This window comes from Pedobacter sp. Leaf216, assembly GCF_001421515.1.
Taxonomy (GTDB): domain Bacteria; phylum Bacteroidota; class Bacteroidia; order Sphingobacteriales; family Sphingobacteriaceae; genus Pedobacter.
The window spans coordinates 115,343-173,013 of the sequence record NZ_LMKM01000035.1 but is presented as its reverse complement, the minus strand read 5'-3'; the positions used below and the strand labels follow the sequence as shown (position 1 = coordinate 173,013).

Sequence of the window (57,671 nt, the reverse complement as noted above, 5' to 3'; positions counted from 1 at the left end):
TTGTTTTTTACTAATTGTTTTACGGTTTAAACGTTGTTGTAAAGTGCTGAATGATAAAACTTGTTTATCTTGTACAGCCAATATCTCCCCATCTAAAACCACTCCATCCGGCAAAACATCAATCATAAAATGCAGTTCAGGAAACTGTTCGGTAACCAGTTCTTCGCCACGGCTCCAAATAAAAAGTTCGCCGTTTCTTTTTACAATTTGCCCCCGGATGCCGTCCCATTTCCATTCGGCCTGCCATTCTGAAACATCCCCCAGCTTTTCCGGTTCTTGCTCTAAAGCATAAGCCAGACAAAAGGGGTAAGGCCAGGAGTTATCGGTATTTACATGAATGCCGTTTATCAGTTCATTAAAGGTAATTTCGTAAGGATTCCATTTTCCCATGATGCTGTGCATTATCTGCGCGCTATCTAAACTGCTTTGCTTGGCTAATGCATTTACCAGCATTTTATTGGAAACGCCAATTCTGAAATTACCGGAGATTAATTTATTAAAGATGAAACGTTCCTGGGTTTCGAGTTTGTTCCAGGCATTTAAAATAAAATCTTTTTTTGTTTCGTCGTCTTTACCTTCCAGATTGTGCAGATCTTCTATCCATTTATGCAGCTGAAAATCTGAGGTGTTTTCGGCTGGTGGCAACAACAATGCAATGGTTTCACTTAAATCGCCAACATTCGAATAGCTTTCGGCGAATAACCATTCCGGAGTTTCGGTTATATCTATCGCCCAATACTTAAGTAATGCCGATTTAATTGGCCTTTTGGGTTTTTTACCAGTAAATAAGGCAATTACCCATACTTTATCTTTATCATCGGCATAATTGAAATAATCAACCAATGCTGCGATTTTATCGTTGGTTTTATTGCTCAGTTCGAGCTGTTGGATTAGTTTTGCAAAACGTTTCATAGTTATTTACTTTCGTTTTGATCGGCTAAATCCACTTTATTTTCTTCATCGTCTTCTTGCCCAAATTTGGTTAATACTTCAGCAGCTTCTATGCCCTCATCATTTAAAAACCGACTAAATGCAGCTGTAAAACCATGGGTAACATATACTTTTTCGGCTCCGGTTGCAGTAATGGCTTCCATTAGGCCAGGCCAGTCTGCGTGGTCGCTTAGCGCAAAACCTGCATCGGCACTTTGCCAACGGCGGTGTGCTCTTACCTGCATCCAGCCAGAACATATACCGGTAACCGGATGTGATAAATTTTTAATCCATCGGCTATCGCGCATGGCAGGTGGCACAATTACAATGCCTTTCTGCAATTCATCTTTTGTGGTTTCTGGTGTAATCCTAATAGTTTGAGGAAGATTAACACCGGCAGCAATAATTACTTCATTTAAATTCGCAATACTATTGTGTACATAAATTGGTATATCGCCAGCCAGGTTTTTAATTAAACGTTGGGCTTTGCCCAAGCTATAAGCAATTAATACGCTTGTTTTCTGCTGAGTAATGTTATCATTTACCCAACTTTTTATACCATTAAATACCATTTCCTGCTTTTGCCATTTGTAAATAGGAAGGCCAAAAGTACTTTCGGATACAAAAGAATGGCACTTAACTGGTTCAAAGGGCGTAGTAATGCCATCATCTTCAATTTTATAATCACCAGAGATCACACAAATTTCTCCTTTATATTCCAAACGCACCTGTGCTGATCCAATGATATGTCCGGCAGGAAAAAATGAAATATTAACGCCGTTTCTAATTATATTTTCACCGTATTCTAAAGTTTCTACGTTTAAATCTTCACTTATCCTGCGTTTAATTATAGGTTTGGTTAAAGTGTGGCAGAGGTAATATTTATTACCAAAGCGAACATGATCGCTATGTCCGTGGGTAGTTACAGCATAATCTACAGGCCACCAAGGGTCTACGTAAAAATCACCTTGTTTACAATAAATGCCTCTTTTAGTAAATTCGATTAATGCCATAGGTACTAAACAATAAATTTGTTGATTAGTTTTAAATCAATATCGGCTAAATACCCGATAATTTAAAATATCGGCTAATTACCCGATAAAACGGAATATCGGCTAATTACCCGATATCGACTTTGAAATATGAATAATTAGCACGATATTGTATCATGATTTGTATTATAACAGGCGATATAATAGGCTCAAGAAAGATTAAAGATAGCTGGTTATTGAGTTTAAAAAATGCTTTAAAAGTAGTTTCGGGGCAGCATGGCAAGTGGGAAATCTTTCGTGGGGATAGTTTCCAGGTTGAGGTTCTCCCAGAAGATGCAATTATAACTGTTGCTTATTTAAAAGCATGTATCAGGACAAATAAACCTGCGGATGTAAGAATGGGAATAGGTATAGGCGGCATCAAAAATAAAAGGAAAAAGCTTTCAGAATCCAGTGGAGAGGCATTTATTAACTCGGGAGCGGCATTCGACAGTTTGAAACAGGCGAAAACTAACTTAGCCATTAAAACGGATTTTCCTGATTTTGATGAAGAGATTAATATAATGATTAAACTGTCGTTAATTGCAATGGATAACTGGGGGGTGGTAGCTGCAGAAATGGTAAAACTTGCCCTGGAAAATGAAAATCTGTTACAAAGTGAATTAGCAGCTATTTCCGGAAGAACACAATCATCAGTAAGTGAAGCACTTAAACGCGCACGTTATATCGAAATTATGGATATGGATAGGCTTTACCGTAAAAAATTGAAACAAATGATTTTAAAATAATGGATATATATTTGATTAAACTGATTATTGCCCATTTAATTGGAGATTTCTTTTTGCAGCCCAGCACTTGGGTAAAAGATAAGGAAAGCAAGAAATTGAAATCAACAAAATTATACCTGCATGTGGCCATCCATGTAATTTTAATATTTCTTATTTTCTTGAGTTTTGGCGTATGGAAAGTTGCTTTATTGATCGGAGTTATCCATTTGCTTATCGATGCGCTAAAATCAATTTTTCAGACGAAAAAAAATGCACGAATACTGTTTTTTATTGACCAGGTTTTACATTTTACCTCCATAGTAGCGGTATGGCATATTTTTTACAAAGGAAGTTTAGATATCAGTTTTTTAAATGAAACCCGCACATGGGCTTTAATTTCGGGTGCAATGTTTTTAACCATGCCCACCTCAATCATCATGAAAGTGATTATCGATAAATGGATTCCGGATAATCAGCCAGATAGCCCAAAATCGTTACAGAATGCAGGTAAGTACATTGGAATATTAGAACGGGTACTTATTTTTCTTTTTATCCTTACCAATCATTTTGAGGCTGTAGGTTTTTTACTTGCAGCTAAATCAATTTTTAGATTTGGAGATTTGAAAGAAGCACACGACCTCAAATTAACAGAGTACGTATTGATTGGAACTTTGTTAAGCTTTGGAATTGCAATTGTAACTGCCATGCTTATTCAAATGTTTATTGCATAAAAAAAGCAGCCCGAAAGCTGCTTTTCAAAATATTTATCTTGCTCCTGGAGGACAGTTTTCCTTTAAAAACTTGGTATAAGTTAAGGATAAATGCTCGCTTGTTCCTTCACCTTCAGAGATACTGTGGGTGCGGTTAGGGTAACTCATCAATTGAAAAACTTTTCTGTTTTTAATCAATTCATTAATTAACATTTCGGCATTTTGATAGTGCACATTATCATCGCCAGTACCATGGATGTACAATAAATTACCCTTTAAGTTTTTAGCATAAGTAACAGGAGAGCCTTTTACATAAGCTTCTTTACTTGGAAAAGGTGTACCCATATAACGTTCCTGGTAAATATTATCGTAAGTTAACTGATTGCCAACTGCTGCAATTGCAATACCTGTTTTGTAAATTTCAGGGTATTGAAACATCAGGTTTAAAGTTGAAGAACCTCCACCGCTCCAGCCCCAAACAGCTACACGGTCTTTATCCATAAAAGCATTGGTAGCCAATAATTTTTTAGCGGCCATTGCCTGATCGCGGATATTGATTACACCAATATTTTTATAGATGCTTTTACGCCAGGTACTGCCTTTCGGAACCGGTGCACCTCTGTTATCCATCGAGATATAGATATAACCATCTTTTGCCATATCACCTGCATAAAGGAAATTTCTTCCTGCACCATAGGTATCAGATGCTGTTGCCGAAGCAGGTTCACCATAAACATAAAATACAACCGGATATTTCTTGTCAGGATTAAAATTATCAGGTTTTTTCATCCAACCGTCCATTTCAATGCCATCTTCAGTAGTTACTTTAAAAAACTCAACCTTATTTTTAGCTGCTTCTTGTTTGGCCAATTGAGTAGTAATGCTTCCGTCCATAGTAAATGGATTACCAGTTGTAAAGTTCATCCATTCTGTAATCGGTTTAACAATAGAACTATTATAAGTGTGGCGGGCAAAAGCGGCATTTGGAGAAATATCGTAACTGTGTGTACCTGGTAAAATAGAAGGGGTAACCTGCTCTAATTTTCCTTTTCCATCTAACTTGGTTTTAAAAAGATATTTCTGGGTTGCGTTTGTTGGAGAGGCAAGAAAATAAACCATGTTATTTTTAACATCAATCAGTTTTACATCAGTTACATCATAGTTTCCTTTTGTAACTAATGTTTCTTTTTTTCCGTCAATACTGATTCTGTAAAGGTGGTTCCAGCCGTCTTTATCAGATACAATTGTAAATTCTTTATTGTCGTTTAACCATTTCCATTCATCTTGCGGATCGATCCAAGCTTTGGCCTTTTCAGTATAAATTGCTTTTGCGGTGCCGCTAGCTGCATTACAGATAAAAACTGTGCTTTCATTCTGCTCTCGGTTAAGCTGTTGTAAAATAATTTCATTACTATTTGGTACCCATTGCATACGCGGGATGTAATGCTGAATATTATCCCCAGGAACAGCCAGCCAGTTTGTTTTGGCGGTTGCTACATCAACTACACCAACCTTACAAGCAGATGGGTTTTCGCCAACTTTTGGATACTCAACAGGAATCGTGTATGGATAAATAGAATCAGTATTATTGATCATTAAAAAGTTTTTGATTTTTGTTGCATCAATTTGCCAATAAGCAATCGATTTTCCGTCAGGGCTCCATCTAAAACCATCACGGCAATCAAATTCTTCTTCATAAACCCAATCGAAAGTACCGTTAATCATGCGGTCGGTACCATCTGTAGTTAAGGCTTTGGAGCCTGACGCATCAATATTTTCTACATACAAATTGTGTTTGCTAACGTAAGCCACTTTACTTCCATCCGGAGATAATTTTGCGAACATTAATGAAGAGGCCGGCTTATCTTTTCCAATCTGAGTAATTTTATTGGCTGTTAAATCTGCCAACCAATAATCACCGCGGGTATCGTAACGCCAAACTTTTTTGCTATTGGTATAAATCAAAGCTTTGGTGCCATCATCTGAGAGCTGAAAACTTCTTACCGCAATTGAATTATCCTTGCCTGCGGGTGTTAACAATGCCCTTGATATAATAGTTTTCCGATCGCTCTTAGGAAGTGTTACCGAAACAATTTCTCCACTTGCAATCTGATAGTAAGCGTTACCGTCTTTAGCCCAATTGATACTTTGAGCCTTTGCATCAGTTAATGCACAAAAAACCATGCAAATAACTGATAATCTGAATAATAAATTTTTAATCATATATAAGTTTTGGACATAAAAAAAGCTTTTCAACTTTCGGGCTAATTTAAATAAAAAGCCTGCAGTTAAAAAGCTAATAATTAGCAGTAATTGGTTAATTATTCACCGCCACCCTGCATTTTTGCTAAATCTTCCATTGTTACCACTTCGTAACCTGTTGGTACTTCTTTAGAAATTACACCAACTTTACCTTCAACAACAGATTTTAATGTTGTAGTGGTTTCTACACCTCTTTGAACCAAAGTATATTTTACCGGAAAAGCAGCTAAACCAGGGAAATAGTTTTGAGAACCTACATTTGGTAATTCGACATCTTTTGTAGCCCAAAGTTCAAGTGCAGTACCTTTTTCATCTTTAAAAGTATATTTTTCTGCGCTAAAACCACCAATAGTCTGTTTTTCGCCAGTAGCTTTAAAATCAGAATATTTCGGGATAGCACCCATTGCTTTTTCAATATCAGCTTTAGTTTGTTTAACAGCAAATTGCTTTTGAGCAACTGGCACATCAATTAAAAGTAAGCCAGTTTTTTCATTGTTATCAGAAATGATCCCGATTAAAGCCGGACCTTGTTCCATTTCAATTTTGGTTAAACCATTGTTAAATTTCATTTTCAATTCAGCAGGTGGTTCTTGTCCGCCCATTGCTGATTTTTGTTCTTCTGTTAATTTGTAAGTCAGGCCGTAGGTAATTGTACCTTCAGTCATTTTCTTTTGCGCATGGGCGATGATTGCACTACTTACCAGGATTAAAGCAACAACGCTTGTTTTGATTGATTTGAACATTTTTTATTTCTGTTTAGTTATTTACCAGTTAATTTTCTCTTTGTTTAAAAAGGAAGAGATCCCTTTCTTAAAATCGTCACTTTCCCTAACACGGGCATTAATTTGTACTGCAGTTTCAAGGCATTTTTCCAAAAGCGGATTGGCCGTTTGCGTAATGAGCTGTTTAGTAATCATTAACGAATTACTTGAGCTTCCGTTACACAAACTTAGTGCAAATTCTCTTACTTTTTGATGAATTTCGGAGGAATTTGTTACAAAATTGATCAAATTATATTTTAATGCCTGTTCGGCAGAAAAGGTTTTTCCAGTAAGCAATATTTCTTTAGCCACAGATTCGCTGACTTTCTGTTTTAAAAAGCAAGATACAATAGCCGGAACAAAACCAATTTTAACTTCGGTATAGCCAAAATTACTTTCAGGAGTTGCAAAAACAATATCGCATATTGTGGCTAAACCGCAACCGCCGGCAATAGCATGCCCTTCTACCTGAGCAATAACAACTTTAGGCAAATAATAAATGGTTGTAAAGAGTTTTTTTAAGTGATTGGAATCAGCAACATTTTCTTCGAAGGTATTGTGTTGCAACTGTTGCAGGTAAGCTAAATCTGCGCCGGCACTAAACGAATCTCCATTGGCATTTAATACAACAACTTTTACAAAGTCATCTTCTGATGCAATGATTAAGGCTTCAGTTAGTGCAGCAATGAGCTGAGGATTTAGGGCGTTTCTTTTTTCAGGTCTATTTATGGTTATTGTTGCAATTCTATCTGCAACATGATATAAAACCAGATTTTCCATGTTATTGAGTTAGTTGCACCAAATATGCTTTATTTTTCTTTAAAACATAGGCAGCCAAATGATTATTTTTCACAACTTTTTTAAAAATTTCAATCTTATAATCTTTGTTAGTGGCATCAATTAAAACATTTTTATACTTTATGCTGGCACTTAATGTTGCCAGCTTAAATTTTGTATTTCCACTGATCCACAGGGAAGAAAAATCTCCATTCCCCTCTAATTTTTTATAATTTAATGCATCATTTATTATTAATATTTTATAATCAGCAAATACAATTTGATTATTTTTTAATATAAAATTGCCCTGAATGGTATCTCTCTTCAAATCAATTAACGAAATCTTATCAACCTGTAGTTGCGACAATGCTGGTTTAACAAAAAAATCATAGTTTTTGTCTGTCTCATTTAAATCTGTAACCAAAACACAATTTCTTCCGTTAATGAACGCAGCTGCATAATTTTTTCTGAGTGAAAAGAAAATGATCTTTTGCTGATGATAAGTCTTCAAATCATCGTTTATAATTAAGGTTTGATAGCAGACAAAACAGAATAGTGATGAAAATATAAACCGTTTGTTAAACTTTGCCAGACCATAAATAAATAAACCTAAAGCTAAACTCAGCAATATAAATTCAGGGAGATCAATCCATATTGATGAAAAGGTTGCGTAGGGGAGTTCCACCTGAGTACTGAGTTTGTAAAATTAATTATCCATTCGAAAATTGGCGCTAAAAAACTAAGCCATGGTACCAGTATGGCAATTCCCAAATACATCATTAATACAAGCGGAATGGTGATAAAAAGATTTCCAAAAAGAAAATAAACAGGAAATTGATGAAAATAGTAAATGCTTAATGGAAATGTAACCAGTTGTGCAGATAATGACATGGCTGTAAAATTCCACAATTTATCTACCCATTTATTTTAAGGTAAATCAGGTTGTATATCTTAGGTTGCAAATAAATCAATCCAAAAACCGCGAGATAAGAAAGCTGAAATCCTACATCCCAAATTAGAAATGGATTATAAATCAGTTGGCAAAAAGCGGAGAAAGCCAAAATATTATAACTGTTTGTATTTTTAGATAAAACTTTTGCTGTAATTAAAATGCTGATCATAATTGCCGATCGAACAACAGAAGGAGATAAGCCCGTTAACAAAGCGTATCCCCAGATTAATGTACAGATTAATATTAATTTCAGAATTTTTAACAGGCGTTTCCTGTTCATGAAAAGAAATAGAAAATCTAAAACAACGTATATAATTGCTACATGTGCGCCCGATACAGAAAGTGCATGGATTGTTCCTGTTTTGCTATAAGCAGAAAGTGTTTCTTTATTTAAATCTGCTCGATACCCCAATATTAACGTAGAGGCTACTGCAAATGCTTCATCGCTCTTAATTAATTTTCGATACTTTCTAACTTGTTGTTCTCTTAACTTCAACGCAAATGCTATAAGCACATTACCTTTGTTTTTACCTGTTTTTATTAAATGGTTTTCATCTATAAATGCCTGATGGTAAATGTTTTGATTGGCTAACCACGCTTTAAAGTTAAATTCTGCCGGATTATAAGGCGGCTCAACTTCAGCATATTGGGTCGAAACCATAATTTCATCACCGTAATTTATCGTGAGGGGAGTTACACTGTCTAATCTTACTGCAAAAAGCAAATGGCCTGACAGTTTAATGTGTTGCTCATTTTGGTATCCTGATATTACTTCTGCCTTAAATCTTAAAATATGATTGCTTATCTGGGGCTCATCTTTAACCCAAACCCTTAAATTGGTATATTTTTTATTTGCAAAGTAATTTTCCTTTAGCGTTTCATTATTATGCAAGCAGAGTAATCCCCCTAGATTGAAAAAAAACACAAAAAATAAAATACCAAATATTCCTTTATACTGATATGCTTTAAACTTTTTGTAGGTAGAATTTATGATTATAATGCTTGCAAAGCATAATCCAGTGATAATCTGCAAAAACTGCAAACAACTTTTTGTCGCAAAAAAGTAGCATAGAACAATTCCAATTACAAACGGCAATAGAATTCTTACAAAAACATATTCAGCCTTAAACATGCTAAAACTGGTACCGCAGCTGCATTTTTAATTCTGATTTTTTATTGCCCTTAATTTCATCAAGGTAGGTGCCAACGGTTTCTACATCTTTGTAAATAAACAAGCCGTAACGAAGCCAGATATTTAATCTTTTGGCCACATTATATTTTAGGTTTAAATAAGTTCTGTATCCTTTTCCACTATACATTCCGAAACTAAAACTATATAAAACATCATCTTCATAGGCGTAAATTCGGCTATTGTAGCTCGCTGTGTTGAAATATGCCAGCCGTATATTCCCAGTAAGTTTAGAAAACATGGGAGAATAATCAACATCCTGATAAATCAGGTAACCAAATTCGCCTTTAGTATTCCCTTTTTTAAATTGTGAAAGCTCAGCACGGTTCTGGAAACTCCAGCTTTTGTTCAGTTGCCAGTTTATTTCGGCCCTGTATCCAGTCCTAATTACGTTATCCAGAAAATTTACAGGCACATCTAAATCGGTATTTTGTTGTTTTCGCTCAGTTTTGAATCTAACCAGAGCCTTAAAACCTTTAGATGGCATATATACAGCCTGTCCGAGTATTTCATAACCTTTTGAAGGTTCATCAACACGGTATTTTAACCACGGAAACCGAAAATAATCGCCGTAAAATGAAAACGCGAAGTGTTTATTCGGATTAAAATTTAAACCGGCATACAAGCCCTTTTCATTTATCGCTTCGCTGGATTCGGATACGGCTTGATTAAAGAAGCTGTGATAATCTTTAGCATAATTACGGTAAGTTAAAGCAGCAGAAAAGGACTTTGACAAACTGATAAGCACACCATTAACGTATGCAAAACCACCACCTAAACCTTTCGCACCTTCACCGTAGAGGTACAGGTTTTTATACGTGTAGTTGTAAAACAAACCCAAATTTGTTAATGATTTACCGGTAAAACTATATCGATCATAGGCGGCTGTTTGCGTAATGAAACTATTTCCATAATTACTTCGATATGCAATTGCACCGATTGCAAATTCGTTTTGAGCATATTGTACTACTGCGCCATAAATTCTTTGCGAAAGCACATTCTTATTTTTAATTTCAGACGGCGTTCGGTGCAACCCGGTTTGATTAATTGTTGACTGAACCAAATCACCCTGACCGCCGATCTTCTTTTGACTGGCATCGAGATTTCTAAAAGAAAGGAAAGGGGTAATGTCGATATTTTTAAACAGGTTTATTGTTGCGGAGGCTCCCCTAAAAAATGAATATTCATTTGTAGAGTTATAAGGCCTTAAGCCCAAATCTTTTTTAGCCACACTCGTTACATCAGGGCCCTTTCCAAAAGAAAAGCCAGACCATAATGTTAAACCCTGTCCAAATTGCAAAGTATAATCGCCCAGGATAAGTTTTTTTAGCTTACCTAATTTGAACAAAGCCAAATTTCCTGAGTAAAAATCAAAAGGTTTGCCTCCAAATTTCTCTCCAGCATCTTTATCCAAGGTGATTGCTGCTGATAAAATTGTGCTATAATTATACCTGTAACGGGCCTGAAACTTCTCGGGTGAACCCAAATATCGGTTGCCGGGTAAATCGGTAAAGCCTTTTTGTTTTTGTAGGTTTTGAGCAAAGCGCATCATGAAATCATGTTCACTATCTCTAAAAACGTTTTTTAAAGTGATTTGCTCATATTCACTGGTATTTGTTAAGGTTACGAAAGGCAATAAACTTTGAACAGTTTTGGCATCAAAGCCAGCTATACTTTGTAATTCCAATACATCAACAAATTGTCCGTTCTCTTTAACATAAGAGAAAAAATTACTGATTTGCAGTGGTGATAGAAAAATGAATGTTTTTAACTCTTCGGGAGATGTGCGATTTAAATTAATGGGATGTTTACGATACTTCGTCATCACATCAATCAGCTCACTCATGTCGTAATCTTCAGGAAGATTTTCGGCCATACTCTCCAATATATCGCGGATATCATTTTCCTGTCCATTGCTTTGTGCATAAGTTAAATTGGAGCCAGCAATTATAAAAGCAACAACCATTAGTTTAGGCCGTAATTTTAACCATGATGTTTTTAAAAAGATTTTCCAGGAATATCCTGGTTCTGATAACCGGGAGAATTCACTAATCCATTGCTTTAACCGATGAATCAGGTTATTTGGAGTGGTTGATAATAGGAAAAAAAAGACAAGCAACAATAAATACCATATTTTCATAAGCAGTAATTAAACTATTAAAGAAAATGGGGGAGATTATTGTATTACTTGTGCAAGTATACAGAAAATAATTACAAAACTACAATATAAGTATTTTTAAATATTATTTATTGTAGTATAAAGCAGCGGTTGTTTTAAAGCTCTTCGGCTAGATTTACCAGGAAACCTTTCAGTTTTTCTAACGAGTCAATAATTTTTTGATTTTCGCGTACGCCTGTCTTATTATTTTTGAGGTAATCTTTGGCACCTTTTAAAGTAAAGCCTTTTTCATCAACCAAATTGAAGATAATTTTTAAATTCTCGATATCTTCAGGAGTGAATAGACGGTTGCCTTTTTTGTTTTTTTTAGGCTGAAGAATATCGAATTCCTTTTCGTAAAAACGGATTTGGGATGCGTTTACATTAAACATTTCAGTCACTTCGCCCATGGTATAATACATCTTATTAATGTCTCTTTCTTTATACGGCATATTTTGTGCTTGATTATGAGTGTCTTATATTGATTAATTAAAGTATTCAAATGTAGCTCGATTTTTCCTTATTAACGCAATAAAATTTTAATTTTGTTCCCTCCAATAATATTGAAATGACAGCAAAAGAGATTAGACAGGCATTCCTTAGTTTTTTTGAATCGAAACAACATCATGTTGTTCCTTCCGCGCCGATTGTGGTTAAAAATGACCCAACATTAATGTTTACCAATGCAGGGATGAACCAGTTTAAAGATTTGTTTCTTGGAGAAGCTGCTATAAAATATGCCCGGGTGGTTGATACTCAACGTTGCTTACGGGTTTCGGGTAAACATAATGACTTGGAAGAAGTAGGTATTGATACTTATCACCATACCATGTTCGAAATGCTGGGCAATTGGAGTTTTGGCAATTATTTCAAAAAAGAAGCCATTGCCTGGAGCTGGGAATTATTAACTGAAGTTTATAAAATTCCAAAAGACAAGTTATATGTTACCTATTTTGAAGGTGATGAAAAAGAGGGATTGGAAAAAGATCAGGAAGCATATGATCTATGGAAACAGTATGTTGACGAAAGCCATATTTTACCAGGAAATAAAAAAGATAATTTCTGGGAAATGGGCGATACAGGACCATGCGGACCTTGTTCTGAAATCCATGTAGATTGCCGTACCGACGAGGAAAAGGCTACCGTTAATGGTGCTACACTTGTAAATGCCGATCATCCTCAGGTTATCGAAATCTGGAACAATGTATTTATGCAGTTTAACCGTTTAAAGGATGGCTCGCTGCAAAGTTTGCCTGCTAAACATGTAGATACAGGAATGGGATTTGAACGTTTGGTGCGTGTTTTACAAGAGAAAACATCAAACTACGATACAGATGTTTTTCAACCGATGATTCAGTTTATTGCAGAAAAATCTGGAATTCAATATGGTGCTGATGAGAAAACAGATATCGCAATGCGTGTAATGGCCGATCACATTCGTGCCATATCATTCGTTATTGCCGATGGTCAGTTACCCTCAAATAACAAAGCTGGTTACGTTATCCGCAGGATTTTGCGTCGCGCTGTTCGTTATGCTTATACCTTCTTAAACTTTAAGGAGCCTTTTTTAAATCAGTTGGTACCTCTATTGGCCGAGCAATTTAAAGGCGTTTTTGATGAATTGATTTCGCAACAGGATTTTGTACAGAAAGTAGTTTTGGAAGAAGAAGTGTCGTTTTTAAGAACTTTATCAACCGGAATTCAGCGTTTCGAAAAATATCAGGCTGCTAATAATCTTGTTGAAGGTAATTTTGCTTTTGAGTTATCAGATACCTTTGGTTTTCCGATCGATTTAACAGAATTAATGGCAAGAGAAAAGGGTTGGAGTGTCGATTTAGCTGGTTATGAACAAGCATTGAAAAAACAAAAAGACGATAGCCGTGCAGCAACCGCAATTGATACTGGTGATTGGATTGTTGTGAATACAGAAGATCAGAGTGAATTTGTGGGTTATGATGATTTGGAAGTAGAAACGGAGATTTTAAAATACCGTAAAGTAAAAGCCAAAGGAAAAGAGCAATATCAGATTGTTTTACGCCAAACACCTTTTTATGCAGAAAGCGGTGGCCAGGTTGGAGATACAGGCCGTTTGGAAGACCACAGCCGCCAGTTTTGGGTTGACATTACCGATACAAAAAAGGAAAATGGACTAACTGTACATTTTGCAGATATATTACCCGATAATTTGGAAGGTAAATTTTGGGCTGTTGTAGACGAAGATAAACGTGTGTTAACAGAAGATAACCATTCTGCAACACATTTACTCCAGGCTGCTTTAAAGCAGGTTTTGGGTAAGCATGTAAACCAGAAAGGCTCATTGGTTAATGCAGATTACCTCCGTTTCGATTTTTCTCACTTTGCGAAAGTAACTGACGAAGAATTGGCGCAGATTGAAGTAATTGTAAACCAAAAAATCCGCCAGAATATCAAATTAAAAGAACAGCGTAATGTTCCTTATCAAGATGCAATTGAAAGTGGCGTAACCGCTTTATTTGGCGAAAAATATGGCGATTTTGTAAGGATGATCACATTTGACGATCATTTTTCAAAAGAACTTTGCGGTGGTACCCACGTAAAAGCTACCGGACAAATCGGATCTTTCAAAATTATTTCTGAAAGTGCTGTTGCTGCCGGTGTTCGCCGTATCGAAGCCATTACTGCCGATAAAGCCGAGCAATATTTCTTGGATCAAAGAAAAGAACTTGGACATTTAAAAGCTTTATTAAACGGAAGTAAAGATTTATCAGCATCTGTTCAGACTTTGTTGGACGAAAATGCAAAACTGAAAAAAGAGATAGAAAAATCTACTTTAGAGCGTGTTAATACTTTAAAACACGAAATTGTACACCATGTTAGAGGCATTCACGGTATTAATCTGATAGCGAAACACATCGATTTACAAAGTGCTGACGCCGTTAAAAACTTAGCGTTCTCTCTTAAAGAGATGATCGATAATCTTTTCCTGGTTTTTACCACAGAAATTGAGGGCAAACCAGGAATAACGGTAATGCTTTCCGATCATCTGGTTAAAAAAGGATTAAATGCATCAAATATTGTTCGCGAACTTGGGAAAGAAATTCAGGGAGGTGGGGGCGGTCAGCCGTTTTATGCTACAGCAGGAGGTAAAAACCCAGCAGGTTTACCGATAGTTTTAGAAAAAGCGGAGCGTTTTATTCCTCACCACTAACCTAATGAACCTTAAAGTGTTAGAATAAGTTCAGCACAATGATACAGCAATAAAAAAGAGGCCCTAAAGCCTCCTTTTTATTTTAATGTCTACCATGTTTTTCACGGTGTCCTCTAGAGAATAAACTGGAATTTACTCTTCTGTCATGATACCTGTTATCTACGCGGTATGATCTATAATTATTTCTTGGCGAACTGTATCTTACTCTGTTGCCACCGCCACCGTACGAGGGACGGTAATAATTGTTGTGATGAGAATAAGTTATCCGATGAGAATTGTAATTGCGATAAGGATTATTTCCATATACCACTACCTTTCTACCTCTATGCAGATCATATCCTCTATATCTGGCTGGTAAATACCTCGATCTTGTCCATCTGTTTCCATTTAAATAAACAAATTGCCTTTGTGGAACGTAATAGTAAGATTGAACTTCTGGGAGATAGTAATAATTAACATCTTGATAACCTGCCGGAACCCAGGCAGGTTGAGCACCAATATTTACATTAATACTTACCTGAGCGTTAGATTGATTAGATGTTAAAGCCACGATACCTACAATCGCGGAGATGAGAAATAACTTTTTCATAATAATCTATTTAATTTGTGTGTACTTCAGTAATTCAAACGCTGTGCCAAAATTTCTATTGTAACAGAGATATAAAAAAAGGAGCTCCTTAACGAAACTCCTTTACCTTTTAACCTATAAACAGTAGCCTAATGTTTGTCTTTACCTTTTCCATGGCCATGTCCCTTATTTTCTTTCCCGTAGATTTTTTTTGCTTGTCCGGGAGGCATACCATGAGGGTGGCCCTTAACAACGTAATATCTACTGTCATCACTATCTCTAATAATTAACTGACCTTTATTGCCTTTGTACTTCGCATACTTTACCTTATCATTTTTAAAATTCAGGTAAGGTTTGGGCGAATTAACAACAACTTTGTATCCATTATATAAATCATAATTACCATATCTGCCCGGTAAAGAATTTGAAAAAACCCAATCATTTCCATTTAAGTAAACAAATTGTTTGCGCGGAACACTATAGTAACTTTCTACATCCGGAAGGTAATAATAATCTACATGATCATACCCGGTAGGGCCCCATAATGGTTGTGAGCCAATGTTAACATTTACATTTAACTGTGCTTTTACTTGAGTACTTAGCAATGAAACCATCATTACTACAGCAATTAAAAATAATCTTTTCATAAAAATTTAATTTGTGTGTTTTTGTTTAGTACTAAACACGTGCCAAAAAATATTAAATAAAAAGGGAGCTTCTCCCGAAACTCCCTTTTTCACAATTAGATATTATTTTTAATGACGATCATTACCTCTATTATCATTGCGGTTTCCCTCTGAGCGACTATTGCCATTATTGTTTCGTTGCGGACGGGCATTGTTTTGTGCTGGCCTTGTAACATTTCTTTCTACAATTCGGGTAGAACGGTTATTATTTCTAACTACAACAACATTATTATTTGGACGTTGATTGCAGTTTGGATGGCCTTTAACCACATAGTACTTAGCATCGCGACTATCTCTTATAATAGTTTGACGGCCACTATAATTTTTATATTTGCTATACCGCGTTGCATAAACATTGTTTCTTAAATATGGTTTTGGCTCATTAATTACCACTTTATAGGCACGATACAGATCAAAGTTTCCATATTGAGGTGGTAAGTTGTTGGCTGAAATCCAGCGGCTACCGTTAGCATAAATATACTGGCCGGATGGTACATAGTAATATGCATTTATATCAGGAAAATAATAGTAGTCTACATGGTCATATCCTGTAGGTCCCCAAACTGGTTGAGAACCGATATTGATATTTAAGCTAACTTGTGCTTTTGCATTGTTTATGCTGAATAATGAAACCATCAAAACTGCAGCAAATAAAACTAACTTTTTCATAACATTTAAATTAAAGGTTTCTTTGTGTGTATTTGCTGAGATAGACAAAACAGTTATAACCAAGTTTAATTGTAGCATGATAATTTAACATTCTTTAACGATTGCCTAACCCATTGAATAAAATGCAGAAATAATTGCAAAAAGCTTGTTTACAGATGTTTAGTTAATAATTTATACTACAGATGTTCTTAATTTGCTCGTTTTAACAATCAATCACTAAGAATTTATGATTATTTTGAATTACTCAAGAAATTGAGTAATTGCCATGGCATGAATTTTTAAAAATTTCTCCTTCAAGCCTTTTTTAACGAAAGACTAAATAATAACTATATTTGACACATTAATATTTACCACACATTAAAAACTGTGGTGATTAAACTTATAACATCACGAAGCTTTAAATGCCTTTACAAGAAACAAGCCCCCAAAATACTTTCGAACTCGTTTCAGGACTGGAAATTCACGTTCAGTTAAATACAAATACAAAAATATTTTCAGCTGATAGTGCATCTTTCGGGGCTTTGCCTAATCAAAATATATCTACTGTTTCGCTGGCCCTGCCAGGTGCATTGCCTAAATTGAACAAAGAAGTAGTGGCAAAAGCTATCCGTATCGGCTTGGCTTTAAACTGTACAATTAACCAGGTTAATCATTTCGACCGAAAAAATTATTTCTATGCTGATCTGCCTAAAGGATATCAGATTACTCAAGATAATCAACCTATCTGTGTAAATGGTTTTCTGGAACTTCAATTGGCAGATGGTTCTACAAAAAAAATAGGGATCAACCGCATTCACCTGGAAGAAGATGCAGGAAAAAGTATCCACGATCAGGATGAAAATTACTCTTTAGTTGATTTAAACCGTGCCGGGGTTCCGTTGATTGAGATTGTTACTGAGCCTGATATCCGCAGTTCGGAAGAAGCTTCTGTTTTGCTGAGTGAAATCAGAAAACTGGTAAGACACTTAAACGTAAGTGATGGCAACATGGAAGAGGGCAGTTTGCGTTGCGATGCCAATATTTCTATCCGTGCCAAGGGTACTACAACATTTGGTACACGATGTGAAGTAAAAAACCTAAACTCAATGCGTAACGTACGTAGAGCCATGGATTTTGAATTTGGCCGTCAGGTAGAAGTGATTACCAATGGAGGCCGGATTATTCAGAGCACATTAAATTTTGATGCTGATAAAGGCACCACTTCACCTATGCGTACAAAAGAGGAAGCTAACGATTACCGTTATTTCTCAGATCCGGATTTACAACCGATTCATATTTCTGATACCTGGTTAGCAGAAATTAAATCGTTGATGCCTGCATTACCAAATGAAATTTCTAAACAAATGATCTCAGAATTTGGAATAAGTAAGGCAGATGCAGCACTTTTTGCTGAGGATTTAGAACTTTTAAATTATTTTAATAATGCACAACCTCTTGTTAATCATAAAAAAAGCCTGATCAATTGGCTAATTGGCCCGATAAGAGCTGTGCTAAACGAAAAGGGAATCACCATAACAGATTTTAAGGTGAGTCCGCCGCAATTGGCAGATGCCATTAATTTGGTTGATGATAAAAAAATAACACAACAAATTGCCATTCAACAGTTGTTACCTGCTATTGAATTGCACGAAAATACAAAAGTGGCAGACTTGGCGCAGTCATTAAATCTACTTATTACCGAAAATGGAGATGAATTAAGCACTTTTATTGATGAAGTGTTAAATAAATACCCGCAACAGGTAGAAGCGTACAAGAAAGGTAAAAAGGGCGTTTTAGGTTTGTTTGTTGGTGAGGTAATGAAACTCGCCAAGGGTAAAGCAGACGCCAAAAAATTAAATGAATTAATACTTGAAAAATTGAAATAATGAGACTAAAACAATTGAGCATTATCATGCTGATCGCTATTGCTTTTACTGCATGTAAACCTAAAGATAGCTTTACCATTGATGGAACTTTCCAAAATCCCGGAACAGAAAAGAAAGTTTTTTTATACGGCATGCAGAACAGCAATATGGTTGCAATTGATTCGACTAATCTATCAGAAAAAGGAGAATTCAAATTTATCCGTAAAACACCATCTGTCGATTTCTTCAGGGTATCAGTTGGTAACCACGAATTTATGCTGATTGCAAAAAATGGCGATGACATTAAATTAGAAGCTGATTTGGCTGATAAAACTATGGCATATAAAATTTCGGGCGCAAATGAAGTAGATAAATTATCAGAGTTAAATGCCATTAGAAACAATTTTGCAAAACAAGTAGAAAAATTGCAGGCTGATTTTGAAGCCAAAGTATCAAAACAGCCGGAGAACAGGGCTGCTGTGCTTGAATCGATGAAGCCACAGTATGAATCGTATATTAATCAGTTGAATACAGAGATTATTAAATTTGCTAAAGATAACAAAGGAACGCTTGCTAGTTTCTATGCAATGAACACTTTAAGTCCGCAGGAATATGAAGCTGAATTGGTAAAATTTGCTGATGAAGTTAAAGAAGAAATTAAAGGAAATGCTACAGTAGACGCTTTTGTTAAGCAAATGGCCTTATTAAAAGCTGTACAGGTAGGCCAGGTTGCACCTGCATTTACAATCAATACGGCAGACAATAAACCCGTAAATTTATCTGATTATAAAGGTAAATACGTATTAATTGATTTTTGGGCATCATGGTGTCAGCCTTGTCGCCAGGAGAACCCTAATGTGGTTAAAGTTTACAATAAATATAAAGAAAAGAATTTCGACATTATCGGTATTTCTTTAGATACAGATAAAGCAGCCTGGTTAGGTGCAATAAAAGCCGACGGACTAACCTGGACACATGTTTCGGAATTGAAAGATTTTAATGGCGAAACGGTTAAAAAATACCAGGTGCAAGCCATACCAACTTCTTATCTTGTTGATCCTGCCGGAAAAATCGTTGCTAAAAACCTGCGTGGCGATGAACTGGAGGCATTTTTAGCTAAAACGTTACGTTAAAACAAATTCCATGTTAAACTAATTTAAGTAATTAACAATTTCTTAACTTAGGCTTAACTATATATTGCATCATAGACACTACTTTCGTAACAAATATTTAACTATGAACAACGCAGGTCAGAAAATATTAATTGTTGATGATGAACCAGATATTCTGGAGCTTATTGAATATAACCTTAAAAAAGAGGGTTATCAGGTTTTCACAGCAACCAATGGCCAGGAAGGAATTACAGTTGCGAAAAAGGTACATCCGGATTTAATTATACTGGATATTATGATGCCTAAAATGGATGGGATAGAGGCTTGCCGCTTAATGCGTGCAATACCCGAGTTCAAAAATACATTTATGGTTTTCTTAACCGCCAGAAGTGAGGAATATTCTGAAATTGCAGGTTTTAACGTTGGTGCTGATGACTACATTGCAAAGCCGATAAAACCACGTGCACTAGTTAGCCGAATCAATGCAATTTTGAGGAGAAACACCGGAACGGAAGAAATATCTGAAAACAAATTAGAGATTGGCGATTTAGTGATCGACCGTGAAGCTTATTTGGTTTTTCAAGGTGGAAATAAAGTGGTGTTGGCTAAAAAAGAATTCGAGCTTTTATACTTACTGGCTTCAAAACCAGGGAAAGTTTACACCCGTGAATCCATTCTTAAAAACATTTGGGAAGACTCGGTAGTAGTAACCAACAGAACTATTGATGTACATATCCGTAAATTAAGAGAAAAATTAGGTGAAACTTATGTATCAACCGTAAAAGGAGTAGGTTATAAGTTTGAGCTATCTTAAATAATTCTTCATTTACCAATAGACACAGATTAACACAGATCTTTTCTGATGATTAATCTGTGTTTTTTTTTGCTTTCGTAATTAGATTCTGAAACAAGTTTAGGAGTATGATACCTGTAACAAATTTGTCCAGCTGAATTCATTTTACTGACTTTCTCAAGCAAGGCCCTGAAATAAATTCAGGGTGAGGACCAGCTTAAAAAAATAAAATCGTATTTTTGCGCTTCATTAATTACAGCACAGTTTGAAGTTTCCAAATTTTAAAGACCTTATTCTTTTCGAAGACAACGATTTCATAGTTATCAATAAACCTCCTTTTTTAGCCTCACTTGATGAGCGTGGCGGATCTGGAGAAACCAATGTATTACGCCTTGCTAAACAGTATAGTGATGATGCACAGGTTTGTCACCGTTTAGATAAAGAAACATCAGGAGCTTTAATTATTGCAAAAAACCCAGAAGGATACCGCCACGCTTCCATGCAGTTTGAAAGGAGAAAGGTAAATAAAACCTATCATGCTGTTGTTGATGGACATGTAATTTTTGATCAGCTTACGGTTGATTTACCAATCTTAAACGATGGAAATAAAAATGTGACCATCGATCGGGCTGAAGGCAAGAGGGCCGAAACCATTTTTGATTCGTTAAAATACTACAAACATTATACTTTGGTAGAGTGTAAACCAATAACTGGCCGGATGCACCAAATCCGCATCCACCTGGCCACACAAAGGGCTGCTATTGTGGGTGATGACATGTACAAAGGGAAACCTGTTTTTCTTTCTTCAATTAAGAGGGGTTATAAATTAGCCAAAGGCGAAGAGGAGCAACCCATCATGAAACGTTTTGCATTACATGCCAGACACCTGGTTTTTAAGGGATTAAATGATCAGGATATTGTTATTGATGCACCATACCCAAAAGATTTTGCTACACTAATAAAGCTGTTAGATAAATTTGATGCATAAAACAAGCCTTTAAATTGGCTCTTTTCGTTGTTTTTGTTACTTTTGGCTTATTCGCTATCTATTAAAAAACAATAGAATGTACATTAGATTTGTAAATTACCTTGATCAGATTAACCTATACCGAAAATCTAAAATATCAAACCGTAATTTCTTAATTATCTTAGCTGTAATTGTTGGGATTTTAGCTGGCCTCGCAGCCGCCGCATTAAAAAGTTTAACCCATCATATCGAAGAATTCCTTCAATCAGATTGGCACTGGAAATATAAATACTACCTGTATTTTATTTTTCCGATGATCGGTATTTTCTTAACCGTACTTTACATTAAATATTTTATTCGCAAATCAAAGTTCGAAACGGGTTTAACACCTTTGCTTTATGCAATTTCAAAAAAATCGAGCAAGGTAGAAGCACACAATATTTATTCGCAGATTATTACCGCAGCCATAACAGTAGGCTTTGGTGGCTCAACAGGCTTGGAAGCTCCAATTGTTACCAGCGGGTCGGCAATTGGTTCTAATTTAGCACGTTTATTGGGGTTATCTTACCGGGAAATTACCATGTTGGTGGCATGTGGTGCTGCTGCAGGTATAGCAGGGGCTTTTAATAGTCCTGTTGCGGGAATTGTTTTTGCTATTGAAATTCTTTTGCCTGAATTTACCATCCCTGCATTTATTCCTTTATTGCTTTCGGCAGCAACCGCGGCTGTGGTGGCAAGGTTATTTTATACGCAACAACTTTTCTTTTTGGTTACAGAAGGGTGGAAGGTAAATGCATTATTTTATTATGTAATACTCGCTTGTTTTATTGGCTTATTCTCTATCTATTTTACAAAAGCCAATTATGCTGTTAAAGGGTTGTTTTATAAAATTAAACATCCTTACACAAAAGTTGTGGTGGGCGGTTTAATGCTTGGGGCATTGGTATTCCTCTTTCCAACACTATATGGCGAAGGCTACATTACCATTAAAGGTTTATTAAAGGGTGATTATCAAACGGTTATAAACAACAGTATCTTTGCTGATTACAATAACATCCCGGCATTGGTTGTATTATTTACGGTGGTAACCATTTTTATGAAATCGATAGCCACCCTGGTAACTTTAGGGGCAGGAGGTAATGGTGGTACGTTTGCACCAAGTTTAATCATGGGCGGCTTAATCGGATTTATTTTCGCTTACATTGTTAATTTATCGGGCCTGGCACAGTTAAATGTGTCTAACTTTATCGTTGCTGGTATGGCGGCTGCATTAGGCTCAATTATGCATGCGCCTTTAACGGGCATTTTTCTTATTGCAGAAATTACGGGTGGCTATATATTAATGGTTCCACTAATGATTACCACAGCCATTTCTTATGCGATTAACCGCAGCTCGCAAAAACATTCTATTTATACTAAAGCATTGGCAGATAAGGGCGAGCTCTTGTCACACGAGGATAAAGACACTACGGTTTTGAACCAAATGAAATTAAGGTATCTGATTGAGAAAAGTTATCCTCAGTTACAGATGAACGATTTGATTTCGATTAAGATGAATGAAATTTTGCAGTCGCATAAAAACATCTGTGCAGTTACTGATGAGTTGGGCGACTTTAAAGGTGTAATTTATATTGAAGAGTTATTTAACGAGATGATTAACCATCCTGATAAAGCGCATTTAATGGCTTCGCAATTGGTTCAGCCGGCACCAAATACCATTAATGAAAATGATGACCTGAAAATGGTTCTTGAAAAAATGGAACAGGATAATGTTTGGATTTTGCCAGTGTTAAATGTGCAAAACCAATATTTAGGTTTTGTATCTAAAACAGCAATTTTTAACAAATACCGTGCATTGCTGATGAGACAGAATGATTACATGGGCTAATTGTGATCCATAAATAGAGGAGAAATGTCATTAACGAAAGAAGTCAAGTTTTAAAAACTTGACTTCTTTGCTATAGTTCTATTCCAATCTTATTTAGCCAACTTTTCGATTTTGCTATATAGATGAATTATTTAAATATTTATTTCATCTAATTTTACAAAAGAAGTCAAGTTTTAAAAACTTGACTTCTTTGCTGTAGTTCAATTTCAATCTTATTATATTCTTACTCAGCTCTTTTTAAGCCAAATTTTTCAATTTTGCTGTATAAATGACTTCTTTGAATATCAATTTCATCAGCAGTTTTTGATACGTTCCAATTATTTTTTTCCAATTTAAATTTTATAAACTCACGTTCAGCGTGATCTTTATAATCCTGGAAGTTATTAAATGAATCGAAAGAAGAAGCAAGGGCTGAACCGCCCGCACCTGCAATTTGAGCACTGCTTGCCGCGCCAATATTTGTTCCACCGCCTGGGTTGGCAAATGCCCGAACATCGTTTTCTGTAATTACTTTATCACTCAAAATAATTAAACGCTCAATCATATTGTGCAACTCACGTACATTACCTGTCCATGGTAAAGCCTGCAAAGCTGCCATACCACCTTCGTTTATCTTTTTAACAGGCATTCCGTAATCACTGCAAATGCTTTCTAAAAAGTTTTGTGCAATAACAGGAATATCATCGGTACGTTCTGTTAAATGTGGCACATGGATATTAATTACATTCAACCTGTGGTACAAATCCATACGGAAATTACCATCTTCGATTTCTTTTAACAGATCTTTATTGGTTGCCGCTAAAACACGTACGTTAACTTCTATTTCCTTTTCGCCACCAACACGCGAAATTTTGTGTTCCTGCAAAGCACGCAAAACCTTTGCCTGTGCAGATAGGCTCATGTCACCAATCTCATCTAAAAATAATGTACCACCGTTGGCCAGTTCAAATTTACCGATACGCTGCTTTACGGCAGAGGTAAACGAACCTTTTTCGTGACCAAATAATTCGCTTTCAATTAATTCTGAAGGAATAGCAGCACAGTTTACTTCAATTAGAGGACTATCAGCACGGTTGGATTTTTCATGTAACCAACGTGCAACCAGTTCTTTACCACTACCATTTGCCCCGGTAATTAATACCCTGGCTTCGGTTGGTGCAACACGTTCTATAGTTTCTTTAATTTTAGAAATACTATCCGATTCACCTAATATTTCGCGGGTTTTACTCGCTTTGCGTTTTAATACTTTGGTTTCGGTAACTAAGTTTCCACGGTCTAAACCATTACGAACAGTAATCAATAAACGGTTTAAATCTGGTGGTTTGGAAATAAAATCAAAAGCTCCTTTTTTACTGGCCTCAATAGCAGTTTCTACTGTTCCATGACCGGATATCATAATAAAAGGGAGATCGGGTTTAATGATCTGTGCCTGCTCGAGCACTTCCATACCGTCCATTTTATTCATCTTGATATCGCAAAGTACCAGATCGAAATTTCCTTTTTTAATCATTTCGAGTCCATCGATACCGTTATCAGTATCTTCAACATCGTAATTTTCGTACTCCAGAATTTCGCGTAAGGTACTCCTTATCGCACGCTCATCGTCAATTATTAATAATTTAGCCATTAGAGATGTATTCTATATTTCAGATGCGAATATATTATTTTTTAATTAATGTATAGTTTTTTATACAATTATAGGCTATAAACCCTAAAACACCTTAAAGGTTTTAATAAGTGTAATCCATTTTGAATTTAGTTAAATCAGGTTTAAACTTTTTGTTTCTTTTTAATTCAAGATCATAAATTGTTCGTCCTAAATTCTTCATAAACGGAAAGCACACGGTATCATATTCGTACTTATTATCGTTATAAATACCGTCTTCATTACTTTGAACCACAGCTGTAAGGAAATATTCAATTCCGTTTTTAAAATCGACGAAATAAGCATTATCTATAATGAAACCGTAACTGTCGCCATATTTATTAAAAATTCTAATATCAGCATCAGGTTTAACCTGCGCTCTTCCGTAATACAGCATTTTAGCATAAGTAGGCCAAAATTCTTTAGCATCATATTTAGGGAAATCGCTTTCTGTGGGATATTTACTCATATAAGTATAAATGAGTTTATAATCTTCTGCGGTAAGTTTAAATCTTTCTTTAACTGGAAACGCTTCCGGAAAAATCAATTTTTGCATTAATTTTTGCTGGTCGTTAATGGCGAAAGCATTTTTGCCTGCTAAACTAAAAGGTTTATTAACCAGTTTATCTGTACTGTCCAGGTAACCCGTACCCATAACTAAATTATTTAGTTTAAGTTCATATTCTTTAGGGTCGTATTGCGCAGGCTGATTGTACACCAATTGCTGCCCGTTATAAAACTTAATTGGGTTGGTATGCTTAGCCGATTCTCCTGCATCGCCAATGGCCAAACGGTTAAGAATACGGCTATCGTTAAAACCATTTGCTTTGAGTTTTTCGTTAATTTCGGCACGGCCAATAAATTCGAATAAACGGTTAAAGGCATCATTATCACTGGTAAGCAAAATCTTTTTAATATAATGCGCTATGGAGGGAAGTTTGTTTTTCGCACTCGTATCTGCTAAAACCTTTGTTTGATTTTTATAGCCGCTATCCGTAATCATTGTACTGTTAAGCGTTAGTCCTGTACTTTTCAATCGGTTCACTTTTTCTAAAGCGAAAATTACAGCGGCGAGTTTAACGGTACTGGCGGGATAAAAGTAATGGTGCGGATTTAAATTGTAGCTAAAGGTTTTAAACGTAGCAGTATTCTTTGCATCGCGGTTAATCTGGGTATATAATACCTGGATCTGGTTATGATCTGGATGTTGAAGAATGGCAGAAAATAGTTCTGGTTTGCTTTCCATTAACTTTTTCAGAAAAACGGTATCGGTTTTTTGTGCCATAGTGTTTAAGCTGAATAACGAAAATATTAGGGTTAAAATCCTGCTCATGTTTGTAAATTTTGATTCCTAATTTAGGTTTTTCTGTTAATAGCACCATTTTCCATCATGCATTTTACATTATAACCCGTTCTAATTGACGATAACTTGGATGTTGTATATCTTACCCTATTTTCAATATTCATCGCAATTAAGCAACAAAATTTCTGCTATCCGCTCTTTTTACTACATTTGCGCTGCTTTTGGTTTCCGGCCTTACAACCGGAATTAAAAGGGAATACAGTGTAAATCTGTAACTGTCCCGCAGCTGTAAGCTCCTTAACGGATTTCCAATCAATTTGCCACTGTTCTGATACCTCGGGATGGGAAGGCAGGAAAGCCGGGAGTAAGTCAGAAGACCTGCCTTAGCATTATATTTCATAGCTTTCGGGGATTGAAGCTAAGGAGTGAGGTACTTACGGTTTTCGTATTTTCATTTCTTTTCCATCTGTTGGCTGTGGGTTAAACTCACAATCAAAATGACACAAAAACATTCTGCCTATGCGGGCACAATGCTGTTTTTTCTATGTTCTACCATTTTATGGACAGGATTTTTATGGCCTTTAAATACCTGGGCACAAACTGACAGTACAAAAAAAGCAACCCAGCTGAAAGAGGTTCAGATCAGGGAGTACCGATTAACCGAGCAAAGCAAATCGCCAACACCACTTCAGATTTTATCATCCGAAGATCTGAAAAGAATTAACAGTTTATCCGTTGCTGATGCTATCCGTTACTTTTCGGGTGTACAATTAAAAGATTATGGTGGCATAGGCGGTTTGAAAACGGTAAATGTACGAAGCCTGGGCACTAACCATACCGCAGTTTTTTTAGATGGCGTTCAGGTTGGCAACGCCCAAAACGGACAGGTAGATTTGGGAAAATTCTCACTCAGTAACCTCGATGAAATTGCCTTATATAGCGGACAAAAGCCAGAATTGCTTATTCCAGCTAAGGGGTATGCTTCTGCAAGTAGCATTTATTTAAAAACCAAAGCACCTGATTTTGAAGAAAACCAGCGCAAACAGGTTGAGCTAACTTTAAAAAGCGGTTCGTTTGGATTGATCAATCCTTCTTTAATTTACCGGTATAAGGTTAGCGAGAATTTAAGTGCAAGTATAAATACTGAATATATCCACGCTGATGGGAAATATAAATTCAGGTACACCAACGGAGTTTTTGATACCACTGCGGTAAGAAATAATGGCGATGTAGAACGTTTTCGGTTACAGGCCTTATTGTTTGGCAAATTTAAAAACGGAAAATGGCATGCTCAAGCGTATTCCTTTTTATCAGATAGGGGATTACCCGGTGCAATTGTATCCAATAGGTTTGATTTTACGCAAAGAATTTGGGACCGCGATTTCTTTATCCAGGGGAGTATGGAGAAAAAACTATCCGATAGATTCAGCATTCTTATAAATGGAAAATACGGTTACGTTTATCAGCGTTATTTAGACCCGGATTATGTAACCACCACTGGCTTTTTAGATAACCGCTTTAAAGAGCAGGAAGCTTACTTATCTTTTTCGGGGAAATATAAAATCAATTCGGTTTGGGAAGCAGCTTATGCAGCTGATTATAGCTATCAAACTTTAGATGCCAATATTTACCGTTTTCCTTATCCAAACAGGAATACCTTTTTAAATGTGTTAGGCTCATCACTAACGTTAAAAAAGCTCACTATCCAGGCAAATGTATTGAGCACCACTGTAATTGATCAGGTAAAATTATATTCTTCGGCGGGTAATAAGCAAGTTTTCAGTCCAACAGTTATGCTTTCGTGGAAGTTCTTAAATAATCAAGACATCAGAATAAGGGCATTTTATAAAGACATTTTCCGGATGCCTACTTTTAACGACCTGTATTATACGTTCATTGGCAATACGCTTTTAAATCCTGAATACACCAAACAATATGATGTTGGCATAACGTATTTTAAAAATTTTAATGATAAGCGGATAAAATTTATCGATTTCCAAACTGATGTTTATTACAACCGGATAATAGATAAAATTGTGGCACAGCCGGGTGCAAACCTGTACCGCTGGATAATGTACAATATAGGTTTGGTAAACATCCATGGTTTGGAAATTAATGCCAAAACCGCATTTGAGCCCTGTAATGCTTTAGTGGTTAATATAGCGCTTAATTACACTTATCAAAAGGCAGTTGATGTAACTTCAAAACAGGAGGAAACTTATCGAGATCAGATTCCTTACATCCCAAAAAACAGTGGTTCATTTTTAGCCCGGATAGATTACCATAACTGGCACGCCAACTACGGTTTTATCTATACCGGCTTCCGTTACAATCAAAAAGCGAACAACATTTATAATTATATGGAACCCTGGTACACCCATGATGCGGCCATTGGTTATGAATTTAAGCTGAAAAACGGAAGTATCAATATCAACGGAGAAGTAAATAACCTGCTAAACCAATATTACGACCTTATTCCAAATTTCCCTATGCCAGGTAGAAATTACAGGCTAACGTTAAATTATAAACTATGAAGCATTTAAAATTTACGATAAACATATTGTTTTTGGTGGTTTTGGCCTCCTGTAGAAAAGACCCCAAGCCTTTGCCTTCAGAAATTAGCAGGTTAGAACCAGAACCAACTTCTGCTGTGAAAGGGTTTTACCTGGTTAACGAAGGTAATATGAACATGAATAAGGCCTCGTTGGATTATATGGACCTGGTTAATGGCATTTATACCCGTAACCTATACAATCAGGTCAACCCAGAGGTTACCAAAGGTTTGGGCGATGTAGGGAATGATATTGGCCGTTATGGTAGCAAGCTTTACGTAGTGGTTAACGTATCAAATAAGGTTGAAGTGTTGAATGTAAAAACAGGAAAGAAAATCGGACAGATCAACATCACCAATTGCCGTTACATCACTTTCAATAATGGCAAAGCTTATATAAGTGCTTATTTAGGCAAAGTAGGCGATCCGAAGGCACCTAATGGAATTGTGGCCGAGATAGACACTGCGACACTCAGCATAAACCGTACAGTTGAGGTTGGCCGACAGCCAGAAGAAATGGCCATTATCGGCAGTAAATTATATGTAACAAATTCAGGTGGTTATAGTCCGCCAGATTATGAGCATACCCTGTCTGTGATTGATCTGCCCAGTTTTAATGAAATCAAGCGCATTGAGGTTGCTATAAATCTGCATCGCGTTAAAGCTGATCGTTATGGTGATTTGTATGTGACTTCACGTGGAGATTATTATAGCATCCCATCAAAGCTTTTTGTAATTGATACCCAAACCGACCAAATTAAAAAGGTATTCAATATTGCCGCTGGTAACCTGGTTATTGATGATGATTACGCATATATCTACAGCACAGAATGGAACTATGTAGTGGGTAAAAACAAAATTAGCTACAACATGATCAACGTAAAGGACGAAACAATAATGGATCGCAAATTTATTACGGATGGTACTGAAAAGGACATTAAAATCCCTTACGGAATTGCGGTTAACCCTACCAGTAAAGATGTATATGTAACAGACGCTAAAGATTATGTTACCCCCGGAAAATTACACTGTTACAGCTCAGAAGGTCGCTTAAAATGGTCGGTTACTACTGGCGATATCCCGGCCCACATTGCATTTATAAATTAAATATATACCATGAAGAATTTTTTAAAAAACCTAATTAACTGAATATGAATACAAAATTTACAATAATCTTAACACTTTTATCAGCTGTGCTATTTTCCTGTAAAAAGGAAAGCGCGGTAGAAAAAGATAACGGAGGCGATAAACCCGTTGCTAATCAATCTCCTTATTTAAGTAAAATATACGAATTTAAACAAGCTCCAGGGCAGTTTACAAATGATCTGGTTAAAACCGACATCTTAATTGGTAGTGCTGGCAATGGTCTTATTTCACTTGGTGGTTATGGGGGTTTTATCGTATTTGGTTTTGATCATAGCGTAACCAATTCAGCTGGGGCCGATCTGGGCATTTACGGTAATCCTTTAATTGGAGTGGATATGGAATTTTCTGAACCTGGCATTGTGTCTGTAATGCAGGACGTAAACAAAAATGGAATTCCGGATGATGTTTGGTATGAACTTGCAGGAAGTGAATACAATGCCTCAACCACCCTCAAAAATTATAAAATTACCTATTACAAACCTGCGAAATTAACAGATGATATCCGTTGGGCAGATAATCAGGGGAAGGAGGGATTTATATTGAAAAACCAGTTCCATACGCAAGATTATTTCCCTTCATGGGCTACTACAAATGAAATTTCTTTTACCGGAACTTTACTTAAAAACACATTAAATCCCGGAGATATCATAACCAATAAACCTTTTGCTTTTGGCTATTCAGATACCGGATCGAGCGAGTACATTACTTTGCAGGAATCATTAGGAAGGGGATATAACACCTTTGATATTGATTGGGCGGTAGATAATACAGGCAAAAAAGTAAGCCTTAGCTCAGTCGATTTTGTAAAGGTATACACTGCACAAAATAATAATGGGAATCCTTTTAGCCCTGATAATGACAATGAACGGTCGCGTTATTTGGGCGAAATCTCAACAGAATTTGGTGGGGCAGTTGATCTTAAACTTTTAAAAAAATAAATAACACAATATATTATAATGAAACAATTAAACTTTAAACAGCTTCTGATCGGGGCATTAATTTTAACCACAGGTTTATACGCTTGTAAAAAGGACACTGTAGAAAACATACAAATAGATCCGGTTGCAGGTAAATACGACAATGGCTTTTTTGTAATTGGGGAAGGATCTTACGGACAAAACGCTGGCACAGTAAGCTTTTATCGTTACGGTGATGATACCCTTAACATTAGGGCATACGAGAAAGAAAACCCGGGTAATCTGTTATCAAATGCAGCCAAAACGAGTACATTGCAGTTTGCATCAGTAATAAACGGAAGCATTTATTTAATGTGCAAGGTGAATGGCCCAATTGTAAAAATAAACGAATACACTTTAAAAGAAGAGGCCAGATATGTACAGGAAGCCAGTAACTGGAGAAGCATTATAAAGGTTGATGGAAACAGGGGATTGGTAAGTGCCAATGATGGTGTTTACCAGATTGATTTAAATACATTGGCAGTACAAAATAAACTAACTTCTGTTGGGGCTGTAAATACCGGTGATATGTGGAAAAAAGGCGATTATGTGTATCTTTTACAGAGCAATGGTGCAAAAATTGTATCCGCTAATAATTATTCACTGGTAAAAAGTTTCTCTAATATTAACCGTGGATTTGCACAAACACCAAATGGCAAAGTTTGGGCTTCTACAGGTAGCAGGTTAATCGCTATAGACAATAACCTTGATACTACAGGAGTGGCTTTACCAGTGTCAATAGGAACCTTTGGGCTGGATGCACCGACAAGAATTACCGCTTCAACAAAAGAAAATGCGGTTTTCTACCATTCAGGAAAGGCTATTTATAAATACGTTGATGGTGATAAAACATCGTTATCGCAACCGTTTATCAATATTACCGAAGATCCATTTATGGTTTACGGAGCGATCCGTTACGATAGAAATAAAGATTATGTCGTAATTAATGGAATCCAAAATTATGGCGCAGCCGCTACCGTAAACTACCTGTTGATTTACAATGCCTCTACAGGTGCGTTGGTAAAAAGAATTAAATACGGTGGTGATGGCGTTACTACCGATTTTACAAAAATATTTTTTAATGATTTGGCTATCTTCCACTAAAAAATTATAATGCCTCAATCTTAAAGGTCTGCAAAATCATCATTGCAGGCCTTTTTTTATGATGCTGGATTTCAATACTGCAAGCCCTCCTATATAAACCCGATAGTAGCGGCAGCTTCCGATTTTTTTTCATCGGAGCTTCAGCATCCTAAGAGATTAAAATACCAACAAAGCTAGTCCATGTTTTTTACGCTTTGCTCTATACTTTTTTTACTACATTTGCGCTGCTTTTGGTTTCCGGCATTACACCCGGAATTAAAAGGGAATACAGTGTAAATCTGTAACTGTCCCGCAGCTGTAAGCTCTATAACGTTTTTCAATCTATAAGTCACTGTTTCGGTATCCGTTACGGGAAGACAGAAAACCGGGAGTAAGTCAGAAGACCTGCCTTTAGCGTTTAATTTCATAGCTTTCGGGGATTGAAGCTAGGATTGAGGTACTTAACGTTTTTCGTATTTTCATTTCCTTTTCTAATCTGTTGGCTGTGGGCAAAACCACAATCAAATGAACAAACAAACAATGCTAACTGTAGCCGGTTTAGGCTTTGCACAGTTAATGATTAGCCAGGTGGCTAATGCGCAAACTCAAGACAGTTTGCAGCTTAAAGATGTTGTAATTTCTGCAACTAAAAACGATCAGAAACAATCTCAAACAGGTAAAGTTGTTACCATTATCAGTCGCGAGGTATTAGAGCGCAGCAATGGTAAATCATTGCCGGAACTAATTAGCGAACAAGCCGGAATTATTGTTGCGGGTGCAAGCAGCAATCCAGGTTTAAACAAATCAGTATTTTTCAGGGGTGCAGGAAGTGCTTATGCTGTAGTGTTAATTGATGGTATTGTACAAAACGATCCATCAGGTAACGGAGGCGCTTTCGATTTAAGGTTGATTTCCATCGATCAGATTGACCATATCGAAATTTTAAGAGGTGGCCAATCTACCATTTATGGATCTGATGCTGTTGCAGGTGTAATCAATATCATTACAAAAAAAGCTGGTCCGAAGGGAAATACCATTTACGGTGTAGCCAGTGCTGGCAGTTACGAAACTTATAAAGGAACAATTGGTTTAAACGGTGGTGTTGAAGGTTTTACTTATAACATCAACTATACCCACGCAAAAACAGATGGAATTTCTGAAGCGGCAACACCTGCAACAAGTAATGCTGCATTTGATAAAGATGGTTTTAAAACCGATGCCTTAAACGCAAATTTTGGAATTAAATTAGATAACCATTTTTCCGTAAATCCTTTTGTACGTTATTATTATGGCGATTATAAGTTTGATGGTGGTGCATTTACCGATGCAAACAACTATTCTATCCTTAAAAACTTTGCCGCAGGTACAAATGCAAAATACGAATTTGCTACAGGTAAAGTAACATTAAATTATAGTTTTGAAAGTACAAGAAACGATGCGCATAGTCAGTTTTCGAGCCTTAATGAAGGAAGGGTATCATTGTTGGATTTATTTTATAACCAAAAAATAAACAATAAACTCGATTTATTAGTAGGGATTGATAATCGCGTAATGAAATTATCATCAGCAGCAAACAAGCCCGAAACTAATATTTTTGCCGCATACGGATCATTATTTTTACATGATTTAAGTGTTTTTAATCTTGAAATTGGCGGACGTTACAATAAACACAAACAATATGGCGAAAACTATACCTACTCAATTACCCCAAGCATTAATATTATTAAAGAGATAAAATTATTCGGAACAGTTTCAACTGCATTTAAAGTGCCTACACTAAATATGCTTTTTGGTCAGTTTGGAGCCAACCTTGATTTAAAGCCGGAGAAATCACAAAATTACGAGGCAGGAGTTAACTTTAGTTTTGCTGATGATCAGTTTAGCTTACGCCTGGCAGGTTACAAACGCGATTTAACGGATGCAATTCTTTATGCTTTTCCAAATGGATACATCAATCAGGTGAGTCAGAAAACCAAAGGTTTTGAAGTAGAACCAGCAGCTAAATTCAGTGTATTTACAATTAACGGTTATTACGCATATGTAGAAGGTAATGAGTTTAACTTTGTAGATAATGCTGTTGCCAACTATCTTTTCCGCAGACCAAAGCATACTTTTGGTATCACTGCAGGTGCACAGGCCACCAGCAACTTATTTGTGAGTGCCAACTTCCGTTATTTTGGTAAACGTAAAGATGGAAATTTTGTAACCTATACCGTTGATGATTTAGCGGGTTACAAGCTATTTAATGCTTACGCAGAATATGCATTGGCTAAAAAACGAGTGAAGTTATTTTTTGATGCCAAAAACATTCTTAACGAAAAATATAACGAAATTATTGGCTACAATAGTTTAGGTTTCAACTTTAATACCGGTGTAATTTTTAATATACACTAATAAGAATTAACTTTGTACTATAAATATTAACCAAAATAAAATGTCTCATTTAAAATTTAATCCACGCACCTTAATTTTGCTGTTGATGATATTGGCCATAACGGCATTCCGTTTATTGGTAACATTCAATTCAGATGAATTAAAATTTGCTAATTTCTCATCAATAGGAGCTGTAGCTTTATTTGGAGGAGCCTATTTTAAAGATAATTTAAAAGCATTTGCCTTTCCTTTATTAAGCTTATTCTTAAGTGATTTTATTTTATCGGCCACTATATTCAGCAAATACAGCAGTGGTTTTCTTTATGAAGGCTGGTATTGGACTTATCTTGCCTTTGCCTTAATGGTGTTGGTAGGTAGAACAATGTTAAAAAATGTAACTGTTGTAAATCTGCTGGCCTCAACCCTGGTTATTGTTTTTATCCACTGGATTGTAAGCGATATCGGTGTTTGGTATAATAACCCTGCATATACGCAAGATGTAGCTGGTTTTTGGGCATGTTTGGTAAAGGCAATTCCTTTCGAAATCAGATTCCTTGAAGGAACAGTCATTTATGGCGCATTGCTTTTCGGTGCTTTTGAAGTGCTAAAGGCAAAGTACCCGGTATTGAAATTACAAACACAAGAATTGTAAAAATATTCAATATTTGGTATAACTAAATATTAAAAAACAACATAGAAATCCTCTTTTGATTCGATTCAAAAGAGGATTTTTTTTAACTTAGAACTTTCGTCGCGCTCTTCTGAACAATCCGGATCAGCATTTTATAAAGACTATAGGTTTCTGATCCTGATGTTAAACAAAACAGGATAACGCAAAAAAAATATTGATATGAAAGTTGTTTCCTTCTTACCTGCCGCTACAAAAATGATCTACGATATGGGTCTGCAGGAATATTTGCATGGCGTAACATTCGAATGCCCTAAAGAGGCTGCAGATCAGCCAAAGGTAGTACGTTGCATACTCGAAGGTAAAAACTATTCAAGTATCGAGATCGATCGGATATTTTCGGCTTCAAAAGCACAGGGTAAAAGCTTGTATTGGGTTGATGACGAATTACTGGAAAGCATTGCACCTGATGTGGTATTTACACAGGATATCTGCGAGGTATGTAATATTGATACCGTTTGTACAGAAACGGCTGTAATGAAGCTCAGTAAGCAGCCTACACTGGTACCATTATCACCCAACAACCTAAAAGATGTTTTCGAATGTGCCATAACCATTGCCAAAGCACTTGGGAAAGAAGAAGTAGCATTAAAATACCTTGCAGGCCTGCAAAATAAAACCGATTACATATTAGACCAGCTTAGGGCCAACCGCGCACCTTTAAAAAGAATTATGCTGATGGAATGGATTGAACCGATTTATAATTGCGGCCACTGGATTCCATTTCAGATTGCTGCAGCTGGTGGGGTAGATATGCTTTCCAATCCCGCAGGAGACTCTATCGTTACCCAATGGGATAAAGTAGTAAGATACAACCCGGAAGTTTTGGTAATTGCCCCTTGCGGTTTCGATCAGATCAGGAGTTTGGAAGAAATGCAATTGTTGACTTCGAAAGCCGGCTGGGATAATCTTGAAGCTGTAAAAAACAAGCAGGTATACATTGCCGATTTTGATATGTTTACTCAACCGAGCGTAGGTACATTGGTAGAAGGTATTGAAGCACTTGCATGCATGTTTCATCCCGAAATTTTTAAGGCGGACAAACACCTATCCAAAAAATTCATCAATTACAATCAATCAGTTAAAACACTAAAAACAGTGTAACCATATAAATTACAGCAATCACATTTATGAAATTAGTTGTTTTAACAGGAGCAGGGATCAGTGCCGAAAGTGGGTTAAAAACTTTTAGGGATGCTGATGGCCTTTGGGAAGGTTATAATGTATACGATGTGGCTACGCCAGAAGCCTGGGAAAGAAACCCAATACTCGTTCAGCAGTTTTATAATGAAAGGAGGAGTCAGGTTTTAGCGGCAAAACCCAATCATGCACATTATCTGCTGGCTGAACTGGAAAAAGATTTTGATGTTGAAATTATTACTCAAAATATTGATGATTTGCACGAAAGGGCAGGTTCAACCAAAGTTATCCACCTTCATGGCGTAATTACCAAATCGCAATCCGATATCAAATCTGAATTAGTATATCCCATTGAGGGAGCTGAAATTAAAATGGGCGAACTGTGCGAACTTGGTTCGCAGCTAAGGCCCCATGTAGTTTGGTTTGGCGAAGCCGTTCCAATGATCGAAGTAGCAGCCAAACTTTGCAAACAGGCCGATATATTTGTAATTATAGGTACTTCATTGGCCGTTTATCCGGCAGCAGGCCTGATAGATTTTGTACCTTCTGTTATAGATAAATACATCATTGATCCGAAAACGCCAGATGTAAAACGCTATAAAAACGTAATTAATATCGAAAAAAACGCAGTAGAAGGCGTTGCAGAACTAAAAGAAATCTTATCAGATGCCAGGTAAAAAGATTTGCATTTTTAACTGGAGCGGAGGTAAAGACAGTACTTTGGCACTTCATTATGCCCTGCAAGATCCAACTATAGAAATCCGTTACCTCATTACAACGGTTACCGAAAAATACAACAGGGTTTCCATGCACGGTGTTAGAGAAGCCCTGCTGATTAAACAGGCTGAAAGTATTGGTATTCCCTTGTACGAGATCCGCTTGGGCGAAATGCCTGATATGGAAACTTACGACAGTACAATGAAGCATCACCTCACAAGGTTTAAAGAAGAAGGCATTACGCATTCCATTTTTGGTGATATTTTTCTGGAAGATTTACGTACATACCGTGAAAATAAATTGGCAGAAATAGGAATGACCGCAATTTTCCCTTTGTGGCAAAAAAACACAAAACAATTAATTGTAGAATTCTTAAACCTGAGCTATAAAACCATCATTGTTTGCACCCAGCAAAATCTCGAAAAGTATTGTGGAAAAGTAATCAGCCTAGATTTAATTAATCAATTACCCGCCGATATTGACCCCTGCGGAGAAAACGGAGAATTTCATACTTTCGCATTTGAGGGACCAATTTTCAGGAATAAAATCGCTTTTACCATAGGTGAGAAGGTATTTAGGACTTATAATACACCAGCAAAAAAAGAAGAAAATGAAGATTCACCATGCTCGACCACAGCACTTTCCGGCTTTTGGTACATCGACCTTGAGGAATAATTTTCCATTTTCAAAACATTTTGGCATCATTTTTTCTTTAGTACAAGTAATTAACTAAATCACACATCCAATTGAAACCTGTTTAGCGAGGTTAGGTAGCTGAACAAGTGTCATTTAAAAAATTAAAAGTTATGAAAAAGATATTGGTAGTAATCGCATTAAGTTCATCAGTTTTATTTGCTTGTAACAACAAGGCAAAAGAAGAAGCTGCATTAAAGCAACAACAAGCCGAAAAGGAATTAGCAGTTAAAGCAGTAAAAGACAGTTTAAGGTTAGATAGCTTTAAAAAAGCAGAAGTAGCTAAAGTAGAACAAGAAAAAGAAGCTAAGCATCAGGCAGAATTAGCAGCAGCAAGAAGAGCAGGTGCAAATTCATCAAGATCTTATGCAAGTTCAGGTGGTAGCTCAAGTGCTGCATATGGTGGTACACAACCAACAGCTAAGAAAAAAGGATGGAGCGATGCAGCTAAAGGTGCTGTAATTGGTGGTGTTGGTGGTGCAGTTGGTGGTGCATTAATTGATAAGAAAAAAGGTAGAGGTGCTATTATCGGTGGATTAGTTGGAGCTGGTGGCGGTTATTTAATCGGTAGAGGTGAAGATAGAAAATCTGGTAGGGTACAACCTAAAAACTAATCTTTTTTAAAAGATATTAAAAGTCCTGATTTACATCAGGACTTTTTTTATGCCTAATAAAAAATGATTAATATATTTAAAGAAAAAAACGCATGACAGAAATCCCTACCATTGATAAAGGCCAGATCCAACACTTCGTAATGTTCTGGCTAAAACCTCAACTCACTAAAACTGAAATTGCAGATTTCGCCAATTTCTTCGAAAGTTTGAAACCAATTAAATACATTAAAACCATAAGTTACGGCTTGGCAGCCAATACACCTGTACGCCCGGTTACCGATAACTCATTTACCTATTCACTTACCATAACTTTTGCCAATATTGCAGATCATAATGCCTATCAGGAAGATAAAACACATTTAGATGCTGTAGAGAAGTTCTCTAAAAACTGGTATAGAGTGGTGGTGCACGATACTGTGATTTCTTAATCTTTTAACCATAGATGCGCACAGATAAAAACAGATTTATTTATGCGCATTTTTTGTATTATAAATTGACTTATAGATTTGTAAAACCATCGATAAATACGTCATGTCAACCGAAGCGGAGAAATCTTTAAACTAAACTCAATTACCATTAAGAATAATATAATATCGATAAATCCGTCATTTCGACCGTAGCGGAGAAATCTTTGATCTATACGCAACTACTTAAATTTTATTTCGATCGAATCGTCATTTCGACCGAAGCGGAGAAATCCTTGAACTACACTAAACTGTTTATTCTCAATCACTATCTGAGAAAATTTTAATTCTATCGAATCGTCATTTCGACCGTAGCGGAGAAATCCTTGAACTATACTAAACTATTTATTCTAAATCACTATTTGAGAAAATTTTATTTCGATCGAACCGTCATTCAACCGTAGCAGAGAAATCATTTAATTGGCCTAAAATCTTTCAAAATTAGGTTGAAGACTGAAATACAAATAAAACTTACCATTCAAGTCAAAACCACAAAACTTCCCATTTATTTGGCAAAAAAGCATTAGAAAATTATATTCTGTTGGATAACATATTTATCTTTATATCAATTAGTTAAATTCTTTCAATTAAACTAATTTAGACCTTACAAGTCAAATATTACCATAGAATAAGGCTAAAAGTCAGAATTTAATTCTGTAACAGCATAAAATACGCTATAAATCAATAACTTACACACTTAATCCATCAGTATTGATGCCTATTATACGCAGCAGTAAAATCAGCGCGCATGAGTTTAAACTTAGCCACTACTGTTTGTATAAACGTTTCGTCAATAATTTCGAAAACATCATTAACGCCCCCTCCACTCAAGTCTAGTTCGGCCAGTTTATAACTTTGCTCAAAAGTACCCTGCTCAAACTTGATGATAAATTTCTGGTTCATTGAAAAAATGGTAATCTTACATTCCGGGTGTGGAAGCTCTGCTACTACTCTCATTTAATTATGATTTAATTTTTTTTTTATATATTGATAGAAACCCCGTTTAATGTTCCCCAACTATCTATAATAGCAAAACGGGCAAACAGTTCTTCTTTGTACCATTGGCGTTCCCTGGTGAGTTTAATCACATCCGAGTGATCAAATGATTTGTAAGCATAATTTTTCATGCTATCCGCATCTGTCCAGATGGAAAATGTAGCCTGATCAAAAAATGGGTTTTCACCAACTCCGGCAGAAAGCACAAATCCCGGAGCATTTCTCATCGCATTTGCTGCACGTTTTATGTTTTGCCTAAATTCTTTTAACTTATTAAATTTAATGGCCGCACGGGTAATCACTGCTATTTTACCCTGATGCTGGCTTTTATTTTTTGAAATAATAAATGGCTGTTTACCTGACCATAAGCCATGACTAGCTAAAGGATCTAATAACATGGTAAAATGCTCTATTCCAAAAAACCTGAACCACTTCACTACAAAAGAATTACGGTAAAAATGATCACAATCAGCTCTATTGTCCCAGGTGGTGAGTACAGCCCAATGCCTATAATCTGGCGCAAGATCAACCTGGGCATCTTTTCCACTCCCCATTAATTTCCAAAATCTACATGTTTTTGTCAGCCATAAAGGCAACCTTAAAACAGCCATGCCGATAAATGCAAAAGGAATGGTTAAGCGATGAAATTTCGTGATGGTTAAGGCTACAATCATTAATTGAATTGATAAGGTTCAAAACTAATAATTTTAAAAATAGATTGTCGTTCAAATTTTCGTCATTAAATCACCTTTACGCATGCATTTTGCAAATCATGATTAACTTTGGCTTAAACGCATTAAATATGGCAGAAGATTTAACCATTACCCGGAACACATCAAAAGAAGAACAATACCAGTCCATCATCCCTCAAATTGAAGCACTACTGTATGGCGAAACAGATTTTATTGCAAACCTGGCAAATGTTGCTGCTGCGCTAAAAGAACAATTTAATTGGTTTTGGGTAGGCTTTTACCTGGTAAAACATGATGAACTCGTATTGGGTCCGTTTCAAGGTCCGGTGGCTTGTACACGCATTAAAAAAGGAAAAGGCGTATGCGGAACTTCGTGGGCGCAGGCAGCAACCATTGTTGTGCCTGATGTTGATGCGTTTCCCGGACATATTGCCTGTGCATCTGCTTCTAAATCAGAAATTGTTTTGCCACTCATCGTAAACAACGAAGTTATTGGCGTTTTAGATGTGGATAGTGAAGTGCTAAATAAATTCGATGATACAGATAAGGCTTATTTAGAGCAAGTTATATCAATTTTACTAAACAGATAGTTAATATTATTTTGAAGTTAAACCCTGAATATTACCACAATGAAGATGTTGTTGGCCTGGCCAAGGATCTGCTCGGAAAGGTTTTGTACACTAAAGTAGATGATGAATTAACTGCTGGAATTATTGTAGAAACCGAAGCTTATTTTGGAATACAAGATAAAGCATCTCATGCTTATGGTGGCCGACGCACAAACCGCACTGAAACCATGTACAGCAAGGGCGGAATTGCTTATGTATACCTTTGCTATGGCATGCACAACCTTTTCAACATTGTAAGTTCAAAGGAAGATGATCCCCATGCAGTACTTATTAGAGGAATTGAACCTTTAATTGGCATAGCTATTATTGAGGAAAGAAGAAATATGCCGTACACAAAAGGTGCTATTTCTGCCGGGCCTGGCTCAGCTGCAAAAGCGTTGGGAATTGACAGGACATTTAATACAAAAGACCTTAATGGGGATGAGATCTGGATAGAAGACCATGCCATAAAATATAAAGAAGAAGATATCGTTGCAAGCCCACGCGTTGGAATTGCATATGCCAAAGAACACGCTTTGCTGCCATGGCGGTTTTATGTTAAAGGTAATAAATATGTAAGTAAACCAAATAAGGCTTAATTTACAGAAACATTTTTGCGCACTTCCTGTTGTCTTTATAAAACTAAAATAAAGATGAAAAACGAGAAAAACATAGCAATCCTTAAAGAAATGGCCGAAAGTGTGAGAACATGTATGTTTACCACATTTTCTTCATCAGATGAAATGGGCAGCAGACCAATGGGAACTGCAAAAATTGAAGACGATGGCAGTTTGTGGTTTTACACAAATGAATATTCGCCTAAATCAAAAGAAATTTCAAAAGAAAATAACGTGCTGTTGGCTTACAGCGATCCATCGAATAATACATACCTTACTGTTAAAGGAAAAGCTGAGCTTGTTGATGATCAGGTTAGGAAAGAAGCATATTTCTCTCCATTTGTTAAGGCATGGTTTCCTGATGGAGTTGAAGACCCAAGGTTAATCCTGATAAAAGTTACACCAGAAGAGGCCGAATACTGGGATGCTTCATCTTCAAAAATTGTGGTATTATTCAGTATGTTAAAAGCAGTTGTTACCGGCGATACGCCAGATTTAGGCAAACACGATACAATTAAATTTTAATAATCATTAAATAAATAGAAAAGCAGGATTGGAAACAATGCCTGCTTTTTTTGTAGTTTTGAGCCAATGAATTTCGAAAATAACTTATCATTCGCGCAAACACTTGATGAAGCTGATCAGCTCCGTCATTTCAGGTCTCAATTTATATTTCCAAAGCATAACAATAAAGATTTTATTTACCTGTGTGGCAATTCTTTAGGGCTACAACCTAAAGTTTCAGCTGATGTTTTAAAAGGGCAGCTTGATAACTGGGCCAACTATGCCGTAGAAGGTTGGTTTGATGGAAATGAGCCATGGATGTTCTACCATAAGGAATTAAAAAAATTAATGGCACCTATTGTGGGTGCATTACCGGCTGAAGTTTGCCCAATGAATACCTTAACGGTAAATCTTCACCTGTTGATGGTAAGCTTTTATCAACCAAAAGGAAAACGTTTTAAAATTATTATGGAGGGGGGCGCGTTCCCTTCAGATCAGTATGCGATAGAAAGCCAGGTGAGATTTCATGGTTTCGACCCAAAAGAAGCGATTATAGAGGTTTTCCCTAAGGAAGGCGAAGAAATACTCCATACTGATGACATTTTAGCTAAAATCAAAGAAAATGCCGATGATATAGCTCTAGTGCTATTTGGCGGAATAAATTATTATACGGGCCAGTGGTACGACATGAAAACCATTACCAAAGCCGGCCATGAAATAGGTGCCATTGTGGGGTGGGATTTAGCACATGCGGCTGGAAATGTACCTGTGAAATTGCACGATTGGGATGTAGATTTTGCATGCTGGTGTTCGTACAAATACCAAAATTCAGGTCCGGGGGGCATAAGTGGTATCTTTGTTCATGAAAAGAATTTTAACAATAACAATTTAAATCGCTTTGCAGGATGGTGGGGCTACCAGGAGAACAAACGCTTTAAGATGGAAAAAGGCTTTATTCCTGAACCTGGGGCAGATGGTTGGCAAGTGAGCTGCACGCAGGTAATGCCCATGGCTTTATACCATGCCTCACTTCAACTTTTTGAACAAGCTGGATTTATTGAGCCTTTAAGAATCAAAAGTATAACTTTAACCAACTACCTTGAATTCATTATTAATGAAGTAAATAAAACATTAGGAATTACGCAGTATAAAATCATTACCCCGAAAACACCAGAAGATCGGGGTGCCCAACTTTCAATTATCGCACAGCAAGAAGGTAAACAAATTTTCGATGGCCTGATGGCAAATCATGTACTTGGCGACTGGCGCGAACCAAATGTAATCCGATTAAGTGCCGTGCCTTTATATAATTCATTTGAAGATGTTTTTCTGGCTGGCCAGGCACTGTTGAAAGTCAGTTTAGATATTTTAAAAATAAAAATTTAAAAAATGATCAACTACAACCCTAAAGACTGGAGTACATTCATTTTTCATATTCACAAAAGCGATACGTTCAGAAAACTATGGCCATTGATGCTTGCTGTAGCTATTTTTTCGGGATTGGTTGCTTTTGCCGAATTGAGTTTTTTCCAACTTTCCAAAAGCAGCTATGTAACCAATGTTGGAATGATGCATAGTTTATTGGGCTTCGTGTTGTCATTGCTACTGGTTTTTAGAACCAACACAGCTTACGACAGATGGTGGGAAGGCAGAAAGTTGCTCGGATCTTTAACCAATGTAAGCCGTAACCTTGCAATGAAGATTAAGGCACTTAAATTAACAGATGAGGATGTTAAATTTTTCGAATATGGTATTCCTAAATATGCTTTCGGTTTAAAAGAGCACCTGCGTGAAAAAGTATATTTCGGAAAAAACAGTCTTTTAATCGAAGTTGAAGAAGGAAAACATATCCCAAACCAAATTGCCGGAAGCCTGATTAACAGACTATATGGTTTATTGGAAAAGGGTGCAATTTCACAAGAACAATTCATCGTGCTATCAAGCGATTTTAACCAGTTTACGGATATTTGCGGTGCTTGTGAACGGATTAAAAATACACCAATTCCATTTTCGTACAGTGCTTTTATCAAAAAATTTATTTTCATTTATGTTGTTACGCTACCATTTGGATGGGTGTTCAGTTTAGGCTATTTCGTTATACCGATTGTTCCCTTTATTCTCTATGTATTAGCAAGTTTGGAGCTGATAGCTGAAGAAATAGAAAACCCATTCGGCTACGATGCAAACGATCTTCCAGTGGATCAGATCTGCACGAATATTGAAAAACATGTAGGGGAGATTTTGGGCTGATGATTAAAATTGCCTGGCATCCGTTATATGCACATCCGCTACCTGAAGGCCATCGTTTCCCAATGTTGAAATACGAATTGATACCTGAACAGCTTTTACATGAAGGTACGATAGATGAGCACAATTTATTCAGCTCTGAGCCGGTTACGGAAGATATCATTCTATTGACGCATAAAAAAGCCTATTGGGAGCTGTTAAGAGACTTGACACTTTCAGCAAAAGATCAGAGAAGGATCGGTTTCCCTCTGAATGCGCAATTATTGGAACGGGAATTAAGGATTACACAAGGTACAATTGATGCTGCACATTATGCACTAAACAATGGGATTGCCTTTAATGTGGCTGGAGGTACGCATCATGCGGGTAGCGATTGGGGCGAAGGTTTCTGCATGTTAAATGATCAGGCCATAGCAGCTAACTATTTATTAAATAATGGTTTATCAAGTCGGATCTTAATCATAGATTTAGATGTACACCAGGGAAATGGAACAGCAGAAATTTTTAAATCAGAGCCTAAAGTATTTACTTTTTCAATGCATGGAGATAAAAATTTTCCTTTTAGAAAAGAAATTTCCAGTCTCGACGTTGCTTTAAACGATGGTGTGCAGGATGATGAATACCTTGCCATTTTAAAAGTAAACCTCAAAAAAGCTTTTGAACGTGCCAAACCAGATTTTGTGTTTTATTTATCAGGAGTAGATGTTCTTTCTACAGATAAGTTGGGTAAGCTCGCATTAAGCAAGGCTGCCTGTAAAGAACGCGACAGGTTAGTTTTACAAGCATGTAAGGATAAAAATTTGCCGGTTGAGGTAAGTATGGGTGGTGGTTATTCTACAGAAATTAAGGATATTGTAGATGCACATTGCAACACCTATCGCCTGGCTTTTGATTTATTTACTTAGGCAATGACGCAAAAACCATAATATCCTTATCTTCGCGGCAATATGTTGGAGATTATTTATCAGGATGAGCATTTAATTGCGATTAACAAACCTCATGGATTGTTGGTGCATCAATCACCAATTGCCAGAGATGCAACAGAATTTGCCCTTCAGTTGTTAAGAGATCAGGTTGGTAAGCATGTTAGTCCGGTTCATCGTCTTGACAGAAAGACTAGCGGAATATTGTTATTTGCTTTTGATAAGCCATCTGAAATTGCTATGCATCAGCAATTTATGAATACTGAAACAAATAAAAAATACCTAGCTATTTTACGCGGTTTCGCACCTGATACTATGGATATCGATTATCCTCTTGCAAAAGAAAATGGCACCATGCAGGATGCTTTCACTTCATTTATTACCCTACAACGAGCAGAAATCCCAGTAGCTTTTGGCAAACATCCAACTTCAAGGTACTCATTAATAGAAGCCACACCAAAAACCGGTAGAATGCACCAATTGAGAAGGCATTTTAGTCATATTCTGCATCCAATTATAGGCGACAGGACACATGGCTGCAACAAGCAGAATAAATTTTTTAAAGATCAGTGGGAAATGACCACCATGTTGTTACACGCATCTGAATTGGAGTTTGCGCATCCGGTTACCAAAGAAAGAATCCATTTAAAAGCCGCTATACACGACGAATTTAAGCGGGTAATGGATTTCATGAAAATGGATTACTAACACAATTTTTACCTTCAAAATCTGTTTATATAACATCTATGATTAAATACCTACGTTTTACACTTCCAGTTTTAGCGCTTTTTGCAGCAAGTTGTTCTTCAGTTTATATGCCAAACGTTCCAAATACACCAATGTTAAGCAAACAGGGTGAATTTAGTGGTGGTGCACACATCTCTTTAAAAGGCAATGCCAGTGTCAATGGCGCTTATGCCGTTTCCAATCATATTGGTGTGCTTTTTAGTGGCTCAAGAATGAACAGTGAAAGAAAAAGTAAAGATTTCGGACACAAACTAATTGAGATTGGCGGCGGATATTTCGATACATTTGGTCCGGATAACAATCGGATTATTGAGGTTTATGCAGGTGTAGGAAAAGGATGGAGCGACATTACCTTCCGCGATTATAAAAATGATGTGCTGATTAGCAGCGAATTACAGGAAGTAGATTACAGAAAAACATTTTTACAGGTAAACTACAGCTCGAAAAAGAAAAACAACCTGCGTTTATTTGGCACAGATTTCCCGATCAATTATGGTACTGCACTCAGAATTAGCCATGTTAAAATGGATAGGTTCTTTTTAAATGGCGTTGTTCAGCCAAAAGAAGACAATATTTTCTTTGAGCCAGTTTTCTTTACCCGCATGGCGCTAAGTAAAACCTTTCAATTACAATATACCACGAGTAGCAATATCGGTTTGAAAAACCGTAAATACATGTCTGCAGGAAATTCGATCTTTACTATTGGTGTTGTGGTTAATGTTGGTGGAAAGTAATAGCTGCTGTCATTCTGAATGTTGTGAAGAATGATCAATAATGGCTTTTCAACAGACTATCACTTACAGATTGCAAAGAACTATCATCTTTCCCGCGCAGGAGAAAATCTTTAAGCTTCTTGCATTACGAATCATGTTGGGAATGACGATCACTCGATAATGATCACCGCTTAAAAACTCATTTGTTATTAAACAAATTAAAGATCAACCTTTAGTGCCCTCGTCTTGTTCTGAAACCTTAAAAACAATAGGATAGAAGCTGTTAACAAACCCAGGGTTAATCCGTACCAAATGCCATTAACACCTAAATCAAACTTAAATCCGAGTATATATCCGATAGGAATTCCTACTACCCAGTAAGCCAGAAATGTTATAAAAGTAGGAATATTTACATCACCAATACCACGCAGTACACCTAAACCTACTACTTGGGTACCATCAAACAATTGAAAAAAGCCAGCAATAATTAATAACTGCGCTGCTATTGGAATAACGGCAGCATCTTCTGTATAAATGAACGGCATAATATTGTTTGCTAAAACAAAAATTACCGCTGTACAGCACATGAACAATAAAATAACATGATAACTGGCAATTGCAGATTTACGTAAATCATCAAAATTTTTCTTTCCAAAGTTATTACCTGTTTTAATGGTAGCGGCCGATGCCACCCCACTGGCAATCATATAAGTCATAGCGGCTAAACTAATGGCTATTTGATGCGCAGCCTGCTCTACTGCTCCGATTGTGCCAATTAATACTGCAGCACCACTAAAAGCACTAATTTCGAAAGAATATTGCATTGCAACAGGCATTCCGATTTTTGCAATTTTGATGGCTCTTAGCTTATCAATAAACGTAGCTTTAAAACTGATGAGGTATTTTTTAAAATGCTTAGAGCGTAATACATAAAAACACATTACTGTAGCCATTAAAACCCTGTCGATTAATGTACTTAACCCTACGCCGCTACCCCCATAGATTTAATGCCGAACATTCCTTTTACGAAAATAATTCCCAGGATAATGTTGAGCGCATTTCCCCAAATGGAAACGAACATGGCTTGTTTGGTAAAGCCTAATCCTTCTGCAAACTGTTTAAAAGTCTGAAAAATCAACAATGGGATAATTGAAATAGATAAAAGATTTAAGTAGGGTTTTGCGTAACGTACAACTTCTGGAGTTTGATCAAGGCGATCGATCACGAAAAGTATGCCCAATTGAACCAAAATATACAGAAATATGCCTACACAGATATTAATGATTAAACTGTTGGATAAAAGTTTTCCGCATTCATCATAGTTCTGCCGTCCATTTTCTTGTGCGATAAGCGGTGTTAATCCATAGGAGATACCCAGCCCGATTACTAAAATTAGCATAAAAATACTATTAACCAACGAAACAGCTGCCAATTGAATGGTATCCGTGAAATGACCTACAATAATGCTATCGGCCATGTGTACCAGCGTATGGCCAACCTGAGATCCTACAATTGGCAAGGCCAAATGAAGGTTTTCTTTATAATAAGGTTTATACTTGGTGTAAATTTTAGAAAACATAAGATTGCAAAGGTCGCGTTTTTAATGCTGAAATTACAGCTATGTAGAAAAGTTAATGTAGAAGGGGTGGAGGTCCATTCTTAGTTTTCCAAGTATGCGTCTTGCTGAATTTATTTCAGCATCTATTTCAAAAGAACAAATCGATTTAAAGATCCTGAAACGAGTTCAGGATGACGATTATATCTTCCATTCTTAATTTTCAACGTATGTGTCTTGCTGAATTTATTTCAGCATCTATTTCAACAAATCGATTTAAAGATCCTGAAAAGAGTTCAGGAAGACGATTTTATCTTCCATTCTTAATTTTCCAAATATGCGTCTTGCTGAATTTATTTCAGCATCTATTTTAACAAATCAATTTAAAGATCCTGAAACGAGTTCAGGAGGACGATTTTATCTTCCATTCTTAGTTTTCAAAGTAGGCGTCTTGCTGAATTTATTTCAGCATCTATTTCAACAAATCGATTTAAAGATCCTGAAACGAGTTCAGGAGGACGATTATGCTGAAAGCAATTCTATTAGGCAAAGATCTTGAAACGAGTTCAGAAAAACGATTTATAAAAAATATTTTATTAAATATTTACCTCACAGCAGTAAAATATTCCTCTTTTTCTGAGGTGTGCGATTTGATCACATTGGTCAGAATTAAATTAACCAATACTTTTTGTGCCTTGCGGTAAGAACTTCGTAATAGCTTACTAAATTCTTTTAATGTGATTTTTTGATTCTGTTCCAGGTATTCGAGTAGTTTTTTCTCATTTTCTGAATAAGAAATCAGTACACCATTGCTTTTGTATTCCTGCTTAAGCACTTCAATAATAATTCTACTGGCCAAAACACTTTTATCATCAATACGGATATATGCCCACCACTTTTTCTGGTCATCAAGCGCATAATGAGGCTTTGTATCACTTTCAGGAATATTTACAACAAGCACCAATTTATCATCTACATAAATTTCTTCAAAATAAGGCTCTATAGCTGGCTTGCAAAACTGGTGTGCAGAAGTTAAAATCATGTATTTTTCTTCTTCTTCTGATTTTACACCTTTTATAGATCCATCATCGGCCACACCAATTAATAATTTCCCACCCTTATTATTGGCAAAGGCCACTAAACTTTTCGCTATTTTTTCGGTACTGGTAATGGTTTTCTTAAAATCGAGCATCACACCTTCGCCCTGCAAAATTAAACTCTTAATACTCGGCATAATCTAAAAATTAGTAAGCAACTCTAGGCGCTTCGCCCTGATGTAAGTTTCGGATATATACTTCATTCATTACAGTGGCGCAAAGCTCACCGCTTTTATTGGTAATTTCCATTGGATAAGCTTTTACAAATTTTCCAACGGTTTTTAATGCGTGTTCTGCTTCGTTCAACATCTCATCACTTACAGTGATGGTAAAATACAAAGTAGAACGGCCCGGCTTTAAATATTGTATAGAAGCACTTTTTAACCAAACACGGACTTTAAAACCCCGCCTTTGCATCAACTGATCGAATAATAGGGCGTAAAACGGATCGGTTGCGGCATAAATAGTTCCACCAAAAATAGATCCGTTATAATTCTTATTTAAAAAACTTTTACTCAGCTTAACTGTGCAGCTTCTAAATTCATTTTCAAATTTTTGAACCCAAATGCGCTGAAAAAACAAAGGAGGGTAAAGGCGCATTACCCATTTCAGGGTATTTTGAGAAATAATCATACTTACTAATATCAGAAAGTTTTGCCACCTTTTAAAGTTTTACACCGCTTGATTTGGTAATATTTTGGTAATTAAGCGTTGAATGTTATTATAGCTGGCATTCACCTTCGCGAACTAATTAACGAGTGATATTGAATTAAAATAGTCAACAAGAAGTAAAAAAATTAAAACCAAATGATTGCATTGTTGTTTGGTTGATAGATAACAATAAAAAACTATGAAAAAAATAATCTTAAGTCTTGCTTTCGCGGGTTCTCTTATGATAGCCACTTCAGCATGCAATTCGTCAAAAAATATGGCTGGTTCTTCAGACAGTACAATGACGGATTCTTCAAAAGTAATGGACAGCACAAAGACGATGACTGACACAGCATCGAAAAAAATGCCTGATACCACAACAAAAATGCCACCTGATACTACTAAAAAAAATCCTCCAATGTAGGATGATAAAAGCCACTCCAGAAATAGAGTGGCTTTTATTTTTATAAAATCTATTTCAAATATTTGGGTTATTGTGTACTTTCAGCCTTTAAACCAAATATTAAATGGATCCTCAAGCCAAAACCAACAACCGTAATGTCATTTTCTTAGTCATTGTAGCCGCTCTGGGTTACTTCGTTGACATTTACGATCTCGTTTTATTCTCTGTTGTACGTTTAAAAAGCTTTACAGATATCGGTGTTTCCGCAGAACACATGCGTACTGAAGGCGAATATGTAATCAACATGCAAATGTTCGGATTATTGATCGGAGGATTAATATGGGGCATTATTGGCGATAAATTTGGAAGAATTAAAGTGCTGTTTGGTTCAATTTTAATGTATTCTGTTGCTAATATTGCCAATGGTTTCGCAACCGATGTTCATACTTACGCCATTATCAGACTCATAGCTGGTATTGGCCTTGCAGGAGAGCTAGGTGCTGGAATTACACTGGTTACCGAAACTATGGATAAAGAAAAACGTGGTTACGGAACAATGGTTGTTGCGGGGATTGGCTTATTAGGTGCAGCAGCAGCAGCTACCATTGGCAAACATTTCACCTGGCAAACCTCTTATTTTGTGGGAGGGGGCATGGGCCTTTTATTATTGCTTTTGCGTGTAGGCACCTTCGAATCGGGCATGTTTAAACACGCCGAACAAAGTACTGAAGTTTCTAAAGGCAATTTTTTTATGCTTTTTTCTGATCGAAAACGGTTTTTAAAATATCTCGCCTGTATTTGCTTAGGTCTTCCACTTTGGTTTATTGTAGGCATTTTAGTAACCCAATCGCCAGAAATAGGAAAAGCACTTGGGGCGAAAGATTTACTTAATGCAGGTACAGGTATTATGTATACCTATTTCGGAATTGCCATTGGTGATGTGGTTTGTGGCTTTTTAGCACAGGTATTAAAGTCAAGAAAAAAAACGGTATTAATTTTCCAAAGTCTCTCTGTGGTTACCGTCATTATATACCTTACCAGCACAGGTTTAACTGAAAGCACATTTATCTTAATTTGTTTGTTTATGGGATTTGCCGTTGGCTATTGGGCAACTTTTGTAACCATCGCTGCTGAGCAGTTTGGCACAAATATCCGTTCTACCGTAACCACAACAGCTCCAAACTTTGTACGCGGGGCCTTAATTCCAATCACATTCGTATTCGAATTTTTTGTTCACCATTACAGCATAGTCTCAGCTGCATTTATCGTAATGGGTATTGTAACAGTTATTGCTATGATTTCAGTTTCTTATTTGAAAGAAAGCTTTAATAAAGATCTCAATTATTTAGAAGAATAATAGTTCCGCCATAACCAATGTCAATAAAATGTACTATCTAAACATAAATCAATATAGCTGCTTTAATAGCCTTAAATTTGTATGGAAATAGAAGGAGCCATCATGTTCAAAGAAGAAGTAGCAGCGCGTTATAAGCAAATACAGGATGAAATTTGCAGGGGATTGGAAATTGCCGATGGCAAGGGTAAATTTGAAGAGGAACTTTGGGAGCGAACCGGTGGGGGAGGCGGCCGTACGCGGATTATGCAAAAAGGAGCAATTATTGAAAAAGGTGGTGTAAATTTTTCTGCAGTTTATGGTAAACTGCCCGAATCAGTAAAAAAAGCTTTTAATGTTACTGAAGATGATTTTTTTGCAACTGGTGTTTCGATTGTAATTCATCCGAATCATCCATTGGTTCCGATTATTCACATGAACATCCGCTATTTCGAATTGAATGAAGAAACACGTTGGTTTGGTGGTGGAATAGATTTAACGCCACATTATGTGTTTGAAAATGATGCCCGCTTTTTTCACCATAAACTAAAGCAAGCTTGCGACGATTTCAGCACTGATTTTTATTCGAAATTTAAAACGCACGCCGACGATTATTTCTTTATTAAACACCGTGAAGAAACCCGTGGAATTGGTGGGATTTTTTACGACCGACTAAAACCAGAAAACACAAACCTAAGCTGGGAACAGATTTTAGATTTCTCTGCAAATATTGGTGAAACATTTCTACCTATTTATACAGAACTGATTGACCGGAACCGTGATAAAGAATTTACCGAGGCACAGAAAGAATGGCAATATCAACGCCGTAGCCGTTATGTTGAGTTTAATTTAGTTTACGATTCGGGGACCAAATTCGGATTAGAAACCAACGGCCGGATAGAATCTATTTTAATGAGTTTACCTCCACAGGCCAACTGGGGCTATAATGTTCAGCCTGAGATCAATTCTGATGAATATAAAACCCAGCAACTGCTAAAAAAAGGAATTAATTGGATTTAGGATCAAAATAAAGTCAGCGGTGCCGATACCTTATGAAAACCAGGTTTTAATTTCCCAATGCGAAAATCATTTACAATGTTGTGTGCCATACGCGTTGGCTCAGGAATTCGATAATTCCCAACGCTATTTTTCATAATTTCCAAACCTTGTTCAGCCGTAATTAAATGACCGGCAGAAACATACACGGATTCGCAATTAATTTTTGTACGCAATGCAAAACCTAAGGTTTCACCATGACTGATGATTTTAGCAGTGCTTAATTTCTTATTTTCCGGAACATGGTTTTCGCCATGCAAAAGGCTTTTAGCGCAACCAATTGAAGCCTGATTTGCTAAAATTCCAAAATGTGAAGCAACACCCATGCGGCGTGGATGCAAAATTCCGTTACCATCCAATACAACAACATCGGGCTTATCATTTATCAAGGTCCAAACTTTTATTAACGCCGGAACTTCCTTAAAACCTAAAAATCCAGCTTTATAAGGAAAATTTGTTTCAAAAGTATCTATAGCAAAAGATTTCAAAATCATTTCCGGATAACTTAAGATCACAATTCCAGCGTACATGGTTGTACTGTTTTTATTGAAAGAAATATCTGCACCGGCAATGGTTTCAATTTTATCGATCGGCTGAAACTTTAATTGTTTAGCTAATTCATTTTGATATGCGGTAGCATCTTCAAAGCTGTAGTGATCGTACATGGGATATCTTATTTCTGTAAATCCTGCAAGCGTAATTTAATTTCATTTGAAGTGGGATTCAATTCACTGGCCTTTTTGTACAAAGCGATGGCTTTTTGCTTTTCTCCTTTCATTGTGTATGCTGCTCCCAAAGACATAAAAGCTCTTGAAGAGGATGGATAATTTACTGTATTCATTTCCAATATCTTTATGCCATTATTTATGGTTGTCGGACTTTTCACCAACCATTGCGCCAAGCCGTTGAAATATGCTTCATCAGGCAAAATTGGATAACCAAACCTTTGCGACAATCCTTTATAATGTTTCATAATAATCTCTGAATTTATCTTTTCATCACTTACAGGAGGAAGAGCCCATTGATGATATACAAATCGAAGTCCGTCATAGTATGTTTTAATAGGAACAGTCATATGGCTCTCCATAGGATAGCTCGTATATTCGAAATTTAATCCTTTTATGCTACGGCTTTTGAGTAGGGAATCAAACTTTAAAACATCTTTATGAAAAGGTGATTCTGGTGAAGAACCTTCATTTCCATCGCTAAAAAAAAGCGTTTTCGATAAAGATGATCCTGCTTTCAGTTTTTTATCAGCGAGTTTGAGAAGAAATTTCTGATCCCACCAGAAGGATGGGCTCACGGCAATATATGCGTTGAACATATCCGGATAATTAATCAGACAATTGATAGCCGTCAGACCACCAAATGAATGTCCTGCTAAAATGCGGTAAGGTTGAATTTTATAATTCGAATTAACATAGGGCAGGAGTTCTTTCTGAATAAATTGAAAAAAAAATTCATTTCCTCCGCTATTCTTATAAGGTGCATTAAGGGTGGTATCTGGTTTACCAGAATAGTCGAAATTGCTTTTTGACGGTGTGAGATCACGAACACGATTTGTATTTGTTATTCCTACAACAATCATTGGCGGGATAACATACACATCTTGCCGACTGAGGTATTTAGAATATTCTACCATTTGGGCGAAATGATTATCGGCATCCAGAACATAGATTACAGGATATCGTTTCTCAGAATTTATTGAATCTTTTGGCGTGTAGATCAAAATCTTTCGGTCTTCCTTAAGAATATCGGAATACATTGTTACAATTTCACCCTGATCAGATTTAATTTGTTCCACTTTTTGAGCATTTGTTTTAAATGAAAAAAGTAGAATTACGCATACACACACGAATTTAAAATAATTCAAAATTCTTGAGGAATTTATCTTAAGCAGTAAGTTTTGCATAATAGTTAGAATAAACAACGGATCAACAGCATTAAATATACAAATAACCATATAAATCAAAGCAATAGCACTATTTACTATTTGTCTTATAATTAATATTATGTTAAGTTGATATTTCTTTTACCACTCCTTTCCTAAAAAATCACTCGATAAATTATAATTCTTGAAGCCTGCGGTTAAGTTCCTGTACTTTATTTGTCGCTCCTTTTTTGGCGTAAATATCGATTAGCAACTGTACGGTTTTTTTATCATTAGGATTAATTTCATTTGCACGCTGTAAAGCAAATTGTGCACGATCAATCAGGCCTTTATATTTTTCATTTTTATCAGCGTCGTTTTTACTCAAAGTTTCGTTCGCTGTATTGATATAAGCTAAACTCAACTGATACAAAGCATCAAAATAGTTCTGATCGGTAGATAATGCTTTGTCGTAAGCTAAAATCGCTGTAGAATTGTTTCCTCCAACTTGTTGCAGGTAACCATACAGAAAATAAAGCAATTTGCTTCCCTTCTCAACTTTAAGGTTATTTTCAATTAAACCTTGTGCTTTGTTATAGTTTTCGGTATCCAATAATAAATTGATGTAATCATTGGTTAAAAAACGGTTGAAAGGATTTAGCACCAAACCATCTTCTAAAGTTTTAATTGCAGTTTCGTTTTCAGATTTTACGACATACATCTGTGCCATCTTTTGGAAAACAGATGGATTTCTGATGCCATTTTCTTTTGCCCTTTTAAAATACGTTAAAGATTCATCATAAGCCTGAATATTCAGCGCGCAAATTGCGGTATTTAAAGCTAATGTGGTATCTGCTGGGAAATTATCACAAACTTCTTTTAAATCTGCATAAGCTTCTTTAAAATCATTATTGAAGTAAGCTTCATTGCCTTTATCCTGTTTTTTTATCAGAATATTATGATCTGATGCTTTAATTAGGCCTCCATTGTCATCATAACGGTCTAAAGATTTTGCTTTTGTTACCGCTTCAATAGCCGCATCATAAAATTTGTTCGCATTATTCGGATCATTATCTATTAAAGAAGCAAAAGATGTTAAATAAGATTTTATAGACCAGGTTTCGCCCCAATTTTTGGTTTTATTATCTTTTTCTGCTGATTCTATTGCTTTTAAGCCTTCTGTAATAATCGACAATTGCTTTTTTTCATCTTCTTTATTCGCGATTGATGCCTGAAGCTTACCAACTGAATTTCTGGCAATAAGAATCTGGCTTTTTTGAGCCATAGCATTAAAAGAGACGAAAATTAAAGCGGTCAATGATAGTTTAAGGCAATTTTGCATAATTTGAACAATGTTGTAAAACCGTAATAATTGATAAAAATAAACATAAAAAAAAGAGCCCCGAAATTTCAGGGCTCTTTTTTTAAATCGATGATGAATAATTATTGCTTAGGTAAAGCGTCTAAACGTTTTTTAATGTCATCATAATTTTTAGTATCATTTCTAAATGCATAGATCGTTTTTAACGTTTCCAATGCACCTTGGTTTTTAGCATCAACCTCTAAGGCTTTTTTATAAAAAGGAAGAGATTTATCTAATAAAGCATTCATTTTACCGGTAACTTCATTAAATTCTTTTACTTTTTTAGGATCGATTTTATTACGGTCTGCTTGTAATTTCAAAGCTTGCGTAAAATAAATATTTCCCAATAAAACCTGATAATTAGGGTTATTTGGCTCTTTTGCTGCCAAAGCATTTAACATCTGCTCAGATTTTGCCGCATCACCCCTATTAATATAAATCTGGGTTTCAGTTTTGATCCACTCAGCATTGTCAGGAAATTTAGCGGTTGCTTCTTTAATCGTTGCCAATGCTGCAGTTGTATCTTTCTGTTTGCTCAAATTAGCATTAATAATTTCAGAGTAAAGATCTTTAGACTGAGGTGAATTTAACGAGATTACTTTTTTAAATTGAGTAATCATGTTAGGATAATCTTCAATGTTTCTAGCTGCGATACCTGCATTTAAATACATTGCTGTATCGTTAGGATTGATTAACGTTGCTGCAACAAATTTTTCGTAAGCAGTTTTGTAATCCTTTTTATTATAAGCAATTACACCACCATTTCTTACGGCATTGCTAATATTGGTTTCAGCTAAAGTGATGTTTTCTTTTTCACCTCCTTTTGTATCTAATTTTTTGGCTTCAACAACTGCTTCCTGAGCAATTTTTAAGTTTTTATCAGCATTTGCTGTACTTGTTGAATCTAAAATAGCTGTAGAAGAAGCAAATAAAGCACGATAACTCCATGCCTCAGGCATTACTTTAGATTTTTCATCAGCAATGGCTTTATCTGTATGTGCCAATCCTTTTGCTAAAGATTCAAGCTTTTTTGCCAACGGTGTTGATGCACTTGAAGAAGTTAGCTGGAATAAACCCCAGTCGTTTTTCGCCGCGGTTACTTCACTTTTCTGAGCAAATGCAGAGCTCACCGCACCTGCTAGAACTATACTTAGAAATACTCTTTTCATAATTTTTATTCTAATCTTAATTTTAATTAATTTTCTTCTTCCGTTTCGTTATCTGAATCACCTTCTTCTTCGTCAGCATCTTCAGCTTCAGGAGTTGTATCGGCTTCAATTTCTTCTCCGTCAGTAACCACAACATCTGCTAAATCTACTGTTTCTTCCTCATCCTCTTCATGATCAATCTTCGTTACCGAAGCAATTTCATCATCACCTTTTAATGATATCAGGCGAACACCTTGTGTGGCGCGGCCCATTACCCTTAAAGCTGAAACAGGAATCCGGATTACAATGCCCGAACGGTTAATGATCATCAAATCTTCGCTATCAGTAACGTCTTTAATCGAAACTAATTGTCCGGTTTTTTCAGTAACATTAATTGTTTTTACCCCTTTACCTCCACGGTTGGTTACACGGTAATCTTCAATATCGGTACGTTTACCATAACCTTTTTCTGATACTACTAACACCGTAACTTCAGGATTGTTTACAGCAATCATGCCAACAACTTCATCCTGATCGTGTGCAAGCCTTACACCACGCACTCC

54 protein-coding genes, 1 pseudogene and 2 riboswitches (2 of these 57 running past the window's edge) are annotated in these 57,671 nt (G+C 36.3%); of the genes and pseudogenes, 30 read left to right on the top strand and 25 right to left on the bottom strand.

Annotated features, from left to right (window positions below):
- Together ASE74_RS21470 and ASE74_RS21465 are read right to left on the bottom strand one after the other, a co-directional pair.
- Positions 1-912, bottom strand: the 5' portion of a protein-coding gene (locus ASE74_RS21470) for an ATP-dependent DNA ligase (protein WP_055913837.1). 678 nt of this gene lie to the left of the window's left edge; only the first 912 of its 1,590 coding nucleotides appear in the window; its start codon is at positions 910-912; the stop codon falls past the left edge of the window.
- A gap of 2 nt (positions 913-914) precedes the next feature.
- Positions 915-1,943, bottom strand: coding sequence for a ligase-associated DNA damage response exonuclease (locus ASE74_RS21465; protein WP_055913834.1), 1,029 nt, complete (start codon positions 1,941-1,943; stop codon positions 915-917).
- A 155-nt stretch (positions 1,944-2,098) separates the two neighbouring features.
- On the opposite strand from ASE74_RS21465, the gene ASE74_RS21460 reads away from it, so the two are divergent.
- On the top strand, positions 2,099-2,710 hold the full coding sequence (locus ASE74_RS21460; RefSeq protein WP_055913831.1) for a SatD family protein: 612 nt from the start codon (positions 2,099-2,101) through the stop codon (positions 2,708-2,710).
- Positions 2,710-3,420 carry a DUF3307 domain-containing protein gene (locus ASE74_RS21455; RefSeq protein ID WP_055913828.1) on the top strand — a complete coding sequence of 237 codons (711 nt, stop codon included), beginning with the start codon at positions 2,710-2,712 and terminating at the stop codon, positions 3,418-3,420. Before ASE74_RS21460 ends, ASE74_RS21455 begins: the two co-directional genes overlap by 1 nt.
- A 33-nt stretch (positions 3,421-3,453) precedes the next feature.
- Here ASE74_RS21455 and ASE74_RS21450 read toward each other — a convergent pair whose 3' ends face one another.
- From ASE74_RS21450 to ASE74_RS21415, 8 genes are all read right to left on the bottom strand, one after another.
- Positions 3,454-5,622: a S9 family peptidase gene (locus ASE74_RS21450; RefSeq protein WP_055913825.1), complete on the bottom strand. Its 2,169-nt coding sequence runs from the start codon at positions 5,620-5,622 to the stop codon at positions 3,454-3,456.
- Between the two features lie 98 nt (positions 5,623-5,720).
- Positions 5,721-6,404, bottom strand: a complete 684-nt coding sequence (locus ASE74_RS21445) for a DUF4412 domain-containing protein (RefSeq protein WP_055913822.1) — start codon at positions 6,402-6,404, stop codon at positions 5,721-5,723.
- 21 nt (positions 6,405-6,425) lie between these two features.
- Positions 6,426-7,202, bottom strand: coding sequence for an enoyl-CoA hydratase/isomerase family protein (locus tag ASE74_RS21440; protein WP_055913818.1), 777 nt, complete (start codon positions 7,200-7,202; stop codon positions 6,426-6,428).
- Between the two features lies 1 nt (position 7,203).
- Positions 7,204-7,710, bottom strand: coding sequence for a hypothetical protein (locus tag ASE74_RS21435; RefSeq protein ID WP_157255501.1), 507 nt, complete (start codon positions 7,708-7,710; stop codon positions 7,204-7,206).
- A 110-nt stretch (positions 7,711-7,820) separates the two neighbouring features.
- Positions 7,821-8,108 carry a ComEC/Rec2 family competence protein gene (locus ASE74_RS25385; RefSeq protein WP_255352070.1) on the bottom strand — a complete coding sequence of 96 codons (288 nt, stop codon included), beginning with the start codon at positions 8,106-8,108 and terminating at the stop codon, positions 7,821-7,823.
- 5 nt (positions 8,109-8,113) lie between these two features.
- Positions 8,114-9,283 (bottom strand): ComEC/Rec2 family competence protein, encoded by a 1,170-nt coding sequence (locus ASE74_RS21425; protein WP_055913809.1) that lies wholly within the window; start codon positions 9,281-9,283, stop codon positions 8,114-8,116.
- A 1-nt stretch (position 9,284) separates the two neighbouring features.
- Positions 9,285-11,480, bottom strand: a complete 2,196-nt coding sequence (locus ASE74_RS21420) for a helix-hairpin-helix domain-containing protein (protein ID WP_235526192.1) — start codon at positions 11,478-11,480, stop codon at positions 9,285-9,287.
- Between the two features lie 134 nt (positions 11,481-11,614).
- On the bottom strand, positions 11,615-11,950 hold the full coding sequence (locus tag ASE74_RS21415; protein ID WP_029274329.1) for a MerR family transcriptional regulator: 336 nt from the start codon (positions 11,948-11,950) through the stop codon (positions 11,615-11,617).
- A gap of 116 nt (positions 11,951-12,066) precedes the next feature.
- On the opposite strand from ASE74_RS21415, the gene alaS reads away from it, so the two are divergent.
- On the top strand, positions 12,067-14,685 hold the full coding sequence (alaS, locus tag ASE74_RS21410) for an alanine--tRNA ligase (RefSeq protein WP_055913806.1): 2,619 nt from the start codon (positions 12,067-12,069) through the stop codon (positions 14,683-14,685).
- 82 nt (positions 14,686-14,767) lie between these two features.
- Here the strand turns inward: alaS and ASE74_RS21405 are convergent, their stop codons facing one another.
- The 3 genes from ASE74_RS21405 to ASE74_RS21395 all read right to left on the bottom strand — a co-directional run bounded on the left by ASE74_RS21405 (position 14,768) and on the right by ASE74_RS21395 (position 16,608).
- The gene (locus tag ASE74_RS21405; RefSeq protein WP_055913803.1) at positions 14,768-15,274 is read right to left on the bottom strand and encodes a hypothetical protein; all 507 of its coding nucleotides are present in this window, start codon (positions 15,272-15,274) and stop codon (positions 14,768-14,770) included.
- Positions 15,275-15,402: 128 nt separating this feature from the next.
- On the bottom strand, positions 15,403-15,900 hold the full coding sequence (locus ASE74_RS21400) for a hypothetical protein (RefSeq protein WP_157255500.1): 498 nt from the start codon (positions 15,898-15,900) through the stop codon (positions 15,403-15,405).
- 108 nt (positions 15,901-16,008) lie between these two features.
- On the bottom strand, positions 16,009-16,608 hold the full coding sequence (locus tag ASE74_RS21395) for a hypothetical protein (RefSeq protein WP_157255499.1): 600 nt from the start codon (positions 16,606-16,608) through the stop codon (positions 16,009-16,011).
- Between the two features lie 401 nt (positions 16,609-17,009).
- Here ASE74_RS21395 and gatB point away from each other — a divergent pair, with 401 nt between their 5' ends.
- The 5 genes from gatB (at position 17,010) to ASE74_RS21370 (ending at position 23,212) form a co-directional block, all read left to right on the top strand.
- Entirely contained in the window at positions 17,010-18,473 is a 1,464-nt protein-coding gene (gatB, locus tag ASE74_RS21390) for an Asp-tRNA(Asn)/Glu-tRNA(Gln) amidotransferase subunit GatB (RefSeq protein ID WP_055913797.1), read from the top strand.
- Entirely contained in the window at positions 18,473-19,585 is a 1,113-nt protein-coding gene (locus ASE74_RS21385; protein WP_055913794.1) for a TlpA disulfide reductase family protein, read from the top strand. Before gatB ends, ASE74_RS21385 begins: the two co-directional genes overlap by 1 nt.
- Positions 19,586-19,688: 103 nt before the next feature.
- Positions 19,689-20,378: a response regulator transcription factor gene (locus ASE74_RS21380; RefSeq protein WP_055913791.1), complete on the top strand. Its 690-nt coding sequence runs from the start codon at positions 19,689-19,691 to the stop codon at positions 20,376-20,378.
- Between the two features lie 244 nt (positions 20,379-20,622).
- Entirely contained in the window at positions 20,623-21,345 is a 723-nt protein-coding gene (locus ASE74_RS21375; RefSeq protein ID WP_055913788.1) for an RluA family pseudouridine synthase, read from the top strand.
- Positions 21,346-21,421: 76 nt separating this feature from the next.
- Complete coding sequence (locus ASE74_RS21370) at positions 21,422-23,212, top strand: chloride channel protein (protein WP_055913785.1); 1,791 nt, start codon at positions 21,422-21,424, stop codon at positions 23,210-23,212.
- Between the two features lie 223 nt (positions 23,213-23,435).
- Here the strand turns inward: ASE74_RS21370 and ASE74_RS21365 are convergent, their stop codons facing one another.
- Complete coding sequence (locus ASE74_RS21365) at positions 23,436-24,839, bottom strand: sigma-54 dependent transcriptional regulator (protein ID WP_055913782.1); 1,404 nt, start codon at positions 24,837-24,839, stop codon at positions 23,436-23,438.
- A gap of 103 nt (positions 24,840-24,942) precedes the next feature.
- A complete protein-coding gene (locus tag ASE74_RS21360; RefSeq protein WP_055913779.1) occupies positions 24,943-26,190 on the bottom strand; it encodes a serine hydrolase in 1,248 nt (415 codons plus the stop codon).
- Between the two features lie 175 nt (positions 26,191-26,365).
- Positions 26,366-26,561, top strand: a riboswitch (cobalamin riboswitch).
- A 96-nt stretch (positions 26,562-26,657) separates the two neighbouring features.
- On the opposite strand from ASE74_RS21360, the gene ASE74_RS21350 reads away from it, so the two are divergent.
- The 11 genes from ASE74_RS21350 (at position 26,658) to ASE74_RS21295 (ending at position 38,549) form a co-directional block, all read left to right on the top strand.
- Positions 26,658-28,694, top strand: a complete 2,037-nt coding sequence (locus ASE74_RS21350; RefSeq protein ID WP_055913773.1) for a TonB-dependent receptor — start codon at positions 26,658-26,660, stop codon at positions 28,692-28,694.
- The gene (locus tag ASE74_RS21345; RefSeq protein ID WP_055913770.1) at positions 28,691-29,818 is read left to right on the top strand and encodes a YncE family protein; all 1,128 of its coding nucleotides are present in this window, start codon (positions 28,691-28,693) and stop codon (positions 29,816-29,818) included. Before ASE74_RS21350 ends, ASE74_RS21345 begins: the two co-directional genes overlap by 4 nt.
- A 44-nt stretch (positions 29,819-29,862) precedes the next feature.
- Positions 29,863-30,795, top strand: a complete 933-nt coding sequence (locus ASE74_RS21340; RefSeq protein ID WP_055913767.1) for a hypothetical protein — start codon at positions 29,863-29,865, stop codon at positions 30,793-30,795.
- Positions 30,796-30,813: 18 nt separating this feature from the next.
- Positions 30,814-31,917 (top strand): DUF5074 domain-containing protein, encoded by a 1,104-nt coding sequence (locus ASE74_RS21335; protein ID WP_055913764.1) that lies wholly within the window; start codon positions 30,814-30,816, stop codon positions 31,915-31,917.
- A 214-nt stretch (positions 31,918-32,131) separates the two neighbouring features.
- Positions 32,132-32,324: riboswitch (cobalamin riboswitch) on the top strand.
- A 97-nt stretch (positions 32,325-32,421) separates the two neighbouring features.
- The gene (locus ASE74_RS21325) at positions 32,422-34,290 is read left to right on the top strand and encodes a TonB-dependent siderophore receptor (protein ID WP_055913758.1); all 1,869 of its coding nucleotides are present in this window, start codon (positions 32,422-32,424) and stop codon (positions 34,288-34,290) included.
- A gap of 40 nt (positions 34,291-34,330) precedes the next feature.
- Positions 34,331-34,921, top strand: coding sequence for a DUF6580 family putative transport protein (locus ASE74_RS21320; RefSeq protein WP_055913755.1), 591 nt, complete (start codon positions 34,331-34,333; stop codon positions 34,919-34,921).
- A 198-nt stretch (positions 34,922-35,119) separates the two neighbouring features.
- Entirely contained in the window at positions 35,120-36,061 is a 942-nt protein-coding gene (locus ASE74_RS21315; protein WP_055913752.1) for an ABC transporter substrate-binding protein, read from the top strand.
- Positions 36,062-36,087: 26 nt separating this feature from the next.
- Positions 36,088-36,774 (top strand): Sir2 family NAD-dependent protein deacetylase, encoded by a 687-nt coding sequence (locus ASE74_RS21310; protein ID WP_055913748.1) that lies wholly within the window; start codon positions 36,088-36,090, stop codon positions 36,772-36,774.
- Entirely contained in the window at positions 36,764-37,489 is a 726-nt protein-coding gene (locus tag ASE74_RS21305) for a diphthine--ammonia ligase (RefSeq protein ID WP_055913745.1), read from the top strand. Before ASE74_RS21310 ends, ASE74_RS21305 begins: the two co-directional genes overlap by 11 nt.
- Positions 37,490-37,620: 131 nt before the next feature.
- On the top strand, positions 37,621-38,121 hold the full coding sequence (locus ASE74_RS21300) for a YMGG-like glycine zipper-containing protein (protein WP_055913742.1): 501 nt from the start codon (positions 37,621-37,623) through the stop codon (positions 38,119-38,121).
- Positions 38,122-38,213: 92 nt separating this feature from the next.
- Positions 38,214-38,549, top strand: coding sequence for a Dabb family protein (locus ASE74_RS21295; RefSeq protein ID WP_055913739.1), 336 nt, complete (start codon positions 38,214-38,216; stop codon positions 38,547-38,549).
- Positions 38,550-39,290: 741 nt separating this feature from the next.
- On the opposite strand, the gene ASE74_RS21290 is transcribed toward ASE74_RS21295, so the two are convergent.
- Positions 39,291-39,542: a hypothetical protein gene (locus ASE74_RS21290; protein ID WP_055913737.1), complete on the bottom strand. Its 252-nt coding sequence runs from the start codon at positions 39,540-39,542 to the stop codon at positions 39,291-39,293.
- Between the two features lie 23 nt (positions 39,543-39,565).
- A complete protein-coding gene (locus tag ASE74_RS21285; protein ID WP_055913734.1) occupies positions 39,566-40,255 on the bottom strand; it encodes a DUF3291 domain-containing protein in 690 nt (229 codons plus the stop codon).
- A gap of 128 nt (positions 40,256-40,383) precedes the next feature.
- Here ASE74_RS21285 and ASE74_RS21280 point away from each other — a divergent pair, with 128 nt between their 5' ends.
- The 8 genes from ASE74_RS21280 (at position 40,384) to ASE74_RS21245 (ending at position 46,653) form a co-directional block, all read left to right on the top strand.
- Positions 40,384-40,863: a GAF domain-containing protein gene (locus ASE74_RS21280; RefSeq protein ID WP_055914021.1), complete on the top strand. Its 480-nt coding sequence runs from the start codon at positions 40,384-40,386 to the stop codon at positions 40,861-40,863.
- 11 nt (positions 40,864-40,874) lie between these two features.
- Positions 40,875-41,480 (top strand): DNA-3-methyladenine glycosylase, encoded by a 606-nt coding sequence (locus ASE74_RS21275; RefSeq protein ID WP_055913731.1) that lies wholly within the window; start codon positions 40,875-40,877, stop codon positions 41,478-41,480.
- Positions 41,481-41,534: 54 nt separating this feature from the next.
- On the top strand, positions 41,535-42,023 hold the full coding sequence (locus tag ASE74_RS21270) for a pyridoxamine 5'-phosphate oxidase family protein (protein WP_055913728.1): 489 nt from the start codon (positions 41,535-41,537) through the stop codon (positions 42,021-42,023).
- A 66-nt stretch (positions 42,024-42,089) separates the two neighbouring features.
- Positions 42,090-43,388, top strand: coding sequence for a kynureninase (kynU, locus tag ASE74_RS21265; RefSeq protein WP_055913725.1), 1,299 nt, complete (start codon positions 42,090-42,092; stop codon positions 43,386-43,388).
- Positions 43,389-43,391: 3 nt separating this feature from the next.
- The gene (locus ASE74_RS21260) at positions 43,392-44,252 is read left to right on the top strand and encodes a bestrophin family protein (protein ID WP_055913722.1); all 861 of its coding nucleotides are present in this window, start codon (positions 43,392-43,394) and stop codon (positions 44,250-44,252) included.
- Positions 44,252-45,154: a histone deacetylase gene (locus tag ASE74_RS21255; RefSeq protein ID WP_055913719.1), complete on the top strand. Its 903-nt coding sequence runs from the start codon at positions 44,252-44,254 to the stop codon at positions 45,152-45,154. Before ASE74_RS21260 ends, ASE74_RS21255 begins: the two co-directional genes overlap by 1 nt.
- A gap of 42 nt (positions 45,155-45,196) precedes the next feature.
- Positions 45,197-45,880 (top strand): pseudouridine synthase, encoded by a 684-nt coding sequence (locus ASE74_RS21250; RefSeq protein ID WP_055913716.1) that lies wholly within the window; start codon positions 45,197-45,199, stop codon positions 45,878-45,880.
- 38 nt (positions 45,881-45,918) lie between these two features.
- The gene (locus tag ASE74_RS21245; RefSeq protein WP_055913713.1) at positions 45,919-46,653 is read left to right on the top strand and encodes a hypothetical protein; all 735 of its coding nucleotides are present in this window, start codon (positions 45,919-45,921) and stop codon (positions 46,651-46,653) included.
- Between the two features lie 197 nt (positions 46,654-46,850).
- On the opposite strand, the pseudogene ASE74_RS21240 reads toward ASE74_RS21245, so the two are convergent.
- From ASE74_RS21240 to ASE74_RS21225, 3 genes and pseudogenes are all read right to left on the bottom strand, one after another.
- A pseudogene (locus tag ASE74_RS21240) lies at positions 46,851-48,211 on the bottom strand (MATE family efflux transporter).
- 580 nt (positions 48,212-48,791) lie between these two features.
- Positions 48,792-49,421, bottom strand: a complete 630-nt coding sequence (locus ASE74_RS21230) for a helix-turn-helix domain-containing protein (RefSeq protein WP_055913705.1) — start codon at positions 49,419-49,421, stop codon at positions 48,792-48,794.
- A gap of 10 nt (positions 49,422-49,431) precedes the next feature.
- Positions 49,432-49,917 carry a DUF4442 domain-containing protein gene (locus ASE74_RS21225; RefSeq protein WP_055913702.1) on the bottom strand — a complete coding sequence of 162 codons (486 nt, stop codon included), beginning with the start codon at positions 49,915-49,917 and terminating at the stop codon, positions 49,432-49,434.
- A gap of 217 nt (positions 49,918-50,134) precedes the next feature.
- On the opposite strand from ASE74_RS21225, the gene ASE74_RS21220 reads away from it, so the two are divergent.
- The 3 genes from ASE74_RS21220 to hemF all read left to right on the top strand — a co-directional run bounded on the left by ASE74_RS21220 (position 50,135) and on the right by hemF (position 52,691).
- Positions 50,135-50,359 carry a hypothetical protein gene (locus ASE74_RS21220; RefSeq protein ID WP_055913699.1) on the top strand — a complete coding sequence of 75 codons (225 nt, stop codon included), beginning with the start codon at positions 50,135-50,137 and terminating at the stop codon, positions 50,357-50,359.
- A gap of 103 nt (positions 50,360-50,462) precedes the next feature.
- The gene (locus ASE74_RS21215) at positions 50,463-51,695 is read left to right on the top strand and encodes an MFS transporter (RefSeq protein ID WP_055913696.1); all 1,233 of its coding nucleotides are present in this window, start codon (positions 50,463-50,465) and stop codon (positions 51,693-51,695) included.
- A gap of 81 nt (positions 51,696-51,776) precedes the next feature.
- Positions 51,777-52,691 carry an oxygen-dependent coproporphyrinogen oxidase gene (gene hemF / locus ASE74_RS21210; protein ID WP_369800211.1) on the top strand — a complete coding sequence of 305 codons (915 nt, stop codon included), beginning with the start codon at positions 51,777-51,779 and terminating at the stop codon, positions 52,689-52,691.
- Positions 52,692-52,693: 2 nt separating this feature from the next.
- On the opposite strand, the gene ASE74_RS21205 is transcribed toward hemF, so the two are convergent.
- The 5 genes from ASE74_RS21205 to gyrA form a co-directional block, all read right to left on the bottom strand.
- On the bottom strand, positions 52,694-53,392 hold the full coding sequence (locus ASE74_RS21205) for an endonuclease V (protein ID WP_055913693.1): 699 nt from the start codon (positions 53,390-53,392) through the stop codon (positions 52,694-52,696).
- A gap of 8 nt (positions 53,393-53,400) precedes the next feature.
- On the bottom strand, positions 53,401-54,531 hold the full coding sequence (locus ASE74_RS21200; RefSeq protein WP_162235831.1) for an alpha/beta hydrolase-fold protein: 1,131 nt from the start codon (positions 54,529-54,531) through the stop codon (positions 53,401-53,403).
- Positions 54,532-54,793: 262 nt separating this feature from the next.
- Positions 54,794-55,882, bottom strand: coding sequence for a lipopolysaccharide assembly protein LapB (locus tag ASE74_RS21195; RefSeq protein WP_235526190.1), 1,089 nt, complete (start codon positions 55,880-55,882; stop codon positions 54,794-54,796).
- 158 nt (positions 55,883-56,040) lie between these two features.
- The gene (locus ASE74_RS21190; RefSeq protein ID WP_235526189.1) at positions 56,041-56,997 is read right to left on the bottom strand and encodes a lipopolysaccharide assembly protein LapB; all 957 of its coding nucleotides are present in this window, start codon (positions 56,995-56,997) and stop codon (positions 56,041-56,043) included.
- Positions 56,998-57,155: 158 nt separating this feature from the next.
- Positions 57,156-57,671: the 3' portion of a DNA gyrase subunit A gene (gyrA, locus tag ASE74_RS21185; protein WP_055913681.1), read on the bottom strand. Its footprint extends 2,079 nt past the window's final position; only the last 516 of its 2,595 coding nucleotides appear in the window; its start codon lies beyond the right edge, outside the window; its stop codon occupies positions 57,156-57,158.

Excerpts from the sequence above, each read along its gene's own strand:
- ASE74_RS21465 (WP_055913834.1), bottom strand. The coding sequence starts at position 1,943 with ATGGCATTAATCGAATTTACTAAAAGAGGCATTTATTGTAAACAAGGT.
- ASE74_RS21460 (WP_055913831.1), top strand. The coding sequence starts at position 2,099 with ATGATTTGTATTATAACAGGCGATATAATAGGCTCAAGAAAGATTAAA.
- ASE74_RS21455 (WP_055913828.1), top strand. The coding sequence starts at position 2,710 with ATGGATATATATTTGATTAAACTGATTATTGCCCATTTAATTGGAGAT.
- ASE74_RS21450 (WP_055913825.1), bottom strand. The coding sequence starts at position 5,622 with ATGATTAAAAATTTATTATTCAGATTATCAGTTATTTGCATGGTTTTT.
- ASE74_RS21445 (WP_055913822.1), bottom strand. The coding sequence starts at position 6,404 with ATGTTCAAATCAATCAAAACAAGCGTTGTTGCTTTAATCCTGGTAAGT.
- ASE74_RS21440 (WP_055913818.1), bottom strand. The coding sequence starts at position 7,202 with ATGGAAAATCTGGTTTTATATCATGTTGCAGATAGAATTGCAACAATA.
- ASE74_RS21425 (WP_055913809.1), bottom strand. The coding sequence starts at position 9,283 with ATGTTTAAGGCTGAATATGTTTTTGTAAGAATTCTATTGCCGTTTGTA.
- ASE74_RS21420 (WP_235526192.1), bottom strand. The coding sequence starts at position 11,480 with ATGAAAATATGGTATTTATTGTTGCTTGTCTTTTTTTTCCTATTATCA.
- ASE74_RS21415 (WP_029274329.1), bottom strand. The coding sequence starts at position 11,950 with ATGCCGTATAAAGAAAGAGACATTAATAAGATGTATTATACCATGGGC.
- alaS (WP_055913806.1), top strand. The coding sequence starts at position 12,067 with ATGACAGCAAAAGAGATTAGACAGGCATTCCTTAGTTTTTTTGAATCG.
- ASE74_RS21405 (WP_055913803.1), bottom strand. The coding sequence starts at position 15,274 with ATGAAAAAGTTATTTCTCATCTCCGCGATTGTAGGTATCGTGGCTTTA.
- ASE74_RS21400 (WP_157255500.1), bottom strand. The coding sequence starts at position 15,900 with ATGAAAAGATTATTTTTAATTGCTGTAGTAATGATGGTTTCATTGCTA.
- ASE74_RS21395 (WP_157255499.1), bottom strand. The coding sequence starts at position 16,608 with ATGAAAAAGTTAGTTTTATTTGCTGCAGTTTTGATGGTTTCATTATTC.
- gatB (WP_055913797.1), top strand. The coding sequence starts at position 17,010 with ATGCCTTTACAAGAAACAAGCCCCCAAAATACTTTCGAACTCGTTTCA.
- ASE74_RS21385 (WP_055913794.1), top strand. The coding sequence starts at position 18,473 with ATGAGACTAAAACAATTGAGCATTATCATGCTGATCGCTATTGCTTTT.
- ASE74_RS21380 (WP_055913791.1), top strand. The coding sequence starts at position 19,689 with ATGAACAACGCAGGTCAGAAAATATTAATTGTTGATGATGAACCAGAT.
- ASE74_RS21370 (WP_055913785.1), top strand. The coding sequence starts at position 21,422 with ATGTACATTAGATTTGTAAATTACCTTGATCAGATTAACCTATACCGA.
- ASE74_RS21365 (WP_055913782.1), bottom strand. The coding sequence starts at position 24,839 with ATGGCTAAATTATTAATAATTGACGATGAGCGTGCGATAAGGAGTACC.
- ASE74_RS21360 (WP_055913779.1), bottom strand. The coding sequence starts at position 26,190 with ATGAGCAGGATTTTAACCCTAATATTTTCGTTATTCAGCTTAAACACT.
- ASE74_RS21350 (WP_055913773.1), top strand. The coding sequence starts at position 26,658 with ATGACACAAAAACATTCTGCCTATGCGGGCACAATGCTGTTTTTTCTA.
- ASE74_RS21345 (WP_055913770.1), top strand. The coding sequence starts at position 28,691 with ATGAAGCATTTAAAATTTACGATAAACATATTGTTTTTGGTGGTTTTG.
- ASE74_RS21340 (WP_055913767.1), top strand. The coding sequence starts at position 29,863 with ATGAATACAAAATTTACAATAATCTTAACACTTTTATCAGCTGTGCTA.
- ASE74_RS21335 (WP_055913764.1), top strand. The coding sequence starts at position 30,814 with ATGAAACAATTAAACTTTAAACAGCTTCTGATCGGGGCATTAATTTTA.
- ASE74_RS21325 (WP_055913758.1), top strand. The coding sequence starts at position 32,422 with ATGAACAAACAAACAATGCTAACTGTAGCCGGTTTAGGCTTTGCACAG.
- ASE74_RS21320 (WP_055913755.1), top strand. The coding sequence starts at position 34,331 with ATGTCTCATTTAAAATTTAATCCACGCACCTTAATTTTGCTGTTGATG.
- ASE74_RS21315 (WP_055913752.1), top strand. The coding sequence starts at position 35,120 with ATGAAAGTTGTTTCCTTCTTACCTGCCGCTACAAAAATGATCTACGAT.
- ASE74_RS21310 (WP_055913748.1), top strand. The coding sequence starts at position 36,088 with ATGAAATTAGTTGTTTTAACAGGAGCAGGGATCAGTGCCGAAAGTGGG.
- ASE74_RS21305 (WP_055913745.1), top strand. The coding sequence starts at position 36,764 with ATGCCAGGTAAAAAGATTTGCATTTTTAACTGGAGCGGAGGTAAAGAC.
- ASE74_RS21300 (WP_055913742.1), top strand. The coding sequence starts at position 37,621 with ATGAAAAAGATATTGGTAGTAATCGCATTAAGTTCATCAGTTTTATTT.
- ASE74_RS21295 (WP_055913739.1), top strand. The coding sequence starts at position 38,214 with ATGACAGAAATCCCTACCATTGATAAAGGCCAGATCCAACACTTCGTA.
- ASE74_RS21290 (WP_055913737.1), bottom strand. The coding sequence starts at position 39,542 with ATGAGAGTAGTAGCAGAGCTTCCACACCCGGAATGTAAGATTACCATT.
- ASE74_RS21285 (WP_055913734.1), bottom strand. The coding sequence starts at position 40,255 with ATGATTGTAGCCTTAACCATCACGAAATTTCATCGCTTAACCATTCCT.
- ASE74_RS21280 (WP_055914021.1), top strand. The coding sequence starts at position 40,384 with ATGGCAGAAGATTTAACCATTACCCGGAACACATCAAAAGAAGAACAA.
- ASE74_RS21270 (WP_055913728.1), top strand. The coding sequence starts at position 41,535 with ATGAAAAACGAGAAAAACATAGCAATCCTTAAAGAAATGGCCGAAAGT.
- kynU (WP_055913725.1), top strand. The coding sequence starts at position 42,090 with ATGAATTTCGAAAATAACTTATCATTCGCGCAAACACTTGATGAAGCT.
- ASE74_RS21260 (WP_055913722.1), top strand. The coding sequence starts at position 43,392 with ATGATCAACTACAACCCTAAAGACTGGAGTACATTCATTTTTCATATT.
- ASE74_RS21255 (WP_055913719.1), top strand. The coding sequence starts at position 44,252 with ATGATTAAAATTGCCTGGCATCCGTTATATGCACATCCGCTACCTGAA.
- ASE74_RS21250 (WP_055913716.1), top strand. The coding sequence starts at position 45,197 with ATGTTGGAGATTATTTATCAGGATGAGCATTTAATTGCGATTAACAAA.
- ASE74_RS21245 (WP_055913713.1), top strand. The coding sequence starts at position 45,919 with ATGATTAAATACCTACGTTTTACACTTCCAGTTTTAGCGCTTTTTGCA.
- ASE74_RS21230 (WP_055913705.1), bottom strand. The coding sequence starts at position 49,421 with ATGCCGAGTATTAAGAGTTTAATTTTGCAGGGCGAAGGTGTGATGCTC.
- ASE74_RS21225 (WP_055913702.1), bottom strand. The coding sequence starts at position 49,917 with ATGATTATTTCTCAAAATACCCTGAAATGGGTAATGCGCCTTTACCCT.
- ASE74_RS21220 (WP_055913699.1), top strand. The coding sequence starts at position 50,135 with ATGAAAAAAATAATCTTAAGTCTTGCTTTCGCGGGTTCTCTTATGATA.
- ASE74_RS21215 (WP_055913696.1), top strand. The coding sequence starts at position 50,463 with ATGGATCCTCAAGCCAAAACCAACAACCGTAATGTCATTTTCTTAGTC.
- hemF (WP_369800211.1), top strand. The coding sequence starts at position 51,777 with ATGGAAATAGAAGGAGCCATCATGTTCAAAGAAGAAGTAGCAGCGCGT.
- ASE74_RS21205 (WP_055913693.1), bottom strand. The coding sequence starts at position 53,392 with ATGTACGATCACTACAGCTTTGAAGATGCTACCGCATATCAAAATGAA.
- ASE74_RS21195 (WP_235526190.1), bottom strand. The coding sequence starts at position 55,882 with ATGGCTCAAAAAAGCCAGATTCTTATTGCCAGAAATTCAGTTGGTAAG.